Below are 57,671 nucleotides of genomic sequence, written 5' to 3'. Positions count from 1 at the left end.
TGGACTGGGCCCTTGAGCACGACTACGAGCTGCGCTTCATCGAGCAGATGCCGTTGGACGCCCAACACGGCTGGCAGCGCGCCCACATGGTCACCGCCGCCGAGATCCTCGAAAGGCTCCGCGCCCGCTACACCCTCACTCCCGAGGTCTCCTCGCTGCGCGGCTCAGCACCGGCCGAGCGCTGGCTGGTCGACGGTGGCCCCGCCCGGGTCGGGGTGATCGCCTCGGTCACCCGGCCGTTCTGCCGCGACTGCGACCGCACCCGGCTCACTGCCGACGGTCAGGTCCGCGACTGCCTGTTCGCCCGCGAGGAGTCCGACCTGCGCGCGGCGCTGCGCTCGGGTGCGTCCGATCAGGATATCGCCGAACGCTGGCGCGCCGCGATGTGGGGCAAGAAGGCAGGCTCCGGTCTCGACGACCCGTCCTTCCTCCAGCCCCGGCGCCCGATGTCCGCCATCGGCGGCTGACCACCGGCTGGACGGCCGCCCCGAGGCCGGACCGCTCAACCGGTCCCGTCCGGCGCCGGTCAACTCGGCGCGGCCGCTGGCCTGTTGCCCGGCACTCGGTCCGCGGCGCGGCCGTCCCGGCTGTCGCAGGAACAGCGTGATCCCCGCGGAGAGGAAGGCGATGCCTCCGGCGAGGCTGTAGCCGCCCGCATAGCCCCAGGCGCTGATCACCGAGGCGGCCAGACCGCCGCCGCCCACCCCGCCGACCAGCTCGGCGCTGTACACCAGGCCGTAGTTCTGCGCGGTGTTGTTCTCCGCGAAGCAGTCGGGCACGAGCGCGGCGAACAGCGGGGAGAAGGCGCCGCTGCCGAATCCGTTCAGGAACGAAATCGAGGGCCCGCATCGCGGGCCGGGCCGCCTCCCGCCCGGCCCGCGCAAGCGGGTCAGCGCATCAGCTTCACCGCGGCGACCACCAAGGGGTCGAGGCCGTCCGCTCCGGCGTCGACGAACTCGTACAAACGCGTGCGCATGCGTGGGTCCCAGAACCTCCCGATGTGGCCCGCGACCGCCTCGGCGGCCTGCTCCCCCGGCAGGTGTCCGAGGTGCGCGGCGATGTCGTTGGCCATCCGGCGTTCCGGAGGCACGGCGGCCGCCATCTCAGTCCACCACCGTAACCAGGTCGTCCGCCGCCGGCTCCGCTTCGCTGTGCTGGAGCGGGCGCGCGAGACCGACCTGCACGGCGGTCACCTTGTACTCCGGGCAGTTGGTCGCCCAGTCGGAGTTCTCCGTGGTCACCACGTTGGCGCCGGTCACGGGGTGGTGGAACGTGGTGTACACGACCCCGGTCGGCATCCGGTCGGAGATCTCCGCGCGCAACGTGGTCTGCCCGACACGGCTGGCCAGGGTGACCATGTCACCGTCGGTGATGCCGCGCACCTCGGCGTCGTGCGGGTGCAGCTCCAGGACGTCGTCGGGATGCCACGCGACATTGCCGGTACGGCGGGTCTGCGCGCCGACGTTGTACTGGCTGAGGATCCGCCCCGTGGTCAGGACCAGCGGGAAGCGCCGGGTGCTGCGCTCGTTCGTCGGCACGAAGGCGGTGACCACGAACTTGCCCTTGCCCCGGACGAACTCGTCCACGTGCATCACCGGCGTTCCCTGCGGAGCCGACTCGTTGCACGGCCACTGGACACTGCCGAGCTTGTCCAGCACCTCGAAGGACACACCGGTGAAGGTGGGGGTGACCGAGGCGATCTCGTCCATGATCCGGCTCGGGTGGACGTAGGCCATCGGGTAGCCCATGGCGGTGGCGATCTCACTCACGATCTGCCACTCGTGCTTGCCGGTCTTCGGCTTCATCACCGCGCGCACCCGGTTGATCCTGCGCTCGGCGTTGGTGAACGTGCCGTCCTTCTCCAGGAACGACGCGCCGGGCAGGAAGACGTGCGCGAACTTGGCCGTCTCGTTGAGGAACAGGTCCTGCACGACGACCAGTTCCATGGCCTCGAGCGCGGCGGTGACGTGCTTGAGGTTGGGGTCGGACTGGGCGATGTCCTCGCCGTGCACGAACAGACCGCGGAAGGTTCCGTCGATCGCCGCGTCGAACATGTTGGGGATACGCAGTCCGGGCTCGGCCAGGAGTGTGCCGCCCCAGAGGTTCTCGAACACGGTGCGCACGGCGTCGTCGGACACGTGCCGGTAGCCGGGCAGTTCGTGCGGGAACGAGCCCATGTCGCAGGAGCCCTGCACGTTGTTCTGACCGCGCAACGGGTTCACGCCGACGCCGTCACGGCCGATGTTGCCGCACGCCATCGCGAGGTTGGCCATGCCCATGACCATGGTCGAGCCCTGGCTGTGCTCGGTGACGCCAAGACCGTAGTAGATGGCGCCGTTGGGTGCCTCGGCGTACAGCCGGGCGGCGGCCCGCAGCTCCTCGGCCGGCACCCCGGTGATCGCTTCGGCGACCTCGGGGCTGTTCTCCGGGCGGACGATGAACTCCGCCCACTCGTCGAACCCTTCGCACCGCTGGTCCACGAAGGACCGGTCGACCAGACCCTCGGTGACCACCACGTGCGCCATGGCATTGACCACGGCGACGTTGGTGCTCGGCCTGAGCTGGAGGTGGTGCTGGGCCTCGATGTGCGGCGAGCGCACCAGGTCGATGCGGCGCGGGTCGACCACGATGAGCTGCGCGCCCTCGCGCAGCCGGCGCTTCATCCGGGAGGCGAACACCGGATGCCCGTCCGTCGGGTTGGCCCCGATCACCATGATCACGTCGGCCTCGGCCACCGAACGGAAGTCCTGGGTGCCGGCCGACTCGCCGAAGGTCTGCTTGAGCCCGTATCCCGTCGGGGAGTGGCACACGCGGGCACAGGTGTCGACGTTGTTGTTGCCGAAGGCCGCACGCACCATCTTCTGGACGACGTAGACCTCTTCGTTCGTGCACCGTGACGAGGTGATCGCGCCGATCGCACTCGATCCGTACCGGTCCTGGAGCTCGCGCATCCGCCGGGCGACCGTGCCGATCGCCTCGTCCCACTCGACCTCGCGCCACGGATCGGTGATTCTGTCCCGCACCATGGGCTTGAGCACCCGGTCGGGGTGGGTGGCATAGCCGAAGGCGAACCTGCCCTTCACGCAGGAGTGGCCCTCGTTCGCTCCGCCGTCCTTGTACGGCACCATCCGGACCAGTTCGTCGCCGCGCAGTTCGGCCTTGAACGAGCAGCCGACACCGCAGTACGCGCAGGTGGTGACCACCGAGCGGGTCGGCATGCCGAGTTCGACGACCGACTTCTCCTGCAGCGTCGAGGTCGGGCAGGCCTGCACGCAGGCTCCGCAGGAGACGCACTCGGAGTCCATGAAGGTCTCGCCGGCGCCCGCCGAGACCTTGGAGTCGAAGCCGCGCCCCTCGATGGTCAGCGCGAACGTGCCCTGCACCTCGCCGCAGGCGCGCACGCAGCGGGAGCAGGCGATGCACTTGGACGGGTCGAAGTCGAAGTAGGGGTTGGACGTGTCCTTCTCGGCGTCGAGGTGGTTCTCGCCCTCGTAGCCGTACCGGACCTGCCTGAGTCCCACCACGCCGGCCATGTCCTGCAGTTCGCAGTCGCCGTTGGCCGGGCAGGTGAGGCAGTCGAGGGGGTGGTCGGAGATGTAGAGCTCCATGACGCCCTGGCGGAGCTTCTCCACCTTCGGCGTCTGGGTGCTCACCTTCATGCCGTCGGCGCACGGTGTGGTGCAGGACGCCGGGGTGCCGCGCCGGCCGTCGATCTCCACCACACACAGTCGGCAGGAGCCGAACGCCTCGAGGCTGTCGGTGGCGCACAGTTTGGGTATGTCGACACCGGCCTGCGCGGCGGCGCGCATCACCGACGTACCCTCCGGGACGGTCACCGGGAGGCCGTCCACCTCCACCGACACCGTCGCCGGACCGGGCCTTTCCGGTGTTCCGAAGTCGGGTTCCTTGAGCAGTGTCATGCCGTGCCCTCCGTCCTCACGCCAGTCGCTTGTACGGGTTGGATCTCCAGGAATCGACGGCCGCCGAGGAAATCGTCGGGGAAGTGAGTGAGGGCGCTGCGTACGGGCATCGGCGTCAGCCCGCCCATCGCGCACAGCGAGCCGTCGGTCATCAGGTCGCACAGATCCTCGAGCAGGGCGAGGTTCTCGTCCCGGTGCTGACCGGCCACGATCTTGTCGATCACCTCGACGCCCCGCACCGAACCGACCCGGCACGGCGTGCACTTGCCGCAGGACTCCTCGGCGCAGAACTCCATCGCGAAGCGCGCCTGGGCGGCCATGTCGACCGTGTCGTCGAACACCACGATGCCGCCGTGACCGACCATCGCTCCGGCCTCGGCGAACGCCTCGTAGTCCATCGGCAGATCGAACATCGACTTCGGCAGATAGGCGCCGAGCGGCCCGCCGACCTGCACCGTGCGCACCGGGCGTCCGGAGAAGGACCCGCCGCCGTAGTCCTCGACCAGCTCACGCAGGGTGACGCCGAACGCCGTCTCCACGATGCCGCCGTGCGCGATGTTGCCGCCGAGCTGGAAGACCTGGGTGCCCCGCGACCGCTCGACGCCCAGTTCCTGGTACGCCTTCGCGCCGTCGGCGAGCACGACGGGCACGGTCGCCAGCGTGAGGACGTTGTTCACCACGGTCGGTTTGCCGAACAGGCCCTCGATCGCCGGGATCGGCGGCTTCGCACGCACCATGCCGCGCTTGCCCTCCAGGCTCTCCAGCATGGAGGTCTCCTCGCCGCAGATGTACGCGCCGGCGCCGACCCGGACATGCAGGTCGAAGTCGAGCGCGGAGCCGAGGATGCCCTTGCCGAGCCAGCCGTGCTCGCGGGCGATATCGATCGCCGCGCGCATCGTGGCCACCGCGTCGGGGTACTCCGAGCGGATGTAGAGGTAGCCCTCGCTCGCCCCGACCGCGTGCGCGGCGATCGTCATGCCCTCGATGAGCAGGAACGGGTCGCCCTCCATGACCATGCGGTCGGCGAAGGTCCCGCTGTCGCCCTCGTCGGCGTTGCAGCAGACGAACTTCAGCTCGTCGGCGCAGTCGAGCACGGTCTTCCACTTGATGCCCGCCGGGAATCCCGCGCCGCCCCGGCCCCGCAGCCCGGATGCGGTGACCTCCGTGACCACGTCCGCCGGTGCGCGCTCCAGGGCGGCGCGCAGCCCCACAAGGCCGCCGTGTTCCAGATAGTCCTGCGTCGACAAGGGGTCGGTCACCCCGACTCTGGCGAAGGTGACGCGCGTCTGCCGTGCCAGCCAGGGCAGTTCGTCCACGACTCCCAGCCGCAGCGGATGGTCCGCCCCGTCGAGCATGCCGGCGGCCAGGAGCCCGTCCACGTCCGAGGGGGCCACCGGCCCGTAGCCGACGCGGCCCTGCGGCGTCACGACCTCGACCATCGGCTCCAGCCACAGCATGCCGCGCGATCCGTTGCGCACCAAGTCGATGGCGAAGTCTCCACGCGTGGCCGCGCCTTGCAGCGCGTCCGCGACCTCGTCCGCGCCGACGGACCGGGCCGCCGAGTCGCGGGGGACGTAGACCGTCGCCGCGGAGTGCGAAGAGTTGTTCATGATCAGACCGTCCCGTTGAGGATCGAGCCCAGCCGGTCCGGGCCCACTCGTCCGTACAGCCGCCCGTTCGCCTCCACGGACGGCCCGAGTGCGCAGTTGCCGAGGCAGAAGACCTGCTCGACGGTCACCGAACCGTCAGCCGTCGTCTCGCCGAGGGTCAGTCCGGCCTCGCGGGCGTAGCCCACCAGGCCGTCGGCCCCGAGCGCCTGGCATGCCTCGGCACGGCAGATGCGCACCGTGGTGCGTCCCGCGGGCTCGCGGCGGAAGTCGTGGTAGAAGGTCACCACTCCGTGGACGTCCGCCCGGGAGAGGTTGAACTCGTCGGCGAGAACCGGTATCGCCTCTTGCGGTACATGGCCCAACTCCGCCTGAACGGCGTGCAGTACGGGCAGCAGCGCACCGCGCCGGCCCCGGTGACCGGCCACCACTCTCCGGACCACATCCTCGACCGTCACGTCACTCCCGCTGGTCGTCATGATCGCTCCGCCTTCCGTCACGCGGGTCCCCGGCGAGGGTTGCAGGAGACTGAGACACTACCCCATACAGGCTTCTGTATACAGAACTCGATCGCAAAGAAGTCCCCCGATCGCGGCGCGCCTGCGCCGAAGCGCGCGGCCCATCGGCGCACGCACGAGGAACGTGCCACGACCCCGGCGCGCGCACCCGAGGAACGCAGCCCGCCCCCAGGGCTCACCCGAGGACGCGAGCCCCCGGGATGCACCCTCCGCAGGCCGGCCCGCCTACGGGAACCCCCGTCGGCCAGGGCGTCACCACCGGCCGCCCATGCCATCTTGCATACCAAAACCTGTATGCTGACGCTGCCGTCGGCAACCCTCTCGGCGGCCACCACTTGGCAGAGCCGTCGGCCCTCGCGGACCCGGTGGCAGAACGGGGCAACCATGCGCGAGGCACTCACGGCCGCGGCGTCCCGGCGCGTCACCCGCCCGGCACCACTGCGCCAGGCCGTGTACGACGCGCTGACCGAACTGATCGTCAGCGGCTCCCTCAAACCCGGCCAGCACCTGGTCGAGGCGGAGCTCGCCGAGCACCTCGGCGTCAGCCGCCAGCCGGTGCGCGAAGCCCTGCAGCGGCTGCAGACCGCCGGCTGGGTGGACCTGCGCCCCGCCCAGGGCGCCTTCGTCCACTCCCCCACCGAAGAAGAGGCCGCCCAGCTCCTCGGTGTCCGCGCGGTACTGGAAACCTATTCGGCCCAGCTCGCCGCCCAGCACGCGAAGCCCGAAGACATCGAACGCCTCTGGGAGTTGCAGCAGGAAGGTGTCGACGCGCTCGCCGGGGGCGACGTCGAACGCCTGGTCGCGGCCAACACCGCTCTGCACGCCTTCATCACCTCCGTTGCCGACAACGCCGTACTCGCCGAACTGATCTCGCAGGTGGGCCAGAAGGTGCGCTGGTACTACACGCCCATCGCCAAACCCCGCGGCAAGGAAGCCTGGAACGAACACAGCCAGCTCATCAAAGCCATCGCCAAGGGCGACGCGGACCGCGCGGGCGAGGTCATGCGCAAGCACACCGAGCGCACGACCGGCTTCTACCGCAAGCAGATCGCCGCCGGGGCGAGCCAGGACTGACCGAACGGGCCGCCCTCCGGGCCGGGTTCAGGACGAGGCCAGGGAGTCGGCGGGGCGGCGAGCGGACCCGGCGTCGACAGCCAGGGGACGAAGGGCCTCGACGCCTGCGGCGGTCCGCAGTTCGAGCAGCCACGGCAGGACGGTGCGCAACACGATGTCGAGTCCGCCGCCGTCCCCGCCGAGCATCGCGTCGGCGGGCACCAGAACCGGGTCGGCGAACACCGTGGACGTCGCACTGCCGTACGGCCCCGCACCGCCGGGCCGCGCCGGGACGAACAGGTCCGGAGCGTGCGCCGGAACCACCCAGAGCGTCAGGCCGTCCGGTGCGGCGAGCGGCTGGGAGGACCAGACATAACTGTCGGCCTCTCCCGCCGCGACCACTTGGTGTTTACGGGCGCGCAGGGCGACCACGTCACCGGAGCGAGCGGCGACGGAACGTGAGACGAGGAGCTGAGCCTCCACCCCCTGACCACCGGCGACGTCTTCCGCCAGGGCGAGGCTGCCGAGGTGACGTCCGGCGGCGATCTCGCCGCGCACCCAGGGACTGCCGTACGACTCGATGACGGCGACCGCCGCGTAGTGGGACTGGAGCACGGCCGCCGTGGCCGGGCAGACACGCGCGGTCCGCGCCACCACCTCGACGGCTTCCGGAAGCCCCCTTCCGCCACCGCCGAATTCGGTGGAGACGGTGAGCCCCAGCAGCCCGGCGTGGCCGAGGGCCGTCACGGCGCCGCGGGGGAACTTGCCCTTCCTGCCGGTCACTTCGACCGAGGGCGCGATGACACTGGTCAGAACTTCGGAGAGAGCGGTGCGGTACGACACGGGGTGACCCCCTCGGGAGCTGTTGCCGGTCCACTGTCAGACGGTGGATGATTGCATACAGTATTCTGCATGCCTCCGAGAGCGCCAGAGGTGCGCCGAGGCAATTTCCGCAACTACGCGACGCAGCTCGCACTCCAGAATGGCTATTGCATACTAAACTCAGTATCCCGAAGCCGATGGTTTGGCGTCAGCAGTCGAACGAGGGAGAGGGCCCATGCCCGAGACACCCACCGTGGCAGCCCGCGGCCCGATCATCCGGCCCGCCCCGCTGCGTCAGGCCGTCTACGACGCCCTGACGGAACTGATCATCAACGGCTCCCTCACACCCGGCCAGCACCTGGTCGAGGCCGAGTTGGCCGAAAGACTCGGCGTCAGCCGCCAGCCGATACGCGAAGCGCTCCAACGGCTGCAGACCGCCGGCTGGGTCGACCTGCGCCCCGCCCAGGGCGCCTTCGTCCACTCCCCCACCACGGAGGAATGCGCCCAGCTCCTCAGCGTCCGGGCCGTCCTCGAAACCCACTCGGCACGCGCCGCCGCCCAACACGCCACGCCCCACGACGTGGCCCGGCTGTGGGAACTGCAGGAGACCGGCCTCACCGCCCTCGCGGCCGGCGACGCCCGGGCCATCGTGGAGGCCAACGCCGCCCTGCACGCGCACATCACCCATCTCTCGCGCAACGCGGTCCTCGCCGAGCTCATCCCCCAGGTGGACCGACGCGTGCGCTGGTACTACATGCCCATCGCCAAACCGCGCGGCACGGACGCCTGGAGCGAGCACGCCCGGATCATCGAGGCCATCGCCGACGGCGACCCCGACCGCGCCGAAGAGCTCATGCGCCGGCACACCCGCAACACCACCGACTTCTACTGCAAGCAGATCGCCGCGGTGGCCGGCCGCGGCGTCTGACCATGGGGGCGCGACAGGGCGCCCGGCGACGGAGACAGGGGGCCGGGCGCCCGACGACCGTGCTCAGGACCGCGGGTCGATCTCCCGCAGCAGCCCCGACGACACGTCGAAGACGAAGCCTCGTACATCGTCGGTGTGCGGCAGGAACGGTGAGGTGCGCACCCGTTGCATCGACTGCCGTACGTCCTGGTCGACGTCCGCGAAGGCCTCCACCGCCCATGCCGGCCGCTGTCCGACCTCCATCTCCAGTTCGTGCCGGAAGCCCTCGGTGAGGCTCTGCAGACCGCAGCCGGTGTGGTGGATGAGTATGACGCTGCGGGTGCCGAGCGCACGCTGACTGATCGTCAGGGATCGGATCGTGTCGTCGGTGACCACACCGCCCGCGTTGCGGACGGTGTGACAGTCACCCAACTGCAGGCCGAGCGCGGCGTGCAGGTCGATGCGCGCGTCCATGCAGGCCACGACGGCCACCCGCAGGACCGGGCGGGCGTCCATGCCGGGGTCGACGAATCCGGCGGCGTAGGCGCCGTTGGATTCCACGAGCCGGTCGATGACCGTCTCGGCGCCGGGCACGCCGCGGGAGGACTGGGCGAAACGGGGTACTGGTGTGGACATGCTGGGCTACCTCACTCCGGTCGAGTTGGAACCGCCTGCCGGGCAGGGAGATGGAGATGCATACAGTATGGGGTAGTCAGTATTCTGGATCTCGCTCGACACGTTGTCCAGGGACCACGCAAGGCTTTCCCCCTCCTTCAGCCCACGGCGACGGCCGGCTCCAGGCGGACCACGACACCCTTCGACGTAGGCGTGTTGCTGATGTCGGCCACGCTGTCCAGCGGCACCAGGACGTTGGTCTCGGGGTAGTAGGCCGCGGCGGAACCGGGAGTGGTGGGATAGGCGACCACCCGGAACTTCTCGGCGCGGCGCTCCACGCCGTCCCGCCAGACGCTCACCAGGTCCACCTCGCTGCGGTCGGCGAGCCCGAGTGCCTCCAGGTCGGCGGGGTTCACGAGCACCACACGGCGGGCGTTGTGGATGCCTCGGTAGCGGTCGTTCATGGCGTACGGAACGGTGTTCCACTGGTCGTGCGAGCGCAGGGTCTGCAGGAGGAGATGGCCCTGGGGGGCGCGCAGCATCTCGAAGTCGTTGCGGGTGAAGACGGCCTTGCCGCTCGGGGTCGGGAACACCCCCTCGTTGACCGGGTTGGGCAGCCGGAAGCCGCCGGGCCGGGCCACCCGGGAGTTGAAGTCCTCGAAGCCCGGCACGACCCGGGAGATACGGTCACGGATCGTTCCGTAGTCCGCCTCGAACTTCTCCCAGGGGAGGGACGGGCGGTCGCCCAGGGTCCGCCGGGCCAGCCGCGAGATGATCGCGACTTCGCTGAGCAGGTGCGGGGAGGCCGGATGCAGGCGGCCGCGCGAGGCGTGCACCTCGCTCATGGAGTCCTCGACGGTGATGAACTGCTCCCCGCCCGCCTGGATGTCGCGGTCGCTGCGGCCGAGCGTCGGCAGGATCAGCGCGGTCCCGCCGCAGACGGTGTGGGAGCGGTTGAGTTTGGTGGAGATGTGCGCGGTGAGCCGGCACCGCCGCATGGCCCGTTCGGTGACCTCACTGTCGGGCGTGGCCCGGACGAAGTTTCCCGCGACGCCGACGAAGACCTTGGCGTCGACGATGTGACCGCCGTTGCGCTTGGTCTCCTCCAGCGCCGAGAGCATCCGCGGATGATTGGTCCCCGGGTTCTGGCCCACCACGAAGACGAGGTCACTGTGGTGGATGTCGTCCAGGCTCACGCTGCCCTTGCCGATGCCCAGCGTCTCCTGCAGTGCCGAGCCACTGGACTCGTGGCACATGTTGCTGCAGTCGGGCAGGTTGTTCGTGCCGTAGGCCCGGGCGAAGAGCTGGAGGAGGAAGGCGGCCTCGTTGTTGAGCCGGCCCGAGGTGTAGAAGAGTGCCTCGTCGGGCGAGTCGAGCCGGCGCAGTTCCTCGGCGAGCAGGGCGAGCGCGTCGTCCCAGCCGATCGGCTCATAGTGGTCGGCGCCGGGCCGCTTGACCATGGGTTCGGTCAGCCGGCCCTGCTGGTTGAGCCAGTAGTCGGACTTCTCACCGAGCTCCGAGACGGAGTGCTCCCGGAAGAAGTCCGCGGTGACCCGACGCGAGGTCGCCTCGTCGTTGATGTGCTTGGCACCGTTCTCGCAGTACTCGTTCTTCGCCCGGTGGCCCGGCCCGGGTTCCGGCCAGGCGCAGCCGGGGCAGTCGAAGCCCTTGGTCTGGTTGATGTTCAGCAGGGTCAGCGCCGTCCGCCGGACCGACGTCTGGCCGAGCGAGTACTGCATCGCGTGCGTCACCGCGGGCAGTCCGGTCGCCCAGGTCTTGGGCGGGGTGACCTCCAGAAGGTCTTCCGGGTCTTCGATGTTGCTCATGATCTGGCCTGTGCCTTTCTACCGCTGCCGCGCGTATGACGGATCCGGCGCCGCGGCCGCCCGGAGATCAGCTTCGGACAGGCCGTGAAAGGTAGTCAAAGTGAGAACAGCTTCCACGTGATAAACGCCGCCTATCAAACGCCGCCCATCAAGCCGGGTGCGGGAAACGCAAGCCGTCCCGGGCGCGGCTGCTGACGCCGGGCCCGGGACGGAGTGGAGGTGCGGCACCTGCCGCCGTCGGTCAGATCACTCCCTGCGCCTTGAGGAGCGGCAACTCATCCTGAGAGAGCCCGAGTTCGCCGAGGAGGATCTCTTCGTTGTGTTCGCCGAGCAGCGGGGACCGTTCGATCTCGACCGGGGAGTCGGACAGCTTCAGCGGATTGCCGACCATGATGTACGTGCCGCACTCGGGGTGCTCGACCTCGACCACGATCTCGTTGGCGACCAGCGACTCGTCCTCGATGATCTCCTTGGTGGACAGGACAGGCCCGCACGGGATGTTGCGGGCGTTGAGCACCTCCAGCACCTGCCACTTGGGGAGGGCGCTGGTCCACTCCTCGATGAGCTGGAACATCTTGCCGAGCTTGGGCAGTCGGGCCTCGGGGGTGGCCCATTCGGGGTCCTCGGCGAGCTCGGGCCTGCCGATGAGTTCGCTGATCGGTTCCCATCCGACGGGCTGCACGATGACGTACACGTAGTCGTTCGGGCCACCGGGCGCGCATTTGACCGCCCAGCCGGGCTGACCGCCGCCGGACGCGTTGCCCGACTGCGGAACCGCGTCGCCGAAGTCCTCGTTCGGGAACTCCGCGAGCGGCCCGTGCGCGAGCCGCTGCTGATCGCGCAGCTTCACCCGGCAGAGGTTGAGCACGGCGTGCTGCATCGCGACGTTCACACGCTGGCCGCGGCCGGTGCGGGTGCGCTGGAGGAGGGCGGCGAGGACACCGGCGACGGCGTGCATACCCGTCCGGCGGCTCGATCGCGGATGCGGCGGCGGGACGGGGCCGATGGCTCGCACCGCGGGTGCGGCAGCCCTCCGGCGGCTCGGTCGCTGGTGCGCCGCAGCCCTGCGGGTCCACTGCGTTCCCGGAGATTCGGCGCGACTCGGCCCGAGTCGTACCGGGGTACTACCCCCTTTGCTTCATTGACCCCTCGGGTACGACAGATCGCGGCCCGCGGGCTCCTAGCGTTACCTGTGAGAAAAGCCCGGTGGGGGCGGCACGTGAACGCGAGGGAAGAACGATGATCGAGGCACATCAGCTGACCAAGCGGTACGGCGAGAAGACGGCGGTCGACCAGCTGGACTTCGTCGTCAAGCCCGGCACCGTCACCGGCTTCCTGGGGCCGAACGGCGCGGGCAAGTCGACCACCATGCGGATGATCGTCGGGCTGGACGCGCCGTCCAGCGGCAGTGTGTCCGTCAACGGCAGACGCTACGCCCAGCACAGCGCGCCGCTGCAGGAGGTCGGCGCGCTGCTGGAGGCCAAGTCGATCCACCCGGGCCGGTCCGCGTTCGACCACCTGATGGCGCAGGCCCACACGCACGGCATTCCGCGCCGCCGGGTGGACGCGGTCATCGACCTGACCGGGCTGGGTTCCGTGGCCAAGAAGCGCGCGGGCGCGTTCTCCCTGGGGATGGGCCAGCGGCTGGGCATCGCCGCGGCCCTCCTCGGCGACCCGGCCACCATCATGCTCGACGAGCCGGTCAACGGTCTGGACCCCGAGGGCGTGCTGTGGATCCGCAACCTGCTGACCGGGCTCGCGGCGGACGGCCGTACCGTCTTCGTCTCCTCGCATCTGATGAGTGAGATGGCACTGGTCGCCGACCACCTGATCATCGTGGGACGCGGCCGTCTGCTGGCGGACACCACCGTGCAGGACCTGGTCCGCACGGCCGGCGGAGACACCGTGACCGTGGCGTCCGACCAGTCCGCCCGGCTGCGCGAGGTGCTGGCCGGCCCCGGCGTCGAGATCACCGGCGAGGTCGGCTCCGAGGAGCTGCACGTGACCGGCCTGTCCGCGCGTGCCATCGGCCTCAAGGCCGCCGAGCACGGTATCCCGCTGTTCGAACTCAGCTCCAAGGCCGTCTCTCTGGAGCAGGCGTTCATGGACCTGACCCGCGACGCCGTCGAGTACCACGCCACCGCCACCGTCGAGACCCCCGGGAGGGCGGCATGACCACCACCATGACCGTGACCGACAGCTCCGCGCCCTCCCCGGTGCAGACGGCGCGTCCGCAGTACAAGGTCACCGGACGTCGCGTCCTGCGCTCCGAATGGGCCAAGCTGTGGTCCCTTCGCTCCACCTGGATCAGCCTCGGTCTGGGCCTGCTGTTCCTGATCGCGTTCGGCGTGATCGCCGCCGCGCACTACAAGGCCGAGCTCAACTCCGGTCGTCCCCTGCGCCCGGACGACGTCGGCGCCACCGCGCTCAGCCTCTCCATGTTCGGCACGAACTTCGCGCAACTGGCCCTCGGTGTCCTGGGCGTGCTGGTCACCGCGGGCGAGTACTCCACCGGCATGATCCGCTCCACGCTGGCCGCGGTCCCGCGCCGGCTGCCGGTGCTGTGGTCCAAGGCGGCGGTGTTCGGCCTGGTCGCGCTGAGTGTGTCCCTCATCGGCGTCGTCGTCGTGTTCCCGATCGCGAGCGGCATCGTCTCCGGCACGCCCGCGGCCCTCACGTTCTCCCACTCCGGTGTCGTACGCAGCCTGCTGGGCGCCGGGCTCTACCTCGGCCTGGTCGGTGTGATCGGCACCGCTCTGGGCGCGCTGCTCCGCTCGGTCGCCGGCGGCATCTCGGTCCTGGTCGCCTCGCTGATGCTGGTCCCCGGCCTGATCTCGCTGCTGCCCAGCTCATGGCAGGACAACATCAGCCCGTACCTGCCGAGCAACGCGGGCGAGTCGATGTTCGCGCTGACCCACGACTCGACGGCGCTGTCACCCACCGCCGGGCTCGTGGTCTTCCTCGGCTGGACCGCGCTGGCGCTGGCGGGCGCGGCCTACCGGCTCGTACATACGGATGCCTGACGCCCACCGCCTCGTACGTGGGAACGCTTGACGGCTCACGCCCCGCAGGCGGGAACGCCTGACGCCTTCCGGTCTCACGCCCGGTGCGGCACCTGCCCCGGTGGTCCGGGCCGGGCGCCGCGCCGGGTGACCGGGACGGGTGCCGCACCGGGAAACCGGGGCGAGTGCCGCACCGGGAAACCGGGCCGGGTACCTCGCCGGGAAACCGGGCCGGGTGCCGTGCCGGTCGGCCGCTCCGACGCACGGGCGGCGCGAGCCTGCTGCGGCGCGGTGCCGGCGCGAACGGACCCACAATGGACAGGTGACAGCAATGAACCCGGACCAGTGACACCCATGAGCACCGACGACAGCGCCCACCTGGGAGGACTGCCCCACCCGGCGTCCGCGGAGGCGGACCTCCCGTGGAACCACCCCCTGGCCAGTGGGCTGACCCGTCTGGGCCGATGGCTCAAGCAGGGCGACCGGGACCACCCGTGGATCCTGGACGCGGGTGTGATCGCTGTCGTCGTGCTGATGTTCTGCGTGCCGGACCTGGTGCACGACGACGGCCGACGACGCGCCTTCGACACCCACTTCACTCATCTGCCCTGGCCGGAGACGCTCGCGTTGCAGGCCGGACTGGTACTGCCCCTGCTGTGGCGGCGCAGAAAGCCGTCCCTCGCCTTCGCCGTGATCGCCGCGGTGTTCTTCCTCCAGTTGGCCCTGGGAGTCTGGCTGCGTGCCGACGTCGCCCTGTTGATCGCCCTCTACAGCCTGGTGCTGCACGGAGAGCTCCGGCGACTGCCCGTGGCCTGCGCCGTCACCGCAGCCGCCCTGGGCCTGCTCACCCTCCGGCTGCCGCCCGAAGTATCCGTCCTGGACGCGCTGTTCTTCCTGTTCAGCACCATCACCGCGGCGGTCGCGCTCGGTCTGGCCGTACGGATCAGGCGCGCCCAGCTCGCCGTCCTGCGCGACCGCGCGACCCGCCTGGAGATCGAACGCGACCAGCGCAGCAAACTGGCCGCCGCCGCCGAACGCACCCGGGTGGCCCGCGAGATGCACGACATCGTCGGCCACAACCTCTCCGTCATCATCACGCTCGCCGACGGTGGCGCATACGCGACCGATCGCGCCCCGGAACGCGGCAAGCAGGCACTGGTCCTCATCGGTGACACCGGACGTCAGGCGCTGGGTGAGCTGCGCCGGATGCTCGGCGTCCTGCGCGAGCAGACCCAGACCCCCGCCGCCCCCGAGCTCAGCCCACAGCCCGGCATCGTGGACATCGACGCCCTGTGCACCCGAATCCGCGCCGCCGGTCCGCAGGTCCGCTACCGCTCCGGCGGCGAGCTGGACACCTTGGACCGCGGTGTCCAGCTGACCGTCTACCGCATAGTCCAGGAGGCCCTCACCAACGCCCTCAAGCACGCGGGGCACGACACGCGCGTCGACTTGGCGGTGAGCGTCGAGGACACGAGGCTGCACATCGACGTCCACGACACCGGACCGGGTGGCACAACGGTCCCGCCCGGACCGACCCACGACGAAGGACACGGACTCGCCGGCATGAGAGAACGCGCAGCCCTCTACAACGGGACCGTCATCGCGGGACCCGCCCCCGGCGGCGGCTGGACGGTGCGGGCGACCCTCGACCTCACCCCGCTGCCCGCCACCGGGGCGGACACCGGCGGTGCGGCGTGACCACCGTGCTCATCGTGGACGACCAGCCACTGCAACGCCTCGGCTTCCGCATGCTCCTGGAGAGCACCCCCGACACCGAGGTCGTCGGCGAGGCGGCCCACGGCAGCGACGGCGTCCGCAAGGCCGCCGAACTCCGCCCGGACGTCATCCTCATGGACGTACGGATGCCCGGCATGGACGGCATCGAGGCCACCCGCCGCATCGTCGCCTCCGGGGACCGCTCCCGCATCCTCATCCTGACCACCTTCGACCTGGACGAGTACGCCCACGCGGCGCTGCGCGCGGGAGCGAGCGGCTTCCTCCTCAAGGACGCCCACCCCGAGGAACTCCTGGCCGGCATCCGCGCGGTCGCGGCCGGCGACGCCGTCATCGCCCCCACCCTGACCCGCCGCCTCCTGGACGCCTACGCCCGCCACCTCCCGCACGAGTCGTCGAGCCGCAAGGCCGCCGACGACCCCAGGGTCCGCGCCCTGACCGAACGCGAGTACGAGATCCTGGTCGCCATCGGCCAGGGCTGGAGCAACCGCGAGATCGCCGAGCGCCTGGTCGTGGCGGAATCCACGGTGAAGACCCACGTGGGCCGCGTCCTGGCGAAGGTGGGAGCCCGCGATCGCATTCAGGCCGTCATCCTGGCGTACGACCTGGGGCTGGCGCGGCCTAACGCGCCTGAGTAGCGCGGGCGGGCTATTTGCCGAGGTCATCCGGCTGCGCTCGGGCAAGTTTGCGGCGCCGAGCCGCTGGCGCCTTTCGATCGTGTTCTTTCCCCTGTCACCCAGGGCGCGCGCATTGCGGTCGACTGGACAAACCGCCAATAGCGAAGGAGTGAAGTGCGGCGAACAGGCAACGGAATTTCGGACTCACGGGCCCCTGACTTCTTCGGCCGCTGCCGATCGGGGCGCGCTCGGCGAGCGCTTGCCCGTTCAAGGTCGCAAAAGCCGGAGTATGCCTAGTGCGCTGCGCCAGAAGTTCGTCGGTGGATTCGCGCCTTGCCCGGCCGGGTTGGTTGTCCGCCCATCCAGCCCCGGCCTGCGAGTATTCGGCCAAGTCGGCGGCAGTGGGGCACCAAGAACTAACGACGAATTGATGGCGCAGGACACTAGCTCGTCGCCCGAGTCGCTGCCCGCACTCTGGGCGGCCGCGCGTGCGATCTCGTCTCCGGTGACGGCCTGGGGCTGCGGCCCGAGCATGCCGACGAGGTAACGGTCGCGCGGCCCGGATGAGGCGCTCGACAGGGTCTCGGTCTCACCGTCCCAAGGTCCCAGCAGGTCTCGGCGGATGTAGGTGACGAGTCCGTCCCGCACCGCGTACGAGTCCCCGGCACGAAACGTCTGAGGCACTTCGTCGAGCGGGTGCGGGACAGCGGCCTGGGCAGGCTGGGCCGGCATTCGGTGGGTCCTTTCGGACAGATCCAGTGGGGCGCGAGGATGGATCGATCGTACGGCAGCATGAGAAATATGGACCGTTGACTGAGTTCACACAATGAGTACGTGACGCTCCGTCGCTTCGGGCGGAACAAGTCTCTAGGCTGGTCCTCGACCACCGCCCGCCCGCTATCCGAGGACGCCCATGCCCCGCCTCGCCCTCTCCGACGACTTCGTCGCGGACCTCATCTCGCTTCAGAGACCCGTCCAGAAGGAAGTCAACGACGCGATCCAGATGTTCCGGAGCATGACCGTTCCTCAGCTCCACGCCAGCAAGGGCATGCACCTGGAGAAGCTCGAGCGGGCGCGGGACCCCCGGATCCGCACGATACGCGTCACCAAGTTCTACCGGGGCGTTCTGCTCGCCCCCGACGACGGAAGCGAGCTGTTCACACTCCTGCGCGTCGCCCCTCACGACGAGGCAATCAACTGGGCCTGCAAACGCGCCTACTCGGTCAATGGCGCCACCGGAGGCCTTGAGGTACGCAACGTCGAAGCCCTTGAGCAGATGGAGACCTACTTCGAGACGAAGGCGGTCGCCACCCCTGCCCGCCTCTTCGAGAAGCACTCCGATACCGTGCTGCGCGACCTCGGCGTCGACGATCAGGTCCTGCGCCTGGCCCGCGTCTGTGTCACGGCCGACGATCTGACGGTCATGGCACCACCCATGATGCCCGCCGATCAGTATGAGGTGCTGGAGTACCTGGCGGCCGACTACTCCCCCGAAGATGTCTGGGAGCAGCTGATCGCTCCGCGCGGGCAGACCGTGCGCACGGCGGAGGACCGGCCGACGGTCACCCTCACCGAGGCAATTCTCAACACGCCCAACCGCATCGTGGAAGTGACAGGCCCCGGAGAGCTGGAGCGGATCCTCACCGAGGACCTTACCCGCTGGCGCATCTTCCTCCACCCCGCCCAGCGCCGGTACGCCTATCACCCGGGCTTCAACGGACCCGCTCAGGTCACCGGTGGCCCCGGCACCGGCAAGACGGTCGTCGCCCTGCACCGCGTCCGACATCTGCTGCGTACGGGCCGGGAGGGCGACCGGATCCTGCTGACCACGTTCACGAACGCCATGGCGGCCGCTCTGCGGGACAGTCTGGCGCTTCTGCTCGGGGACGCCGACGCCCGCCTGCTGGAACGCGTCGACGTCACGACGGTGGACTCACTCGCCGCCCGGATCATCCGGGAGGCGCGGGGCAGTTCACCGAAACCTCTTTCTGCCGGCGCGGAGAAGAACGCTTGGACGCGTGCCACCGCACGCGAGGAACTCCCATGGACGGAGCAGTTCCTGTCCCAGGAGTATCGCAACGTCGTCCTGGCGCAGGGACTCCGTACACCCGAGGAGTACCTGCGCTGTGTACGACGGGGGCGCGGTATCCAGGTGGGGCGAGTGCAAAGAGCCCGATTGTGGCGCGTGATGGAAAAGTTCACCGCAGATCTCGCCTCGCGCGACTCGGCGACGTACACCCAGCTGTGCGACCAGGCCGCGAGGGTCCTGGCCGACGGCGGGCCGCGCTACCGCCACGTCGTCGTGGACGAGGCCCAAGATCTCCATCCGGCCCAGTGGCGAGTGCTGCGCGCCTGCGTGACCTCCCAGTCCGACGACATGTTCCTCGTCGGCGACCCCCATCAGCGGATCTACGACTCCCGCGTCTCGCTGCGCTCGCTGGGTATCAACGTCCGAGGGCGTACGTCCCGGCTGCGTCTCAATTACCGCAGCACGGAAGAGATCCTGCGCTGGTCCGCATCACTGCTCGACGGTCAGCCTGTGGGCCGGCTCGGTGAGGACTACGACGATGACAGTGGCCGGGATTCGCTCCGGGGCTACCGTTCCCAACTGCACGGCCGTGTCCCGGCAGCACGCGGATACACCAGCCAGGACGAGGAGTTGCGGGCGTTGATCGAGCAGATCCGGACCTGGATCGACCAAGACGGTGTCAAGCCGTCCGAGGTGGCGGTGTGTGCCCGGTTCAACACGTTGGTCGACGCGGTCATCACCCGCCTGCGGCGGGAGGGCATCCCGGCGGTCGCGGTCAAGGACGATCCGGGGCCGGGGGTCTCAGGGGTGCGAGTGGCCACCATGCACGCGATGAAGGGGTTGGAGTTCCGCTGCGTGGCCGTCGTGGGCCTGACATCGAGTGTGCTCCCGTTCGCCCCGCACGTAACGCCGGCCGAAGTGGATCCCGTGCAGCACCAATCGGACCTGCTGGCCGAGCACTGCCTGCTGTTCGTGGCGTGTACGCGGGCCCGGGATGCCCTCGCCATCTCGTGGAGCGGTGAGCGGAGCCGCATGCTGGACCCGGTCGCCGGCTGAGACGCACAAGCCCCGCCGCCCGAATCGAAAGCCGGTTCGGGCGGCGGGTCCCATCGGTGGATGCAGTTGTTCCGAGTCTTCGTCCGGCCTTGGTCCAGGGCTTCAGACCCGGATCTCCCGGACGACGACGGTGTGCGTCTTGTCCTGAGAGGCGTCGTACGAGATTTCACGTCCCACCGGCTGCCACATCAGTGCGTGCCCCAACGGAGACGACGGAGAGACGATGTCCGCCTCGTCGGTGGGCAGTTCGGCAACGGTGTACAAGGTCTCGTCATCGACCTGCCCGTCGAATTCGAGGACGAGTAGGGCACCGGGGATCACGACCTTAGGCGTGCCCGTCTCCTGCCCGACACGGACGGCGTCGAGGAACGTCCGGAGGAAACCGAGACGCTTCGTTCGGCGATCACGCTGATCGGCCTTGGTCTTCCTGAGGAAGACAAGATTGGCCGCGTCCACGCCGTCGGGAATCTCGTCCGGAGCGTCGACAGCGACCTGCAACTCCTGCGTCTCGCGAACCAGCCGCTGGAAGGCGGCAGCGGGAATCTCCTGAACGGGAAGAGAATTCTGTGGGGCCCGGAGTAGCACCTGTCCGCGCTGCTGTCGCGGCATGGAACCCACGGGCCGTGCGGCGGGCTTGGCTGCCGCTGCCGATGTGCGCGCGGGCGCCGAGGCCGGGGCTCTGCCCTGCAGCGGAGCCGGCGCGGGAGTCGCCGCCTCCGCAGGAGTCGGAGTGGACTCGCTTGGCTCGCTGGGCTCGAAGACCGAATTCACCGGCCGGGTCGGCGTGACAGCGGCTGTACGGGAGTCAACCCGCGGACTTGTGCCCTCCCTGCGCTCGCTCCCCCCGTCGTCCCCCGCCGGATCGCCGACCGGCGAGACTTCGGTCTGCTCACCCTCGGCCGGAAGTGCGGGCTTCTCCGGGTCTTCACGGACCGGCTCGATCGCCAGCCGATCCAACTCCGCCCAGAGCGGTGCGAGCGCCTGCTCACGGTCGAGGTGGAACCGGCTCCCGCGGATGCGGACGAAGGTCCAGTCGACGCGCTCCAGGTCGCGCTGCCTGGCAGCCGCCGTCGACGCGTCCTCGCCCTCCGCGAAGGCGTCCCCGTCGCACGCTACGGCGAGTCTGCGTGTCCCGCCCTCGACGACCAGGTCGATCGCGTGGCGGCCGACCCGGTAGCCGGGCCGCACACGGTAGTCACGCGCGATCAGCTCCAGATACACCTTCTGCTGGAAGAGGCTGTCGAACGCCTCGTGCCGTACATCGGGCCGTACCTCGCCCGCGACGGCCACGGTGTCCTCCTCGGCAGGACGGGTGAGGTGATCGAGCCACTGTCGACGCAGGTCGTTCTCGTGGAACTGTTCCGTGCGCGCACTGTGGAACACCCACACCTGATCCTGGGCGCGGGAGGCGGCGACGTTGAGCCGCTGCTCGTACGTCTTGCCATTGAAGCCTCCCGGCACGGTCCCGGCAGCGGTGGTGGCCGAGTTGACGCAGGAGATGAACATGACGTGGCGTTCGTCGCCCTGGAAGTCCTCTGCGTCGCCGACCCGGATGCGTCGCTCCTCACGCTGCTCGTAGTCGAGGCGTTCCGCGAGCAGATTCTCCAGTTCCGCCAAGTGCCCCTTGCTGGCGCGAAGACTGATGATGCCCATGGTCTTCCCGTCGTACGCGGGGTCTGCGCAGCAGCGCACGACCGCGTCGACGAGCGCGTCGGCCTCGGTGGTGTTGGCCAGTCGAGTGTTGCTGCCGAAGGCCTCACCGTCCTCGACGTACACGGTACGGACCGGGGGCAGCCGGTCGGCACCGTATTGCCTCAGCGGCTGCAGCCGACCGTTGTAGCAGAGCTCGTTGGAGAAGGAGATGATCTCCGGCATACACCGGAAGTGCTCCTTGAGCATGAGCGTGCCGCGGCCCGCGGAAAGCGCCTCCGTGAGATCGAAGAAGCTGGACTCGGGCCCGAAGAGGCTGCGGACATCCGGCTCGAGCGCTGTGAGCAACCGGTCCCTCAGGTGGAAGTACTCGTCCTGCTTGAGGCCGACGTTGGAGGGGCTGACCTGTTTGCTGTCGCCGACGACGACCATCCGGTCGGCGAGCCAGCTCAGCAGCATGGCCTCGAGGCCGGACTGGCTGGCCTCGTCGACGATGACGACGTCGAACATGCCGGGCCGGTCCATGGGCACGGTCTCCGCGACCTGGTGCAGCGGCATGATCCACGCCGGAACCGCTGTCTGCGCCTTGCGCAGTGCGGCCTGTGCGTCGCGCCGGTAGCGGTGCTGGTACTTGCCCTTGATGCGTCGAGCGGCCTGCTGGTACGCGCTGAGCGCCCGAGACTGGTCGCCGGTGAGCAATCCGAGACAGCGGTGCCAGGCACGGGCAGCAGCGACCCTCGCGAGCATGATGCGTGCCTCGTCGTCGGCCTCCGTCAGTCGCTTGCGCAGGGCACGCTCTGCCTCCGGGTCGGTGAGCCGCTCCATGCGGTCGCGCCACGCGGACCAGGCCCAGGCCTCGGCGAGCAGCGGCAACCGGGTGTCCCAGGCGGCGTCTTCGGGGGCGTCGCTGATCCGTTCGGCGAGCGCCGCGAACGCCTCGCGCACGCGGGTGAGTGCTGCGTACTGTTCAGCCCGCAGCCTGGCAGCCTCACGGACTTCGGCGATCTCGTAGCTGAACTCGCGGAAACCATCGGGGTTCTGGGCGCGCACAGCGTCGAGTGCGCGCGCGACGGCGGGTGAAACGCCTGGCCGGTCGCTCCAGACACGCAGAAGTTCCTCGGCGTCCGCAATGACCCTGCGCGATCGTTCGGCGGCGCGCAGGGTGGTGGCCGCGCGCAGTAGAGCTCGCACGGCATTCTCGACGGACGGGTCGTGCCAGGTGGCGACCACCAGTTCCGGCGAGGTGGCTGCGGCGGTGAGCACGTGGGTGCGGGCGGCGGCAACGGCGAGGAGTGCTTCGAGGACCTCGGCGTCCTGCCGCAGCCGAGCGAGTCGCGGACCGTGCCCCTGCCAGGCTCCGACTCGGTTTCCCCACTCGGATTCGACTTGTGCCAGGCGCAGTTCGAGCTGCACGCGGGCGAGGACGACGGCCGCGGTTCCGACGTCCTCGGGAACCCGCCCGTCGACCCGGACGGTCTCCACGAACGCGCCGACGGCCTTGGCCAGCTTCGAGCGCGTGCCGAGCGGCCCGCGCAGCTTCTGCCCCTGACCGAGCCCGTCGTGCAGGGTGGTGGCCTGGCCGAGCGCGGTGGCCGGGTCGTACTGCTCCAGGCCGCTGACCATCGCGGTACCCAGCGTGGAAAGCGAGGCGTCGACCGCCGTGAGGGCATCGGTGACGGCGGCCCGTCGGCTGCGCGCTTGCCAGTCCTGCCCCGCTTTCACCTCTTTCAGCAGCGCCACAGCCCAGTCGCCGGCCGCGGCGGCGAGAGACGCGGCGCGGGCACGAGTGGCGGAGAACGCGTCGAGAGCCGTCGAGAGCCCCTGCTGTTCGGTCTCACCGAGGCTGCGCACAGCCGCGTCGTACTTCTCACTCAGCGGATCCTGCCGCACCGCCGCGTGCGCCTCCTCCGCGGAACGCACGACGGAGACGGCTTCCTCGAAGTCGCCGGGGCTCGGCAACTCGGACGGGCCGGGTACTTCGGCCGCCAGAGCCTGATGTTGCGGAGTGAAGGCGCGCGTGGCGTGCAGGAGGCGCAGCGCCCCGTCGGCGCTCAGAGTGGGCTGCTCCTGCGGCACCCGGCCGAGCCAGTCGTACCGTCCCGCCTCGGCGGTGAGGCGCTCGGCGATCTCCTGGAGACTGCCGCTGTAGTCGCCTATCTCCTCGTCGAAGCGGTGTGTCTCCTGCTCACGCAACACGGCGAGGTCGCGCAACATGGCCTGCTGGGCGGACCGGGCCGCGGCGAGCCGTGCCTGGAGCGTATGGATCTCACGCTGCGAGGCTTTCGGGTCGTAGCCGGCGTACTCGCTGAGGATCTTTTGTACGGATGCCTCGAGCTCTCGTTGGGCGGCCGCGCCGTCCTCGGTACGGCTCACGCAAAGGTCACGGACTGACTCCGGCAGTTTGTCCCGCAGTACGCGCAGGGCGCGCGGGGTGTGGCTGGTGATGAGGACCCGCTTGCCCTGGGCGAGCAGGTCCGTGACCAGGTTGGCGATGGTGTGCGTCTTGCCGGTACCGGGCGGGCCCTGTACGACGACAAGCCGGTTGGCGCGCAGACGTTCGGCGATCGTACGCTGCTCCTCATTGGCGGGCAGCGCGAAGTACATCTCGCCGGTGTCGGTCTCCGTGCCGTCGCCCTCGGCCGCCGCGAGATCAGCGGCGGTCAACGCCCCGTCGCGGCCGGCGATGTAGCCGAGCAGTTCGGTGGGAGGGGTGCCCGCGTCGATCTGGCGGGCGATGGCCTTGAGGGCGTCCATCGTCGACCGACGGTTTCGCTCACGCAGGACGAGTGCGGGTGTGAGCCCTACCTGCGGCACGTCGAGAGTTCGCGGCTTGGCGCGTTCCACGGTCGGCAGGTAGCTGCCGGCGCTGTGTGCCGCGTTGACCCAGCTGCGCAGGGCAGTGTGCAGGGCTTCGAGATGTTCGGGGTCGGTGACGTCGGAGGCGCCTTCCAGTACCTCGACGATTCCCTCCCGCACGGGACCCGGAACATGCTGGGCCCCTTCGAGCATGCCTTCTTCGAGTTCCAGACCGGCGCCGGTCGGGTCGGGGGCGGCAGTGAGCGTACCGGTGGACGGGTCGAGCTGGATGGTGGCCCGATGGGTGACCAGGTGCCGTTCCACACGCTGGCCACCGGTCGTCTGCCAAGTCAGCCGACCGAGCCCGAGCACGAGTTCGTACGCTTCGCCCAGATTGGCGGCATCCTCGTGCATCTTGTGAAGCCGGTCATACAACCGGACGTTGGGGTCGATCGCGCGTCGCCGCTCCGCCCAGGCGAGCCACTCCTGTTCCCAGGCGGCGTACAGCTTCTCGATCTTCTCCCGCTTGGGATGTTCGTCCAGTTCGTGGTAGGCCTTCTCCAGCGGAATTCCCTGGGACCAGTCCGGATATTCGGGCTCGATCCGCCGACGCAGGTGCGGGGCGTGGGTCTGCTTGAAGTCCCGGATGCGAGTCTCGTCCACCCAGGGCGCGAGCAGCGGCTTGGGATGAGGGGCATCCTCGCGCTCTGGGCGCGTGACGGTCAGCCAGGCCGGCTCGTCGGTGGCGAGAACGCCGTCGAGCATCACCTCGACGCCGGGCGCGTCCGGCAGCTCCTCGAACCACACGGTGCCGGCTGCACCATCGAGAGTACGGACGGGCCGGGCCTTTGATTCCTCGGCCTCGGCGAGAAACCTGAAGACCTGACGTACGCGCATGGCGTCGACCTCGTCGGCGGACAGCTCCTGCGTCCGGGCGGGCACGGCGCGTCGTTCGGGACCAGGCGGCTGCGACGGCACGCCCCCGAGCACCGTCCGGCTCGGAACACGGGGGCCATCCCCATGGGCAAACCCGGAATCGCTCACGGAATCCGGCTCTGCGTCCGCGAATAGGGACTGCTGCTGTTCGCCGAACAGCGCTGTCTGGTCGGGGAGCGGCGTCGGCATGGCTCGGACAGCGGCCACGCGAGTATCGGCAGGAGCCGACGGGGCGACCACGGCCGTAGTAAAGGTGACGCTCTCGCGCTCGTGTCGGCTCGGGAACCGCACCTCGAGATCCAGCTCCGAGGCGGTGCCGGCGGGGATGCTGTAGGCCCAGGTCGCCGAGATTCGGCGGCCCTTGCGCAACGTGCCTTCGAGTGCGTCGTCGAGCACGTCGGTCTGGTAGTCCTGAATCTGACGGCCTGTCTTCCCGTACGGTCCGCCTCGGACGAGGAGGCCAATCCCGTCGATGTCGATGGGCTGCCCGGTGCCATTGCTCAAATACAACGTGCACCGAATCAGGTCGTCGCCCTGGCGGTACCCGTGGGAGTCCTCGGGGTCGACAAGCTCGTACGGCACGACGTCGTCGACTCGGACATACAGCCCGTCGCCGTACTGATAGTTGGAGCCGACCGGCTGCGCACCGTCGCTCAGGCCACTCTCACCCTGGCTCACACGCCACCCCACCACTTCTGAGGGCCACACCGTGGCCACCTTGTGAAATCCCGCCCCGGCCACCCGAAGCGCGAACCCAACGCGCCCCCCGGCACGTCATTTCGAGTGTGAACTGAGCACACGGCTCGAGGGTACCAGGAGCGCCAGTCCGACGAACGCACTATGAAGCCCCGAACCCCCGCGACACGTTCCAGGATCTCCAACCAGTCGACCGCTGCACTGGCGGACAACGACGCCTGATGGGCGGCATCGCAACCCCCGCGTGAACATCAGGATGAACGAAAACCAACCGCCGTTGACTGAGTTCACGCTAGATTCAGTTGACCGCTGTCACTCAGGGCCGAACCGCTGAACGGGCTGGCAGGACCTGTGCACCCGGCAGGGAAAGGAAGCGCATGCGCGCCCAGGAGATCACCTTCCTCAAGCTCGTCCAAGGGGACAAGCAGTTCCAAGTGCCGCTCTACCAGCGGACGTACAGCTGGGGCAGGGAGCAGCTGAAGCGCCTCTGGGAGGACGTGGGTGAACTCGTCGACCAACATGTGTCCGGAGAGTCCACGGCAGCGCACTTCCTCGGTTCAGTGGTACTGGCTCCGGGCCAGATCCAAGCAGGCGGGGTACAGAGATGGCTCGTCGTGGACGGTCAGCAACGGCTGACCACCTTGATGCTGGCGTTCGCCGCCCTGCGCGATCACCTCAAGGAGAGCGGCGAATCGCGGGCCGCCGACAGGGTGCACCGGCAGATCCTGGTCAACGAGTTCCACGAGGGTTTCGACCACTACCGATTGCTGCCCACCCAGGCCGACCGTGAGGCGTACACCGCCTGTGTTCAGTCCCGGGCCGAGGCAGGAGGGGGCGACAACATCGGTGCGGCGTACCGCTTCTTCCGCGGTGCACTCGCCGAAGGGCAGGAAGCGGGTGTGGAGCGATGGGTGGAGATGGTCGAGACCGTCCTCAAGGACCTGCTCTCCATCGTGGAGATCACCGCCGAGCCCGGTGACAACGTCTACCGCATCTTCGAATCGATCAACAACACGGGCGTCGGGCTCAGTCAGAGCGACTTGCTGCGGAATTACGTGTTCATGCTCCTACCCAAGCGCGGTGAGCGGGTGTATCAAGAGCTGTGGCTGCCCATGCAGCAGAGCCTCGGCCCGAAGAACCTCGAGCTCCTTGTCTGGCTGGACCTGGTCGTGCGCGGCAACCAAAAGGCGAAGCAGAGCGAAATCTATCGGGAGCAACAGAAACGACTCCAGCCGCTAGCCGGCGACGAGGACGCGCTGCAGCGCGAGGTCGCCCAACTCGCGGAGCGTGGGCGGCGGTTCCTTCGCATTATCGAACCCAACCGTGAGTCGTCCGCTTCCCTCCGTATGGTGCTGGAACGCCTCGCAGCCTGGGGCGGTCAAACCCACTTCCCGCTGGCGCTCCATCTGCTGGACCTCGTCGACACGGGCGGTACAACTCCCGACGACGCAGCGGAGGCCCTGCTGTATGTCGAGTCGTATCTGGTGAGGCGCCTTATCTGCCAGACACCGACCACCAACCTCAACCGGATCTTCATGGAGGCGCCGAAAGAGCTGGAGACCGACCGGCCGGCAGCCGAAGCCGTCCGGCGGTTCCTGTCAGGCCGGCGTCGTCGTTGGCCCAGCGACGAGGAGCTGCGCGAGGCGATCCGTAGCAAGCCGTTCTACTGGAGTGGCCGACCCCCGCAGCGCAGTTACATTCTGCGTCGCCTTGAGGAGAGCTACCGCCCCACCGAGCCCGTCGACTTCGACAAGGCGTCCCTCAGCGTGGAGCACGTCCTCCCCCAGCGCCCGGCCCAGGCCTGGTTCGACCTGCTCGACGAAGAGACGGAGGGGAACCAGTCGCCACAGGAGCTGCACGACCTGCTCGTACACACGCTCGGCAACCTGACACTGACCGGCGACAATTCCAAGCTGTCCAACCATCCCTTCCAGCGCAAACAGCAGATTCTCGAGTCGAGCGCCCTGCGCATGAACCTGGAGATCGCCTCCGCCGAGCGCTGGGGCAAGGCCGAGATCATGCACCGCGCCGACAGGCTCTCCGAGCGCGCGACGGAGTTGTGGCCGGGACCGATCGGTGGAGTGAAGCCCACCGGCGACGAGTGGCCCGGCTGGACGGAGTTGCGGTCCGCGTTGGTCGCGATGCCGAGCGGCACCTGGACGACGTACGGCGATGTCGCCGAGCTGATCGGCAGCCATCCGGTGCCCGTCGGGGCCTACCTGGGCGCCAACACGACCGTGATCGGCGCCTACCGCGTGCTCACCGTTGAGGGCAAGATCTCCCCGTCCTTCCGCTGGGCGGACGGCAACGACCGTCCGCCGCCGCAGGACCTGCTGGCGAGCGAGGGAGTGCGCTTCGACTCCCTGGGGCGAGCCCGCCATTCCCAGCGCCTGTCCGCCGCCGAGTTGGCCACCCTGCTGGGCAGGGACGTGACACAGCCCGCCGTACGCGACCCGCTCCCCGAAGGAGAGGACGAGGCGGCCGGCGAGCGCTTCCGTGTGCAGCTGCGGGAGAACTGGCCGGACACGTACGCCGGAGTCGTGGCGGCCCTCGACTTCTGGCGCCGTCAGGGCGGCCATGTGACCTACGGTCGAAACGAGGAGACGAGCTGCTTCCCCATGCTGGACGCCGGGACCAGCCGCCGGCCGCACCTGGTGTGGCCGGTCGGGATCTACCCCGTGAGCGGAACGGTCGAGGTGGTCTTCCAGTACCTGAAGACCCGCAGCCCCTTCGATGACACGGAGCAGCGCCGGGAACTCCTGAACCGCCTGAACAAGATCGACGGCATCGACCTGCCCGAGGCGAAGCTGGAGCTGCGCCCGTCCTTCCCGCTGAGCGTCTTCGCGCGGCACGGTGACGAGATCTGCGAGGTGCTGGACTGGTTCGTGGGGGTGGCGGCGCTGGATCTGGCGCGGCGGGGCTGACAGTCACTTCGTGGACGCGGTCTGGGACGCCGTCGGCACGAGCCTCGATGGCAGCGGACGGGGCGGGCTCGCGTAGGCGGCGTGTGCTCGTTCCTGCTCGCGGCGCCAGATCTTCAGCAGTACCTCGTCGGTCTGCGGGACAGCCAGGCCCGCGGCTTTGAGGATGTCGCGGAAGAAGGGCACGGGACCGCCTTTCTTTCCGATGACGACGGCGGAGAGCATCGGCTCCTCGCTGCCGGTTGCTCGCTCGAGGTCACCCAGCACGCGACGGGCGCCGTGGCTCTTCGCGTCGATCTTCAAGTGCCCGATCTCGATCGTGCCGCCGTGCGCGGCCACCTGGGCCAGCTGGGTCCTGAGCAGCGCGACGGATTCCTGCTCGGGCACCGTCGCGTGGCGTGGGGTGGGCCGGTTCCCTTGCGGCATCTGGGCTTTATGCTCGTTCCGCTCGGCCCCGGCGAGCGCTTTCGCTTCCTGGATCTCCCGGTTTCGTCTGGCTGCTCCGACGCTCTGCTTCGCTGTCTCCGGCGCTTCCTCGACGATCACGACAAGGTGACCCAGCTTCTTCTGGGCCACCTTCGCGCGCTGCGACGCGGGGAGCACCGCGCCGTCTTGGAGAGCAAGCCAGGCCTGAGCCGAGCTGAGTGACCTGCGGGCTCGCCTGCGCGGCGCTTTACCCAAAACTGGCAGCATGCCTTCGAGCTCGGCTGTGAGGGAACGCAGATGCCGCATCATCGAGGCGCCGGACGCCGCGGCGGAGATAGTGCGCTGGTGCATAGTCGCCGGTCGGGCCCCGACCTCTGCCACCGGCCGTTGTAGTGCGGGCTGCGCCGGCGCGAGCGAAAGTCGTGGAGGCATGGCGCGCGGTGGGAGGCCGTAGGCGGCTAAGGCGCGCTCGGTCTCGGCGGCGGCCCAGCGCTTGATGCGGTGGGATGTCGACGCGTTCTGGACACCGAGTTCCGCCAGCACCGGAACAGATTCGGAAGCGGCTCGCCCCCGTCCCGGATGAGCGCGGACAAGACCGGGGCGTGCTCCCGCAAAGGGGTGTCGACCGCGACCAGCAGATCGCGTCTGCCGGTGTCCGAGTACTCCTTCAACGCCGGACTGACGGTGCGGGCCAAGGTGTCCCACGTGGTCGTGGACTGCAGGCGCGCGTGCTGCGCGAGGGCGTCACGCACAGCGGTCACCAGTTCGGCGTGGCTGAGGAGTGCCCTGCTCTTCGGAGTTTCGGTGGCGGGCGCGGAGCGCGCGGTGCGGACGGGCTCGGCCTCCCTCCGCGGGGCGGGCAGTTCGGACTTGCTCTGCCGAGGTGTGGGCGCCTTGGGTTGGACCGCCTGCTCTGGAATGGCGGCAGGCGGAGGCGTCCAAAGTCCCGTGCCCTGGGCGTCGTGCGCGTTCAAGCGGACGTACCGGTTGGCCTCGACCGCCCAGCCCGCGGTGCCCTCGGCGAGAAGCAGCCGTGCTCCGTCGGCAACGCGGTAGACGTGCTCGGCGGGCGGTGCCGGGCTGTCCGCCGGGAGGGAGACCAGGGCCCGGACGATGTGGCTGTCGACGGGCTTCACATCGGCGGCGAGAAGGTGCCGTCGCTCCGACACGAACGGGGAGTCGGCGGGCACCTCGGTCTCTGGCGCGAGGGCGAAGACGAGCCCGCCCTGGAGCGGAAACGCGGTCGGCCTGGGGCGGGGATGGCTCGGCCGGATCCGTTCGGCCTCCGGTGTGACGATGCCTGACGGCGTCAGCGCGCAGTCCTCCAACGCGGTCCAGGACACCGTGCGGTCGCGGGCCTCTGCGCCGATGTGGACGCGGCGCTCACCGCCCACCGTTTCGCAGCGGACCCGGAGGCAGTAGCCATGGCGGCCGAGGAACTGCTGGGTGATCGGTCCCTCGGCCGCGAAGATCCAGTCGATGTCGTCGGCATCCGCGGCGAGTTCGTCGTCGGCCCGGCGCCACGCCCGGTAGTCGACAGAGCTGAGCTGGAAGCGCAGGCGGCGCCGACTGTCGGGCAGATGCACATCCATCGCGTCACCGGGCCCGGTACCGGGGTCCCGAGTCTTCACCTGCCCACGCAACCGCCGCTTGCCGAGAAGGCTTTGGACGCCGCGTTTGATGAAGAGGTGGTCGGCGCTCGACTCGCCGTTGTTCTTGCGGTGGCAGACCGGCGCGGTCGGGTGGTCTGCGAATTGGCAGACCTTGGTCGTGGGCGTGGAGGCCCAGGACCTCAGCGACGGCGCCGACTTCACACCGGAGACCGTCCGGTTCCACGAGTCGCGCCGCGAGGTCTACCTCTCGTACCGGCTGACCTCCGACGAACAGGGCTCGATCTACGCCGAGACGGAGATCGCCAGGTCGATGTGTCTGACGCTGCGCGACGTCGTCCTCCGCCTGCACCCCGACCTGCCGTACCGCACGTACGTCATGGTGAAGGAGCAGCAGGGTCAGGACCCCCAGGTGACATGGCAGGACGACTTCGTCGCCAACACCGACTGCCAGTCGGCCGCCGACAACGGCACCGGGCAGGACACGGACGGTTCGCAGGACTGGCAGCCGGACGAGGACGGCCTGGGGCAGGCGATGATCCCCAGCACCGACAGCGCGGAGATCCGCGTCGCGGACGGCGCCGCCCGGAAGATCATCGCGGGGACCAACGGGATGCGTCAGACGCTCGGTACGGATCGTGTGCTCGGCAACGAGCAGCTCAAGGTGGGCTTCGACCCCGCCAACTCGGTGATGTACGTCTGGTCGGACTACGCGGAGTGGAACGAGGAGCGGGTCGACTCCTGGGCGAAGCTGGCCGCCGGGGATGCGTGCCGGGCTCTCGTGAGCGAACGGGAGAGCGCGGGAAGCGCCTGGCCGTACTCTCGCTATGCCGTGGCGGAGATCGGCGGCTCCCACTACATGATGATCCGTTGGGGCACGGCCCTCACGCGGGCCGACTGTCCGGTCTGAGTGACCGATCCGGGCCGTGGCCGAGGTTGACCCTCGACCTTGTCGAGGGCTCAGAGTTCCGGGTGTGGAGAACGAGATGCGCAGCATCGGGGAGATGGCCCGGGACGGCGGACTGAGCGTGAGCGCGCTCCGGTTCTACGACCGTGCCGGTGTACTGGTCCCCGCCTGGGTGGACCCCGTCAGCGGCTACCGCTGGTACGAGCCCGAGCAGTTGGAGGAGGCCCGGTTGCTGGCCCGGCTGCGCCGGGCCGGCATGCCCCTGGCGGACATCCGGCTCGTACTTGCCGGCTGGTCCGGCGCGGACACGGACCTGGTGCGGGGTCTCCTTGAGGCCCACCTGCGCCGTCTCGAACTGGGACTGTCCGATGCCCGCAGTGAGTTCTCCACGCTCCGAGCCCTACTCGACCACAGGGAGAACCCCATGACCTCGCTCACCACCGCCACCGTCCGGCTGTCCGTCCCCGCCCCGGAGCTGGCCGCCGCACTGGACACGGTCCGTTTCGCGGCCGGTACCGACGTGGAGTTGCCGATGCTCGGGGGGATCCTGTTCGACATCGAAGGCGAAGGGCTGAATGTCGTGGCCACCGACCGGTACCGGATGGCGGTCGCGGGGGCCCGTGCAACCGGGCACGGCGACTTTCATGTGCAGACCGTCGTGCCTCTGCCGCTCGCGGACGCGATGCGGGCGCTGCTGGCCGGCGACGAATCCGTCCAGCTCGTGGTGGACGGTGACCGTGTGACACTGGAGGCCGGGGATCGGCAGGCGGCCGGCCAGAGCCTCGGCCACGAGTTCCCCGACTACCGTCGCCTCGTCCACCTGCCGGCCGGTCGCCGGGCCTCCGTCGATACGGCGGCCTTCCGGGAGGCCCTGGAGACCGGTCCGGTCCGCGCGAGCGAGACGCGCAAGCAGGACGGCGAGCCCTGCGACCTCAGCGTGGTCCGGGTGACGGAGAACGGGACCGTGATTGTGTGCGACGACGGTGACGACGACCAGAACAACGTCGCCGTCAACCGCGAGTTCCTGCTGCACGCGCTCGCCGCCGGAGCGCGGGACGAGCTGATCCTGGAGCTGGGCGCTCCCACGGCACCGCTCGCGATCCGCCGACCCGACGACGCGGACAGCTTCTCGATCCTGATGCCGGTGCGCCTGGAGGACTAGGCCTCTCCCGGATCATGGAATGGCGTCGCTCGAGTACTTGGGGTTCGACTACGGTCCGAACATGTTCGTTGTCACCATGACCTATACGGCACCGCTGGTGGAAGTGGCCCCGTGGAGACCAGCCCACGGCGACTGGCTGAACGACCTCATTTCACGGCGACTGCTTCTGGCAGCTGGGCGCCAAGTTCCTTCGGTGGGCGGCGTCTACCTCGCTGCCGGGATGCCTGTCGAGGACCTCGACCAGATCCTCGCCACCGATCCGTACGTGCTCAACGGTGTTGCGTCGCACAGCGTCGTGGAGTTCGTACCCTTGCTGGTCGCGCCTGGTTTGGAGGACCTCAAGCTCTAGGCCCGTACTTCGCGGGTCACCGGTTCAGGTCTGTGGCCAGCGGGTTTGTGTGACTTGGACGCTGAGGAGTTCGAGGAGGTGGAGTTGGACGCCGCGGGTGATCTGCACGGTCGGCGGGTCGGTCACGTTGCCGATCCGCAGGTTGAGCTCGCCGAGGTGGTAGAGGATCATCCGGCCGGTGGGCCGCACTCTGCGATTGTCCGGGTAGAGCCCGGCCATGGTCTGCTCGGGTCCCAGGGCCCGTCTGACCTGACGTTCGATCAGGCAGAAGACCAGCAGGGCCAGGCAGATGACCTGGATCAGGGCGGCGGCGCGGCGGTTGTGCTGGACGAAGATGGGGGTGACGGCGAGCGGGCCCTTGAAGTCCGCGTAGCGGCGCTCGACCGCGCCCTGGCCCTTGTAGTGGATCAGGACCTGGGCCGGGGTGGCCTGCTCGGCGGTGAGTGGGGTGATCAGCGCGTACCAGCCGTCGGCTTTCGCTTCGGCGCTGAGCACGTCCTGGTCGAAGGACCACTCCAGCGACGGCGTGCCGGCGTCGTCCTCGTGCACGTGCCAGTGCAGACAGCCGGTGACGCGGCGCTTGGCGGCGATCATCCCGGCGCGGGCGGCGACCTTCTCGGCCGTCTTGTAGTGCCGTCCGCCCGCCGCGCGGGCGAGCTTGTCCAGGTCCTCGGCCGCCTTGGCCAGCCGTTTGGCGCGGGCGGCCCGCTGGCCTGCCGCGTTCGCTGTGGAGTGGACCAGGATCCGCCGCAGGGTGAGCACCGGGTCGCGCTTGCGCGGGCCCGCGAGGGTGTGGACGTCCTCCAGCACCCGGTAGACCTCCCGCTCGGCCGGGTCCTTGCCCGCGTCCCTCTCGGGGACCCAGTCCACGACCGCCGCCTGTTCCAGGCCGAGGGCAGCGTAGACACCGTCCTTGATCTGGGCGGCCGGGACGGGCGCGATGAACGGGACCTTCGCTTGAAGCAGGGCGGTGATGTTCGGGTAGGACACCAGCTTGGCGTCCGCGACCATCAGGAACTCCTGCTCCCCGGCGAGCTTGCGCAGGTCCTTCATCGCGCCGACGACCTGCGCGACTTCGGCGGCCCCGCCGTCGAAGACGCGCGTGTGCACCGGAATCCCGCCGTCGCCGGTGACCGCGAGACCGGCCTGCACCTGCTTCAGGTCGGTGCGGCGGTCCTTGGGGTGCCCGTACTTGATGACCGGGAACTGGTCGTCCTGGTCGTCCTCAAGGTAGGCACCGTGGACGGACATGCTGGTCATGTCCCAGTGCAGCCGACTCACGTCGATGCCGAACTCGGCGATCGCCCGCGCGCCCACCGTGCCCGCGAGCTGTTGAAGGTGCGGGGCGATCGCGTCCAGGGCACGGGCCAGGCGGTCGTCGTTGAGCAGGGCCGGCTCGATGCCGAACACCTCTTCCACGGCCCAGACCCGGGCCCAGTCGCCGACCCGAAACAGCGGCATAGGCGAGGTGAGCCTGTTCGCGACCAGTGCCTCGACGACCTGGCCGTGTGTCAGGTGCGCGCTCGCGCCACCGGGGCACAGCTCATCGACGATCCCGACCACGTCCAGCCGGCGCAGAAACTCGGCAGCGACAGGCAGAGCGCCCAGACGCTTCTCCACCACGGACGTCACCACGCACTCCAGGCGCTGACGCTCAGACCGTGGCCGGGGGGACCGGGAAGTCATCGACACACCCGATCCAACGCCACAGGACCGCCCGGGACACCGCTCCAGAGCCCAAACCATACGAATCAACGACCCGCGAAGTACGGGTCTAGGGGTGGGCGCTCTCCCTCCCTGGTCATGAGCGGAGCCAGACGGGAGTGCAGCAGGAGTCACGGTACCGAGGTGGATGTATCCACGCTTGTCGTACCGTGTCGCAACGCCTCTGAACTGGCAGGGCGAGTCAGCGGTCCGGCCGGGCTCGCCCGGCGCACAGCTGAGCGGCGACGGCGGCGGCCGAGGGCACGTCGAATCGTTCGCCATCCTGTTGGTCGAAGAGGTACTCCAAGATGGTGCCCTCGATCAGTTCCATCACCAGACAACAGGTGTCGTCCGTGATCGACGCGTCGAAGACCGTGGTGATGTTGGGGTGGTGAAGGCGCGCAGCGGCCTGCGCCTCCCTCTTGAAACGAGCCAGCGCCTCCTTGCGGCTCTGCGGGACGGCCAGCAGATCCGCGGCGATCGTCTTCACCGCCACGGGCCGCTCGAGATACAGGTCAGACCCTTGCCACACCTGCCCCATCACGCCTCGGCCGAGAACCGACTGCAGCTGGTAGCGGTCGCGCACCACTGTTCCCGCCGTGAATTTCTGCATTCCGCCCGTCCTCCACACTTCTCACACAGCGACCTCGTAGTTCTACACTGTGAACAAAGTCAATGAGCGTAGTAGCCTTCCACGGACCACAGCCACTGGGACGCCGACCAGCCCAGCCGGCCGAGCACCTCGGAGACTGTTCGATGAGTACAACCAACGCCGTACCCGTGAGCTTGGCCGAGATCGCCCGGATCGCCGGCGTGGGGCGCGCCGCAGTGAGCAACTGGCGCCGCCGTCATGACTCTTTTCCCACCCGCATCGGCGGTACTGACGTCAGTCCGCAGTTCTCACTGGCGGAGGTGGAGCAATGGCTGCGGGACAACGGCAAGCTGAAAGACATCGGCGGCCGCGAATTCCTCTGGCCGCGGTTCGAGGCGCTCGGCAGCAGGGACGAGTCGGGCTTGGCCGTCGCCGAGGCGGCCCGTCGGATGCGCGCTCCTCGCGTGCGGATTTCTCATTCCGAACTCTCCCCCGAAGCGAAAGAGCTGGTGGGCGAGGCGGCGAGGCTGGGGCGAAGTGAAGGGCCGCGCGAGACCTTTGAGTTCCTCCTGCAACGGTGGCTCGAAACGCATGTACGGCAGCTCAGCAGCACACCTCTGCAGCTCGCCTCACTGATGACCCGGATCGCCCTTGCCGTCCGACTCGGCGAGGGCAAAGCAGGGCTGACCGTCTTCGATCCAGCCTGCGGCACTGGGCATCTGCCTGCCGCGGCCGCCCAGGTATACGACGGTTCGGGCCTGGTGGTGCTGGGGTGTGAGCGGGATCCGGCGCTCGCTGCGCTGGCCTCCGCAAGACTCGGATTCATCACGGAGAACCAGGACATCCGTACGGAGATCGCCACGGCCGACGCGCTGCGCGAGGATCCGTTCGCCGGGGCGCGAGCAGACATCGCCATCTGCAACCCACCGTTCAACGAACGCGACTGGGGCTACGAGGAACTCGCCACCGACCAGCGCTGGACACACGGACTACCCCCGCGGACCGAGCCGGAACTGGCCTGGGTGCAGCACCTGCTCTCTCACCTCAAGCCCGGCGGGGCGGCCGTCATCGTCCTTCCACCCGCCGTCGCGTCACGCAAGGCGGGCCGGCGCATCCGAGGTTCCCTGCTGCGTACCGGGGCGCTTCGAGCGGTCGTGGCCCTGCCACCCGGCAGCGCACAACCGCACAGCGTGTCACTCCAGTTGTGGGTCCTGAGGGCCGCTCCGGACAGCTCCGCGTCCGCTCCCCCCAGTCAGGAAGCGCTGCTTGTGGACGCCGCACGGTTCGCGAGGCCCGGCGCACGCGAGCCGGGACCCGACTGGGACGCTCTCGGCTCATTCGTCCTCTCCGCCGTGGAAGCCCTCGACCGTCCGGACGATGACCTACCAGAAAGCGCCGTGCGCGTCCCCCTGCTCGACCTGCTGGACGACGAGGTGGACGTCACTCCGGGTCGCTACACCGCGTCGAACGCGGAACCGTCCGGCATCGAACTCGCGGCATCCTGGGGAGAGTTGGGGGCCTCCCTGGCCGACCTGGCCGGTCAGGTGCAGTATCTGTCCAAACTCGGCTTCGAGACCGAGACACCGCAGGCCACAGCTACCGTCGGGGACCTCGTCAAGGCCGGTGCCCTGACGCTCCGCGCCGGGCAACAACCATCGGAGACCGGGGCGCCACCTCGTAAGACCGCCGTCCCGCTCCTGACCGTTTCTGACCTACTGATGGACGGCACTCCCAGCGGGCTACTCCTCGCCGACTCGGCACACGCCATCGCCGAGGAGGGTGACGTCGTGGTCGCCGGAGTGGTCAGGGCATTCAAAGCATGGGTGCACGAAGGACCGCCGATGGCCTTGGGTCCCCAGCTCTACTCCCTGCGGGTGGACCCGGAGAGACTGGATGCCCATTTCCTCGCCGGCTGTCTGCGCGCGCCCGCCAACGGGCGCCAGGCAGGCACCCACGCCTCCAGCTCGTCCAGGGTCGACATCCGGCGCCTTCAGGTACTCCAACTTCCCCTGGAGGAGCAGGCGACTTACGCCGAAACCTTCCGCCGCCTCAGGGCCTTCGAGGCGCTTCTCACCAGGGCGGAGGGCCTGGGCAAGGGGCTTGTGGGCAACATGAGCGATCTACTCGCCGCGGGTGGACTGACCGCCTGACAGCATCGCAGAGGGTTCGGCCGCACTACGCTGCCTGCGACGAACCACCGGGCCAGTCACGGGAGTTGGTGCGTCCTGTTAGTCCCAGGCGTCCGGGTCAGCACAGCGCTCTTCGGCATCAACGGTCACTTCGGAGCACACGCATGTGATCTGGGCCGCCAGTTCTGCGGGCAGTTGCGCGGGCAAGAATCCGGCCGTCGGCGATCACGCGTAGTGCTTCTTCGCTCTCTGCAAAGGCAAGTCTGCAATCCGCGGTCCGCAGCCGGGCCACGGCCCGCGCGACTGCGGCGTTTTCGCCGCCGACAGGCTCGAGTTCGCCGGCCGGCCCGTCGTAGAGCTTGGCCGCGTCGCCGCACTCGCCCGCCAGTCTCAGCCCGAGGGGTTTCAGCAGGCGCCTCGTAGGCCACCGCCAGGCCGGGCACTGCGTACCCGGCACCTCACAGCGACGTCATGACGTGCTTGATCCGCGTGTAGTCCTCGAAGCCGTACGCCGACAGGTCCTTGCCGTAGCCGGACTTCTTGTAGCCGCCGTGTGGCATCTCGGCGACCAGGATCATGTGGGTGTTGATCCATACGCAGCCGAAGTCGAGGCGCTTGGACATGCGCATCGCGCGGGCGTGGTCCTTCGTCCAGACCGAGGAGGCGAGGGCGTAGTCGACGCCGTTGGCCCACTCCACGGCCTGGTCCTCGTCCGCGAAGCACTGGACGGTGATGACCGGGCCGAAGACCTCGTTCTGGATGATCTCGTCGTCCTGCTCGAGTCCGGAGACGACGGTCGGCGCGTAGAAGTAGCCGATCTCGCCGACCCGGTGGCCGCCCGTCTCGACCTTGGCGTGCGAGGGGAGCCGGTCGACGAAACCGCTCACCTGGGCGAGCTGGTTGGCGTTGTTGAGCGGGCCGAAGAGCACGTCCTCCTCGTCGATGCCACCGGTCTTGACGTCGGCGGCGGCCTTGGCCAGCGCGGCGACGAAATCGTCGTGGACGGACTCGTGGACGAGGACGCGGGTGGCGGCCGTGCAGTCCTGGCCGGCGTTGAAGAAGCCCGCCGCCGTGATGCCCTCGACAGCCTGCGCGATGTCCGCGTCGTCGAAGACGACCACGGGTGCCTTGCCGCCGAGCTCCAGGTGAACGCGCTTGACGTCCTTGGCTGCGCTCTCGGCGACCTGGATGCCGGCGCGCACGGAACCGGTGATGGCGGCCATGGCCGGCACCGGGTGCTCGACCATGCACTGCCCGGTGTTCCGGTCGCCGCACACGACATTGAGCACCCCGGCGGGCAGCTCCAGCTCCTTCAGTACGCTGCCGACGATCCCGGCGAGCAGCACCGTGGACGCGGGGGTGGTGTCCGACGGCTTGAGGACCACCGTGTTGCCCGCGGCGATCGCCGGTGCGAACTTCCACACGGCCGTCATCATCGGGTAGTTCCAGGGCGCGACCTGCGCGCACACACCGATCGGCTCTCGCCGGATGATGGAGGTCAGGCCCTCCGCGTACTCCCCCGCCGCCTTGCCCTCCAGCAGGCGTGCGGCGCCCGCGAAGAAACGCAACTGGTCGACCATGGGCACGATCTCTTCGGTCCTGGTCACGGCGCGTGGCTTGCCGGTGTCGCGGCACTCCGCCTCGACCAGTTCCTCGGCGCGTGCCTCGACGGCGTCCGCGATCTTCAGAAGCAGCTTCTGCCGGGTGCTGGGGGTGGAGTCGCGCCACGCGGGAAAGGCCTCCGCCGCGGCTGCCATCGCCGCGTCCACGTCTGCCGCCCCCGAGAGCGGTGCACTCGCGTACACCTCGCCGGTGGTGGGGTCGACGACCGGCAGCGTGCGACCGTCCTTCGCGTCGACGAATTCGCCGTCGATGTAATTGCGCAGCGTAAGGATTTCGCTCACGACGTTCCGTGCTCCTCGTGGCTTGAGAATCGTAGGGATAAAGGGATGAAGGGGATCTGCTGGGAGACTGGCTTGACGATGGCGATGACCCAGCGCCCCAGGGGTGGAGGGCGGCCGTGGGATTGCGTTCCGGTCGTGCCGAGTGAGACGACCGACCCGAAGGGCGCAGAGTTGGCGACTTCCGCGCCCACGGGCCATGCCTGAGGGACAGCAGCTGAGGCACGGATGACCTGACCAGGCCAGGTCTCCGTCCCAGGCCAGTGACGCTATCCGCCACCCGGACGGGCAAGAAGTGGTGGATTCATCCATAGTCGCGATGCCGCATGGATGATCTGCACACCCGACGAGGTCATGTGTTCCGGGCAGGGCGAGGCGCCATCTGTTTCCTGGGCATCGGCGCGCCCACGGGGAAATCGCTCATTGACGCGCAGAGGACATGTCCCTACTGTTGCGCCACGCGGTCGCCGGGCTGAGGCAGACCGCATGTACCGGATCGTTCCTTTTTCCGCGGATCGCCTGATCGTGATCGCGGATGCGAACGAGTTCCGGAATGTCATGGCCGTTGGCGACGGCTATTGGCTCCTCGGGTCACATGTCGACCTGATCGTTCATGACGCAGTTCTCAGATTCCCCTGTTCGCCCCTTTGGCGCTGATCCCTGCCGCACCCCGTATTCACCGCGCCCCGCACCTGTCATCGGTGCGCTGCACAACGCGGGGCCGTCGTGTTCCCAGTCGTGTTTCCAAGAAAGGCATGGCCACAATGAACGAGCAGTCACACAGAAGCATGAGCCGCCGGTCGGTCCTGCGGGCGGCCGGAGCCTCCGCGCTGGCGGCACCCCTCGCGGGGAGTCTGCTCACCGGGTGCAGCACCAAGTCGACCCCGTCGGCCAAGCCGAACACCACGGTGACCGTCACCTCGTACGGCGGCTCGTACAACGACCAGCTGACGAAGACCCTGCTCAAGCCGTTCGAGAAGAAGTCGGGTGTGCGCCCGTCGCTGCTGGCCAACACCAGCCTCGCCGGGCTCAAGGCCCAGGTCCAGTCCGGCGATGTCCAGTGGGATCTGGTGGAGTTGACGGCACCGGAATACCTCCAGGCCGTCGACGAGGGGCTGTTGGAGAAGCTGGACTACGGCGTCATCAGCGACAAGGGGCTGCCCGCCTATGCGAAGGCCGATTACGGCATCAAGTATCTGAGCTTCCTGTTCGTGATGGCCTGGGACCAAAAGCACATCCCCGACGCGCAGGCGCCCAAGAATTGGGAGCAGTTCCTGGACCAGGGGCGCTACAAGGGCAAGCGATCCGTCTACGCGCAGTTGTCCGACAGCTCGATCCTGGAGGCGGCACGACTCGCGGCGGGCGTGCCGTTCGACAAGATCTACCCCCTCGACGTCGATGCCGCCCTGAAGTACCTGGCCCAGCACCCTGGGCGGGACGGGTTGATCTACCACACGGCCAATCAGGAGCCGATCCAGCAGCTGACCTCGGGCGAGGTCGCGCTCTCGACAAGCTTCAACAACCGGATCAGCGCCGCCCGCAAGGACGGGGCAAGGCTCAACTTCACGGCCGTCAACAGTGTCGTCGCGGGCGACTACTTCGTGGTCCCCAAGGGCGCCAGGAACAAGGAGGCGGCCTTCCGGCTCCTGGACTTCATGAGCAACGACGCCGCGGCCGGCGCCGACTTCATCCAGACCACCAACCTCACCCTGGCCAACACCCCGGCCCTGGCCAAGCTGCCTTCCTCGGTGGCCGATTCGCTGCCCACCAGCCCCAAGCTGGCGCACTCCATCCTGGTACGCGACGACGCCTGGTGGGCCAAGAACCTCAAGGCGACCGAGCAGCGCTTCAAGCTGTGGCAGGCGGGCAGCTGATGACGTCCACCATCACGCCTGCCGCGGCGACCACGTCCGCTTCAGCCGAGGCCGATACGCCGCGGCGGCGCCGGCGCCCGCGCGGCACGTGGTTGCTGCTGCTCGTACCCGTACTCGCCTTCGACGTCGTACTCTTCCTGACGCCGCTCGGCAAGCTCGTCGCGGCGAGCACGCACGGCCACGCCTATCAGCGCGTGCTGAAGGACCCGCTGGTGTCGCGGTCGCTGCTCAACACCTTTGAGATCAGCGCGCTGTCGACGCTCGCCACGGTGGTGCTCGGCTACCTGCTGGCCGTGGTGATCTGGCGGCGCGGGCCGCTGGCGCGGGTCATCCTCTTCGCTCTCGTGCTGCTGCCCTTCTGGACGGGCGTCCTGGTGAAGAACTTCGCCTGGGCGGTCCTGCTGCAGGACAACGGGCTGGTGAACACCGCACTGCAGGGGCTCGGCATCACCGACGCCCCGCTGGCCCTGCTCCACAACCGTTTCGCCGTGGTGCTCGGCATGGTGCACTACCTGCTGCCGTACGCCGTCTTCCCGATCTTCGCCGCACTGGCCGCCATCGACGACCGGCTCGAACTCGCGGCCCGTTCGCTGGGGGCGGGCGAGGCGTCCGTCTTCCGCCGGATCATCCTGCCGCTGACCGTGCCGGGCGTCTCCGCAGCCGGTCTGCTGGTGTTCATCGTCAGCACGGGATTCTTCATCACGCCCGTCGTGCTCGGTGGCCCCGGCGACATGATGATCGCCAATCAGATCGATTTCTACGCACGGCAGTTGACCGATTTCGCCGGTGCCTCGGCACTCGCGCTGCTGTTGACCGTCATCGTCAGCGTGCTCGTCGCGATATACCAGCGGATCCTTCGTGCAGGAGGCGAATATGAGGCTCGCTAGACCTCGACATGTGTCCTCGCTGATCGCCTCGGTGCCGGTCTTCGTCTTTCTGGTCGTGCCGACGCTGATCGTGCTGCCGATGGCGTTCACCGGAAGCCGCTACATCACCTTCCCGCCCCAGCAGTTGTCCACCGAGGCGGTCACCGGTTTCTTCAGTGACCAGGCGTGGATGTCGGCCCTGTCCGCCAGCCTCCAGGCGGCCGGTGTCGCGGTGGTGATCGCGGTGCTGCTCGGCGGGACGGCCGCGGTGGCACTGCACGGGCGTACGTTTCCCGGGAAGGCGGCGATCACAGGTCTGCTGCTGGCACCGATGATCGTGCCCGCGGTGGTGCTGGCTCTGGCGTTCTACCAGTTCTTCATCTCCGTCGGCATGGTGGGGACGGTCCTGCCGATCGGCCTCGCCCATGCCGTGATCGCCGTGCCGTACGCCTTCCTCACCGTGCGGGCCGGCCTCGCCGGGCTGAACCCGGCGCTCGTCCGCTCGGCGAGCAGCCTGGGCGCGGGAGCGTTCTCCGTCATGCGGTTCGTCTATCTCCCGGTCATCCGGCCGGGGCTCGTCGCGGGGGCCCTGTTCGCCTTCTCGGTGTCCATCGACGAGACGGTCATCGCGCTGTTCCTGCAGTCCCCGAACGCGACGACGCTGCCAGTGAAGATGTTCACCGACATCCAGTACAACCTGACCCCGAAGATCGCCGTGTCCTCGGCGATGCTCGTCACCGTCGCCACGCTCGGTCTGCTCGTACAGGTCTGCTTCACCATCCGCCGCCGCTCCGTCGCGCGGCTGCTCCCCTTGACCGCCCCCGAACAGACAGGGTGATCCATGACGACCACGACCACGACCACGACCACACAGCAGACCTCCGCCTCGGCTCCCCGCGAGGAGCGTCGGGGCGCCATCGAGCTGCGGGGCGTTCGCAAGATGTACGGGAATGTCGCCGCCGTCGACGATCTCGATCTGTCGGTCGCACCCGGCGAGTTCGTCACCTTGCTCGGGCCGAGCGGTTCGGGCAAGACCACGACGATGATGATGGTCGCCGGCTTCGAGGAACTCACCTCCGGCACCGTGCTGATCGACGGCGAACCGGTGGACCGGCTGCCCCCCAAGGACCGCAACCTCGGCGTCGTCTTCCAGAGTTACGCGCTGTTCCCGCACATGAGCGCCGCCGAGAACGTCGAGTTCCCGCTGCGCATGCGAGGCGTGCAGCGCGGCGAGCGGCGGGGGCGCGCGGAGGAGGCGCTCGCCCGCGTCGGTCTGGCCGGGCTCGGCGACCGTCGTCCGCGTCAGATGTCCGGCGGCCAGCAGCAGCGCGTCGCGCTCGCGCGTGCCCTGGTGTTCAACCCCGCGGCCCTTCTCCTGGACGAGCCGATGGCCGCCCTGGACAAGCGCCTGCGCGAGCAGATGCAGGACGAGGTCAAGACCCTGCAGCAGTCGCTCGGTATCTCCGTCCTGTTCGTCACCCACGACCAGGACGAGGCCATGTCCATGTCCGACAGGATCGTGGTCATGCGCGACGGCAGGATCGTGCAGGAGGGCGCCCCCGAGGACGTGTACGCGCATCCGCGCACCGACTGGGTGGCCAACTTCCTCGGTGACACCAATCTGTTGCCCTGCACGGTCCTGGAACGCAAGGACGGCGAGGCCGTTGTCGACCTCGGTGCGTGGGGAGTGGGCCGGGTTCGGGACCGCGGGGCCAAGGGCGACGCGTACGCGGTCTCCATCCGCCCCGAGCATCTGCGGTTCGTCGACGCCGATCGCTGCGAGAACCGCGGCTCCGGCCGGGTGTTGTCGTCCACAGGCCTCGGCGCCACGATCCGCCATCGGCTGCACGTGGGCGGCCAGGACGTGGTCATGCGGGAACTCGGCACGGGCTCGCGCGCGACGGGCATCCTCGACAGCGAGGTGACGGTCGGCTGGTCCCCGGAGGAGGCTCAGCTGCTCGTCCTGGAGCCCTGAGGACTGCCGGGACGGGGCACTTCGAGGTGGTTTCGCAGCGGGTCGCCCGGGCCCGTCGCGGAACTCATCGCAACGAGGTGCGCCCGTCCATGGCCCGTGCGGCCACCCACAAGGCGATCTGCGTGCGCGATCGTACGCCCAGCTTGTCGCGGACCTTGTCCAGATGCGTGGCGACCGTACGTATCGAAAGACCGAGCCGGTCCGCGATGTGCCGGTTGGTCAGTCCGTCGGCGACCAGTTCGGCCACCATGAACTCTCGTGCGGTGAGCGTGGACCGGTCGTCGACGAGCCGCACGGCGCCCGTCGCCGTTCTGTGGCCACCGCTCCCTTTCCGCAGGGCGTACGCGACAAGCCGGTCCCCGAGCAGCCGGTGGCCGCCACTGACGGCCGCCTCCCGCGCGGCCGCCGACAGCCGTGTCCTCGCACGAGTCGCCGTCTGTTCCACCTGGCGGCGCCATGGAGCCTCGGGCTCGGTGTCCAACCTGCGGCGTGCCTGCGCACTCGCCTCGCACAGCCGTAGGGCTCGCTGCAGGTCGCCGCTCTCGGCGGCCACGAGGGCCAGGCCCTCAATGGGGTACAGAGCGTGGAAACTTGCTTCGGGGACGATCCGCAGGACTTCCGCGAACAGCGCCTCGGCGCTGTCCAGCCGGCCCAGAGCCAGCCGCACGGCGCCTGCGGTGTGCAGAGCGGCCGCGGCCCGGCTCCACGGCGCGTGCTCCCTGAGCACCGGCAGGCAGCGGGACATGAGCGCGTCGGCCTCGAGTTCCCGGCCGGCTTGGAGCAGCGCCCACGCCAGGTGATGGGTGCACCATGCCGTGTCCTGCGGTTTGCCGAGCGCGGCGACGAGATCCAGGCATGCGCGCAGATCCGCGACCGCCGCGGCGAATTCGCCGCGGCACAGATGTGCCGCGGCCCGCGCGTCCAGTGCGTTGGCGAGGCCGGCAGGGTGGTTGCGGGTGCGCTCCAGGTCCACCGCCTGCTCGCCGAGGCTCAGTGCCTGTGCCAGGTCGGCCTGCTGGCAGGCCACGCGCGCGGCGAGCGCCGGCACCGCACCGCCGAGCGCCCGGCCGTCGGCCTCCTGCAGAAGTCCGCTCAGCAGCGTACGGGCGGCCGACGGCTGCTCCTGCTGGAAGTGCACCCGAGCCAGTTCCAGCGCCAGCCGCAGCTGCGAGGAGCCGTCGCGGCCGGTCGTCCACGCCAGGGCCGCCGTGAGATTGTCCCGTTCGACGGTCAGCGGGCCGCCGGCCTGGTCGGCGAACACCTCGTCGCCCGCCCGCTCCGCCAGATCGATCAGCCACTCGGTGGCCCGTTCCCGAGTGGTGTGCAGCTCGCCGGACGCGTGCAGGCGCTCCAACGCGTAGACACGGATGGTGCCCAACTGTCTGAATCGCGCGGGCTGCGCGTCTCCTGGTACACGTGCGATGAGGGACTTGGCCTCAAGGGCGCACAGGACGCGGAGTATCTGCCGCGGTGCGATGCCGTCACCTGCGCAGACAGCCTGCGCCGCAGCGGTGTCGAAGCCGCCGACGAGGACCGCGAGTCGCCGGAAGACGGCCTGCTCCGCCGGTTCGAGCAGCCGATGGCTCCAGTCGATCGCGGCGACCAGTCCGCTGTGGCGCGGCGGCCCGGTTCTGCTTCCGTCGGTCAGGAGAGACAGCTGGTCATCCAGTCCGGCCAGGATGTCAGGCAGGGGAAGGGTGCCGACCCGGCGAGCCGCCAGTTCGACGGCGAGTGTCAGACCGTCCAGTCGGCGGCAGATCTCGGCAACGGCCCGGCCATTGTCGCGGCGGAGCGTGAATCCGGGTGCGCAACTCGAGGCACGTTCGACGAACAGCCGGACGGCATCCGATCGCAGCAGGGCTGTCGGGTCCTCCCCGGCGTCGGCCGGTGGCAGGGACAGCTCGCCGACCCTGAACACGATCTCGCCGGGTACCCGCAGGGCCTCCCGGCTGGTGGCCAGAATCCGTAACCGAGGGCAGCGGCCGAGGAGCGCCGCGGTCAGTCGGGCACACGGCTCGGCCAGATGCTCGCAATTGTCCAGGATCAACAGCCGGGAAGCGTCGCCGATCGCGCGGACCAGAACGTCGAGGCCGGATTGTCCCGCCCCTTCGCCCACGGCGAGCGCGGCGGCCACGGACTGCGCCAGCAGAGCGCCGTCCTGCAGTGAGTCGAGTTCGACCAGGTCGACACGTCCGTCACGGCCGGGCAGGCCCTTGGCGAACTCCAGCGCCAGGCGCGTCTTTCCGACGCCGCCGGCACCGGTCAGCGTGACCAACCGCGAGGTCCTCGGCAGGCTGCGCAAGCGCGACAGCTCCTGCCGTCGGCCGACAAAGGAGTCGAGCGCCCGTGGCAGGTCGCGGCCCTGGGCGATCGAGGAGACAGCGGCCGACGCGGCAGGTGAGGCAGGTGACGCGGCCGACAGGGTCCGACGGGATTCCCCGCGCGCCGCCCGTTGCCTGAGCGCCCGTTGTCTGCACGCGTTGGAGCAGTAGCGAGCCGGGCGACCGCCGTGCGGTCTCGGGGTCAGCGCTGCACCGCACACCTCACAGGTTTGCCTCCGGCTCATCCTCGATTCCTGGCCGCACATTCCACGGACGAAACACTGACGGTGGCGCCCCGAAGCGGAGTGCAGGGCAGTCCTGCACTCCGACCATCGCTCGTGGGACCGGGTCAGGGCGTGGCGGCGGGCTTTATACCGAGTACGACGGTGCCGGTCACTCCCTTGCTGAGGTCGCTGCCCACCGGTGTGATGGTCAGCAGGGTCGAGGATCCGCCGTTGCGGTAGATGCCGTCCCTCGCGTTGAGCGTGCGAGTGGCCGTGTTGTTCCTGTAGGGGGCCAGAGCGGCGACCCTGGTGTTGTACGTCTCCGGGAAGTAGAGCTGGCCGGTGTGGGCCACGTGGCCTCCCCGGTACACCCCGCCGGAAACGGTCCCGCCGACATGTGTCTTGACGTGGATGTGCAGGGCACGGCCGACGTACCAGCCCGGGTAGACCGTGGTGAATTCCGCGACACCGGCGGAGTCGGTCAGTTGGACGCCACGCAGGAAGGTCGTATCCGGGGTGGAGCCGCCGGCCACGTAGCCCGAGTAGATCCCCAGCGCGTCACAGTGCCAGATGTCGACCGCTGTGTTGGGCAGCGGCGAGCAGGTGGCGGTGTCGATCACCGTGACGCGGAGGGTGAGCGGGACGCCGGCCTTGCCCTCGGTGATGTTCTTGCGGACCGTTTCCAGGTCCAGGTAGTAGGGCCCCTCGGTCTGTTCGGGCGTGAGGACACAGGCGGCGGCCGGCTGGGCGGGTAACCGGGCTGCGGCCTTCCGGTCCGTGGCAGCGGTCGGCTCTGCGGCCGCGGAGCCCGTCAACCCGAGGGCGGCCACTCCGAGGGTCGCCCCGCCCAGGGCGGCGATGACGGATCTGCGGGTTGCGTGGGCCGGACCGTCGGCGGGCTCAGGGGCGCGCTCCGGTTCCTCGGATACGGGGTGGGGGGTATCAGTCATGCTTCGACAGTGGCGCGTGCGGCGGTCCCGGGCATCGATCAGATGACCGGTGAATCGGGCGCGTTACGAAACTCGGCGCGCCGACGTCCGGCCGCCTGCGGACGGGTCCGGGTGTGCGGCCCACCGGAGGTGCCGTAAGGCCTGGGTACCGCAAGGTGCTGCGAGCTGCTGTCTGGCTAGGGCCTGCCGTCCAAGCCGTCGCCCGCATACACACACCTCGCCTTGCCGCCTGACCAGCACACGCCAACAACCCACCTCAGGCTGTCTGATCACGGCCTTCTGCAACACGCTTCAGTAGGGAACCGTCCCGCACCAGGTCTCCGCCCAGGCGGAGGCACCGTATTTGTTGGCCGCGCGCACCGCGACGCAGATCTCGTCACCGGAGTACGGGCCCTGGATCGTGTAACTGGTGTTGCCCGTGGAGTAGACGGTGTCGACGTTCTTCTCGGTGAAATTGCTGCCCTTGTTGGTGTAGTGGATGTCGTAGCGGGTCGCTCGGGACACCGCCGACCAGCTCACCTTGACCGGCATGGAGCACGCGCCGACGCAGGAGTTCGTGTACTCGACCCTGTAGCTCTTCATGGCGGGCGGCGCAGAGCCGGTGGACGAGCCGCCGGAACCGGTCGAACCTGTGCCGTCGGTGCCCGAGGAGGCGGTTGAGCCCCCTGCGTCCGAGTCCGAGGAGCCGGACGGCGAGTCGCCGGAGGTGGCTGAACTCCCTCCGGGCGTCTCCGAACTCCCACCGTCACCCTGCTCCTTGGGCCTGTCCTTGCCGTCCCCGCTGTCCTTGCCCTTCCCTCCCTTGGAAGGTGAGCTGCTCGGCCTGCTGGGCGAGTTGCTGCCGTCGGGGGTGGGGCTCACGCTGCTGGCGGGCGACTCGGCGTGCGCTCCGTCGCCGCCGCCGCTCCAGGGCTGGAGCACGGCCAACGTGCCTCCGCCGACGGTGAGAACGACGACAACGGGCAGCGCTATGATCGTCCGGCGCCGACGGGGGCGCCGAGCATGCTGCTCCTCCCGTTCGGAGCTGTTGCCCGCCTGGACTACAACGGGCGGCTCGGCCTGCGGGCGCAGGCCGACGGTCGCCCGGTCCGCGGGCTTCTCGCGCAGTGGCTGCACCTCGGCGTCGAGCAGCCGGGCGGCCTGCTGTGCGAGGTGCGTGACCACGTCGGCGGGCAGCCACGCCCGCCCGGCGGTCTCCGGCCCGACCCGCTCGAGATCGGCCAACAGCCCGTCCACACCTGGCCGTTGCTCGGCGTCCTTGGTCAGAGACCGCGCGATGAGCGACCGGAGAGCGGGATCCTCGACCCCCTCCAGATCCGGCTCTTCCTGCACGATCCGGTACATGACGGCGTGCTGGTTACTGGCCCCGTGCCCGAAGGGCAGCCGCCCCGTCGCCGCGTACGTGAGCACGCACCCGACGGTGAACACATCGCTCTTGGGCCCGGCGCTCTGCCCGCGAATCTGCTCCGGCGACATGAAACCGGGCGACCCGACGACCATCCCCGTGCTGGTCAGCAGCGACTCGACGGAGGTCTCGAGGGCCCGCGCGATCCCGAAGTCGATGACCTTGGTCCCGTCCACGGTCAGCATGACGTTCGAGGGCTTCAGGTCGCGGTGCACGATCCCCGCGTCATGGATGTCCTTCAGGGCGCGCAGCAGCCCGTCGGCGAGGGTGTGCAGCGACGCGGTGGGCAACGGCCCGTGCCTCCGCACGACTTGCTCCAGCGAGAGACCCGGCACATACCCGGTCACCACCCACGGGGGCTCTTCGTCCGGCCCGGCGTCGAGGACGGGCGCGGTGTACCGCTCGGCGACCCGCCCCGCCGCCTCGATCTCCCGCCGGAACCGCGCCCTGAACCGCTCGTCGGACACATGCTCCTCGTGCACCACCTTCACGGCGACGGTGCGCCCGCTGTCCGACCGCGCGAGGAACACCCGCCCCATGCCGCCGGCACCGAGCCGGCCAAGCAGCAGATACGGCCCGATGCGTGCCGGGTCGAAGGCGGTGAGCGGCTTGATGCCCCCGTCGACGTAGTCCTCCCGCTCGCTGCGCCTATCCTCGTTCGTACCGCTCATGCTGGTATGACTCCCCCGAACTCGTCCCGCCTGGTCATCAATGCAACGCCGTTGAGAATAGAGGCCGTTGATGTTTCCGATGAAACCGAGGACGTCCCGAACAACCGGGGACGGTTCTGCCCCTGCGGCAAGCAGCACCGGCGGCCAGGCCGGGTGAGGTCGGCAGCCCGCTGCCGCCCTACATGGCGCGCGACGTGGACGAAAAGCTGCGCCGACCTCCGTACACCGGCCGATTTCGGGGGCATGATGCTGCTCGTCGGGGCGCGGGCCACCCGGATGCGACCTGATCTGCCGGACAGGCCTTAGGGACGACCTGCCGCCCACCGGGTCGCAGCGCGGACCGTCGAGATCGCCCATTCAATCGGTCAGAAAGGCGAGCCGTTGCTTGCGCTCGGTCACGGAGACGATCTAGGGCCGTCGCTCGAACAGCCCGGCTCAAGCGGTCTTGCCGCTTCCCCAGCACGCGGCATCGCACCCACTCTCCAGCACGTCACCGCTCACCCCTCTCAAGCCGCGTCAGCGGCCGGCGCGGAGGCCGCCGCCGACGCGCGACCATGCTGAACCGGCCCCGATCCCCGAGGCCGCCGCGCCGACCCAGCCCGCCCACCACCCGGCGTCTCCGACACCCGCCCGCAGTGGCGAAACGGTCCCACAGGATCCGACGCAGGCGCCCCGGCGTCGGCTCAGCGGGAGGGCCGACCCGACAAGCCGAGAAGATCCTCGACGAGACCATGCCGACCCATCCGCGCACGGCGATCTCGCCGTCGGCTTCCGACGCGACGGTCGACCGATCTGGCCCATCAAGGGCGGCTCGGGCGAGGGTGGCGACCTGGCCCCGGCTGACGATCCGAGCACACCGCCCGCCGGCGACCCGGCCCGCGCCGAACACCGACCCCGGAACACCGCCAGCCGCGGCCCCTGCCGCCGCTCAGCAGCCCGCCGACGCCACAAGCCGCGCCGACGAGGCCGCCGCCGAGCGCGACCCAAGCGGCTGGATCTCGAACGCCACGTCCCGGCCTCGGAAGCCGCGGTCCCAGATGCTCATCTCCTCGGCCACCCGGTCGGCAAGGTCCTTGCCCGCAGGGCCGTGGCCGACGGCTCCCGCCTCGTAGAGCTGGATGCCGTCCTGGTCCGTGTCGGCTTTGCGCAGGGTCAGGTAGGCGACGCTGCCCTTTTCCGCCACGGCCATGGGGCGGAACAAGGCGCTGAGCTTTCTGGCTGCGGGAGCCTTGCGATCGACTTCCATCCTGCTCAAGGCGTCGTCCAGGGTGCAGGACAGCCACAGCCACATAAGTTCCGGGGACTCCTGCCCCTCGAACTTCACTCCGGACCACGCCTCGGTGCCGGGCTGTTCGAGCACTCCGTGCAGCGCGGCCTCGTCCGCCTGCTGTTCACGGTTGAACTGGAGCACGATGGAACGGTCGTCGGTCAGTGAGACGAGGCGGCGCGGGTCGTCGGCCACTCCAGCATCGGTTCGGACGCCGAGCAGGGCCAGGGCGACTCCGGCTGCCCCTTCCAGAAGTCCGATGTCCCCGCCGTCAGCGTGAAGGAGCGAGGCGGCTACAGCGTCCGGGTCGGTCCCGACCTCGCCAAGGAGGTGCGGAATGCAGGCGATGAGGTCTGGGGTGAGCGCGTCCGAGGCGGCCTGCGCGGCGATGCAGGCCATGCCGGCGTGCCCGTGGCACAGGCTCCGGTCAGTCGTCGCGGCGAGCTGCTGGGATCCGTGAGCGCCCTGACCAGTGCTCCTTCGGCCGACAGCTGCCGCTCGGTGTCACGAATACGCCCAGGTCGCGCAGGGTGACGGGGTTGTCGGCACGCACAGGCCGCATCAGGGCATCGCGAACGCGCGACCGCTGCACCCCTTGCCTGGGGCGATCAACGATCCAGGGCAGATCACCCGCCTCGTCTTACGCAGGCGTGAAGCCTGGGCGGCATCCTCCACGAGTACGAACATCCCGCGTGACCTGGGCGGACGAGGTTCCGGCAAGGGCAGTCGGCTGGAGCCCCGCCGCGGGCACGAGGTTCGGCTCGTCGAAGGTCACGGACACGCGCCGCGGGTCATGAGATGCTCGCATCCGTCAGATGCCTTCTCGATCAGGTTGATGTCTCCGTCGCAAGACACATCGTTCCTGGTCAGAGGGCATCTGATCTTCTGGGCACGTCGCTCTTCAACAGATCCGGACGGTGGATCCGGGTTCAGTGCTCGACTCCGCGGAGCGGCTCTCAGCGCACCTTGGACTCCACGAAGGCCGCGAGCCGCCCGAGGGTGTCGAAGGTGTCACCGCCGATCTCGTCGATCTCGATCCCGATCCCGAACCGTTTCTGCAATGCGACGATGAGCTTGACGACGGTGAGCGAGTCGAGCTCAGGAAGATTGCCGTATAGTCCCGTCTCCGGCCCGAGGTCATCGGCCTGGTCCTCAATGTCCAGCGTGACCACCACGACGGCCTTGACGTCCTCGAAAATCGCCTGCGAGATCTCTGGCGAGCGAGTCATATGGCTTCTCCTCATCGGTCGTGCAGACCCGGCGGCCTGCGATCTACACCAACACCTCCGTCGGTGTCGGATGGCCGAGGAACGCTGTGGGACTGGCCGTCATCCCTGACGTAGCGGACAGGCTGGGGGGCCGCGCCGGCGAGCCGCACGACGAGGTCAGCGGTCCTGCCGTGGGCCTCGGCAAGGATATCGGCGTACAAGTTCTGCAAGCCGGCGAACACATGAAAGCCGAGGATGTCGAGGTCCATCGCCGCCAGCCGGGTGAGGAGCGTGGGCACCTGCTCAGCGCCAACGCCGAACTGCTGCGAGCCGCCGCCGAGGCGCATGCTCGAGCCCTTGACCTGGAAGTCGGGATTGACGCGGATCGCGACGCGGGGTCGCACACCCAGCCGCTCCCCGATGGCCGCCACCCGCAACGCTTCAGTCTCCGATTCGAGGCTGATCGTCACCCTGGCTGCCACGGCGCGACTCAGCTCCGCGGGAGTCTTGCCTGGTCCTGCGAAGTTCACTCGGTCAGCAGGGATCGGCGTGTCCAGCGCGACAGCCATCTCGCCTGCCGATGCAACATCGAAGCCGTCGACCTGCCTGCTGAAGTGCTGCACCACGGCGGGCATCGGATTGGCCTTGACCGCGTAGCTGAGGTGGATGTCGTCCGGCAGGGCGCGGCGCAGTTCCTCGACACGCCGGGTGAGGCCGGTGCGCTCGTAGGCGAAGAATGGGGTGGCACCGGCGCGCTCAGCGAGCAACCTGACCGGGAGGCCGCCGATGTGAAGCATGCCGTCGGCGATCGCGAACTGGCTGATCGTGGGGTGCGCGTAGGCGACTGCGGTCATGCGGGCCCCTGAGGGCGGGAGGCGGTGAGCTGGTGACGAAGGAACGCCCGGTCGAACTTGCCGTTCGGCGATCGGGGCAGGACACTACGGACCACCACCTCGGCGGGCACCATGTAGCGGGGTAGTTCCTGCCGCAGGCGTGCGGTCACCGCGGCCGGGTCGAAGCCGGCGGGATCGCAGGGTGTCACGACGAGGACGATCCGGTGGCCAAGTGCCTCGTCCTCGAGGCCGAGCGCGACGGCATCGTGGACCAGGCCGGTCTCGTACGCCACTTCCTCGATCTCTTGCGGGCTGACCCGATACCCCGATGTCTTGATCATGTCGTCACGCCGTCCGACGAAGTACAGGAAGCCCTCCTCATCGCTGACGACGACATCGCCGGACCAGACCGCCAGCTCGGGCGTACACAGCTCGACCGGACGGTTCGGCGGCGGCCGGAACCGCTCGGCCGTGCGCTCCGCGTCATTCCAATAACCCAACGTGGCAAGCGGACCTCGGTGCACCAGCTCACCCGGCTCTCCCGGACCACACAGGCCGCCGTCCTCCCGGACCACGAGGATCTCGGCGTTCGGGATGGCCTTGCCGATCGAATCGGGCCGCCGGTCGACCTCCCGGGGATCGAGGTAGGTGGAGCGGAACGCCTCTGTGAGGCCGTACATCAGGTATGGCGCCGCGGTCGGGAAGATCGCTCGCAGTCGTTGCAGGGTAACGCGCGGGAGTCGCCCCCCAGTATTTGCGAAGTAGCGCACCCCGGCCACGGCCTCGGACGGCCACGTCTGCGCTGCGAGCTGGATCCACAGCGGCGGTACGCCCACCAGCCCGGTGATGCGGTGCTCCGCGCACAGCCGGACGACATCCCCCGGCAGCAGGTAATCAGCGAGCACCACGTGAGCGCCGACGCAGAAGCCGGTCGTCAATTGGCTCAATCCGGCGTCGAAGCTCAGCGGGAGAACGGCCAGGATCCGGTCCTCTGCCGTGTTGTTCAGGTAAGTGCTGACGCTCTCCGCGCCGACGACGAGGTTGCGGTGCGACAGCACGACGCCCTTCGGGGCCCCGGTGCTCCCCGACGTGTAGAGAATCGCGGCCACATCCGTGTCGACGCCACCCGTCGGAGGACACACGGCCTGGCTCGCGCGCTCGGCGACCTCCGACCAGGGGAGCACGCGGTAACGGGCTTCCTCGCCCTCAACAAGCGAGTCGCCCAGCACGAGGACGTGGGAGAGTGACTTGCAGGCGGCGAGCTCGGCGCGCAGGGCCCGCAGCCGGTCCGTGGAGGTCACCAGTACCCGCACGGCGCAGTCGTCGAGGATGTGCCTCACTTGCCTGGCCCGCAGCACGGGATTCACCGGGACGAACACGCCACCGGCCCGCGAGCAGGCGAGCAGCGCCACGACGGTCTCGATCCTCTTGTCGAGGAAGACCGCGACGCGCTCGCCACTATCGAGCCCGAGGTCGCGCAGGCCGGCGGCCGCGAGCTCCGTCCACTCGTGCAGATCGGTGTAGGAGATCGTGGTCGTCCGCGCGGTCAGGGCGGGCGCGCCGGGGTTGCGTTGGGCGGACCTCGCGACGAGGTCCGGCAACCGGATGATCATTTCGGCGGATTCCTTTCTGTTCCTTTCGCCTGGCAGCCGACGAGTCCCATCCCTCTGCCCTGCGCCGGCTCGTCTCCGAGGGCAGGGCCGGGATCGCCTGGGCGCTGGACGCGGGGGTTCGACAGCTCGCGCGGTGGACCTGAGCACCGGAGATGACGGCGAACGGTCGCACGAGGGACGTGGTCATCCAGCGTTCACCTTGACGGTCGGCGAGCAGTCGGCCAGGCGCACCGGGTCGATCATCCCGACCAGGACTTCACGCGGTCCGGTGAAGGGCTCCCTGCTGTGTGCGCTGCGGATGTTGTCGACGAGCATCAGATCGCCCGCCTGCCAGGGCTCCCGCATGGTTTTGGCCTTGTACACCTCGTTGAGCAGCTGCACGACGTCCTCGCCTATCGGGTCGCCGCCCCCGAAGCGGGTGGTGAACGGCAGCCCCTCGGCGCCGTAGGTGTCGACTAGGAACTCGTGCACCTCGGGGTCCAGCGTCCACTCGTTGAGGAAGGCGATCTGGTTGAACCAGCAGCGCCGCCCGGTGACCGGGTGCCGCACCACAGCGCTGCGGCGCTGCCAGGTGCACAGCCCTCCATCGGGTTGCCACTCGAACTCGATGGCATTGGCGCGGCAGTAGCTCTCGACCGCGCCACGGTCCTCGGTGCCGAACGCCTCGGCGACCGACGTGCCGATGTCCTCGTTGTAGTTGCGGACGAGCATCCAGCCCTCCCGCTCGAGCCGTTCAACGAGGTCACCGGGCAGCGCGTCGAGCGCGGCCGTCGAGTCCGCCACACCGGTCGCCCCGCCATTGGTGGGCGCGGACAGGCACGCGAAGAGCATCAGGCCGGGAAACTCGAGCCGGTAGCTCAGTTCGTGGTGCATGCACATCGGCTGGTTCGGCGGCCACTTCGAGGAGGAGTACACGCCCTCTGCGTAGGTCCGCCGGGAGGCGAAGGCCTCTCTCTCGGTCATCAGACCGGTGCGGGCCAGTTGGTGGAAGACGGCGACGGTCTCGGCCGCGTCGCGCAGCCCGAGGCCGCGGACCAGGACCGATCCGTGCTCGGCGACCACCGCGCGCAGCGCCACGCCGTGCTCGGCTGCCGAGCGCACCGCGTCGCCGGCAGGCCTGGTGTGCAGGATCGGCGGTTTGCCAGGTTGCAGGTCCACCTCGAGCAGCGCCGCCTGGGAAGAGGACGACATCTCATTTCTCCTTGATTCCTCGATGTCCACTCAGGAAGGAGCCACCGATTCGGTGACACACGGCACGCCCGGTGCTGTCTCGAGCCTGTCGTCGACCAGCACGGCCAGATCGGCGAGGACCGGGTGGTGGGTGAGGTCCTCGAGGAAGACTGCGCGGTCCATGGCGATCGCCGGCCGCACCGCCGACAGCGACGTGCCGCCCAGGTCGAAGAAGTGGTCCCGCCGGCTGATCTGGTCGGCCGGGAGGCCGAGCACCTTCACCCAGGTCTGGAAGCTTCCGGGGATACTGCTCGAGGTAGGTCAGCACGACCTCGAGATGGGACGGGACGACCTGCAGGACGCCGACCCGGCCGCGGACGATCGTGTCGACGTATCGCGCGACGTCGAGGAATACCTCCTGCTCGACGATCAGGGTTCGCCCCCCGACCAGGAGCGCCGACACCAGTTGCCACAGCGAGATGTCGAAGCACTGCGGCGCGGTCTGGGCGACCACGGGCGCGCCGTGCGCCGGGCCCACCCCAAGGTCGTCGATCTTGGCGTAAAGGTGGTTGAGCAGGCCGGCGTGCTCGCACATCGCCCCCTTGGGCTCGCCTGTGGAGCCGGAAGTGAAGTAGATGTAGGCGAGCTGATCGGCCGCCCCGGCGACGCCCAGGTCGTCGTCGGCGTGGCCCCCGGCGCAGCCCTCCTCGATGATGATCTTCTGCCCGCCGGGCAGCGTGTCGAGGGCCTTGTCGAGCATGGTGGTGCCGGGTTCGGTCAGCACCAGTGTGCACTCGGCCCGCGCCAGCGTGGTCGCGATCCGATCGGCCGGAAAATACGGCTCGATCGGCAGATACGTGCCACCGGCCTTGAAGATCGCGATGAGGGAGGCAATCCAGTCCAGGCTCCGCTCGGTCACCACCGCGACCACGCCCTCGCGGTTTGCAGCCCGCGCGCCAGCAGTGCCCGCGCCAGCCGGTTAGCGTGCGCGTTGAGCTCCCGGTAGGTCCACCGCTGGTCGCGGTGCACGGCCGTGACGGCGTCCGGGTGCATCCGCACGCGCTGCTCGAACAGCTCGTGGAACCGGCGGTCCGGCAGCTCCCGGCGCGGCCCGGCCGGCCGGTCGAGCTGGAAGCGCAGCTCCTCGTCCGACAGCAGGCTCGCCCGCCCGTGCTCGGCGCCCGGGTCGGCGACCATCAGCGCGAGGGCGGTGAGGTGGTAGCCGGCGATCCTCTCGGCGCTGCCCGCGTCGAGCGCGTCGGTGCGGTAGCGCAGGTGCAGCGCGAGGCGGCCGCCGGGGGTCGCGAGCGCCACCCGGAGCACAGCGTCCTCGGCGAGGTCAGTGCTGATCTTGCCGCCGGTGTCGAGGCTGTCGATCGGGTCGAACTCGGTCTCGAACGCCGGCCCGGCCACGCCCAGCTCGCGCATGAGCTCGTCCACCGCGAAGTCCCTGTGCTGTAGCGGGCCCGACTCGACCCGAGCGGTGTCCTGCAGCAGCGACCGCCAGGAGCGGGCTTCGGTCGTGAGCGGGCAGGGCAGCGACCGCCCACCGGGCCCGGCCGTGTAGCCGATCACCACGTCCTGCTCGCCGGACAGCGCCGCCAGCACCTTCGCGTGCGCGGCCAGCGCCACCGAGTGCAGCGGCAGCTCCAGTTCATAGGCCAGCCGGCGCACGCGTGCCGCGAGGTCGTCATCAAGTGTCGCGACGTGCTCGGCGACGCCCGGTGCCGGGTCGAGCGTCCACCGCGGGATCGCGGTCGCGCGGCCCGCGCGCAGGACAGCCCGCCAGAACTCCCGGCCGGTTTCAAC

At 69.2% G+C, this 57,671-nt stretch carries 39 protein-coding genes and 3 pseudogenes (2 of these 42 running past the window's edge); 17 read left to right on the top strand and 25 right to left on the bottom strand.

Going from position 1 to position 57,671, the window contains the following annotated elements:
• On the top strand, positions 1-467 hold the final stretch of the coding sequence (moaA, locus tag OG390_RS42955; RefSeq protein ID WP_406175555.1) for a GTP 3',8-cyclase MoaA. It extends 655 nt beyond the left edge of the window; the window shows 467 of its 1,122 coding nt (coding positions 656-1,122); its start codon lies off the left edge, out of view; the stop codon is at positions 465-467.
• 87 nt (positions 468-554) lie between these two features.
• Here the strand turns inward: moaA and OG390_RS42950 are convergent.
• The 5 genes and pseudogenes from OG390_RS42950 to OG390_RS42930 form a co-directional block, all read right to left on the bottom strand.
• Positions 555-884, bottom strand: a pseudogene (locus OG390_RS42950) (MFS transporter); the annotation flags it as partial.
• Positions 885-889: 5 nt separating this feature from the next.
• Complete coding sequence (locus OG390_RS42945; protein WP_399091644.1) at positions 890-1,102, bottom strand: formate dehydrogenase subunit delta; 213 nt, start codon at positions 1,100-1,102, stop codon at positions 890-892.
• Between the two features lies 1 nt (position 1,103).
• On the bottom strand, positions 1,104-3,920 hold the full coding sequence (fdhF, locus tag OG390_RS42940) for a formate dehydrogenase subunit alpha (RefSeq protein WP_406175553.1): 2,817 nt from the start codon (positions 3,918-3,920) through the stop codon (positions 1,104-1,106).
• Complete coding sequence (locus OG390_RS42935; RefSeq protein WP_406175551.1) at positions 3,917-5,530, bottom strand: formate dehydrogenase beta subunit; 1,614 nt, start codon at positions 5,528-5,530, stop codon at positions 3,917-3,919. Before OG390_RS42935 ends, fdhF begins: the two co-directional genes overlap by 4 nt.
• Positions 5,531-5,532: 2 nt before the next feature.
• Positions 5,533-6,006 carry an NAD(P)H-dependent oxidoreductase subunit E gene (locus tag OG390_RS42930; protein WP_406175549.1) on the bottom strand — a complete coding sequence of 158 codons (474 nt, stop codon included), beginning with the start codon at positions 6,004-6,006 and terminating at the stop codon, positions 5,533-5,535.
• A 423-nt stretch (positions 6,007-6,429) separates the two neighbouring features.
• Between OG390_RS42930 and OG390_RS42925 the strand changes: the two genes are divergently transcribed.
• The gene (locus tag OG390_RS42925; RefSeq protein ID WP_406175547.1) at positions 6,430-7,119 is read left to right on the top strand and encodes a GntR family transcriptional regulator; all 690 of its coding nucleotides are present in this window, start codon (positions 6,430-6,432) and stop codon (positions 7,117-7,119) included.
• Between the two features lie 27 nt (positions 7,120-7,146).
• On the opposite strand, the gene OG390_RS42920 is transcribed toward OG390_RS42925, so the two are convergent.
• A complete protein-coding gene (locus OG390_RS42920) occupies positions 7,147-7,941 on the bottom strand; it encodes an acyl-CoA dehydrogenase family protein (protein WP_406175545.1) in 795 nt (264 codons plus the stop codon).
• A 214-nt stretch (positions 7,942-8,155) separates the two neighbouring features.
• Here OG390_RS42920 and OG390_RS42915 point away from each other — a divergent pair, with 214 nt between their 5' ends.
• The gene (locus OG390_RS42915; RefSeq protein ID WP_406175544.1) at positions 8,156-8,848 is read left to right on the top strand and encodes a GntR family transcriptional regulator; all 693 of its coding nucleotides are present in this window, start codon (positions 8,156-8,158) and stop codon (positions 8,846-8,848) included.
• A 63-nt stretch (positions 8,849-8,911) separates the two neighbouring features.
• On the opposite strand, the gene OG390_RS42910 is transcribed toward OG390_RS42915, so the two are convergent.
• The 3 genes and pseudogenes from OG390_RS42910 to OG390_RS42900 all read right to left on the bottom strand — a co-directional run.
• The gene (locus OG390_RS42910; RefSeq protein WP_406175542.1) at positions 8,912-9,463 is read right to left on the bottom strand and encodes a beta-class carbonic anhydrase; all 552 of its coding nucleotides are present in this window, start codon (positions 9,461-9,463) and stop codon (positions 8,912-8,914) included.
• A gap of 137 nt (positions 9,464-9,600) precedes the next feature.
• Entirely contained in the window at positions 9,601-11,268 is a 1,668-nt protein-coding gene (locus OG390_RS42905; protein ID WP_406175540.1) for a molybdopterin-dependent oxidoreductase, read from the bottom strand.
• Positions 11,269-11,509: 241 nt separating this feature from the next.
• A pseudogene (locus OG390_RS42900) lies at positions 11,510-12,232 on the bottom strand (CoA transferase); the annotation flags it as partial.
• 275 nt (positions 12,233-12,507) lie between these two features.
• Here OG390_RS42900 and OG390_RS42895 point away from each other — a divergent pair.
• The 5 genes from OG390_RS42895 to OG390_RS42875 all read left to right on the top strand — a co-directional run bounded on the left by OG390_RS42895 (position 12,508) and on the right by OG390_RS42875 (position 19,706).
• Positions 12,508-13,443 carry an ABC transporter ATP-binding protein gene (locus tag OG390_RS42895; protein ID WP_406175538.1) on the top strand — a complete coding sequence of 312 codons (936 nt, stop codon included), beginning with the start codon at positions 12,508-12,510 and terminating at the stop codon, positions 13,441-13,443.
• Positions 13,440-14,291, top strand: coding sequence for an ABC transporter permease (locus OG390_RS42890; RefSeq protein ID WP_406175536.1), 852 nt, complete (start codon positions 13,440-13,442; stop codon positions 14,289-14,291). Before OG390_RS42895 ends, OG390_RS42890 begins: the two co-directional genes overlap by 4 nt.
• Positions 14,292-14,624: 333 nt before the next feature.
• Positions 14,625-15,968, top strand: coding sequence for a sensor histidine kinase (locus tag OG390_RS42885; protein ID WP_406175534.1), 1,344 nt, complete (start codon positions 14,625-14,627; stop codon positions 15,966-15,968).
• A complete protein-coding gene (locus OG390_RS42880) occupies positions 15,965-16,642 on the top strand; it encodes a response regulator (RefSeq protein WP_406175533.1) in 678 nt (225 codons plus the stop codon). The genes OG390_RS42885 and OG390_RS42880 overlap by 4 nt, the downstream gene beginning before the upstream one ends.
• Positions 16,643-17,534: 892 nt before the next feature.
• The gene (locus OG390_RS42875; protein WP_406175531.1) at positions 17,535-19,706 is read left to right on the top strand and encodes a UvrD-helicase domain-containing protein; all 2,172 of its coding nucleotides are present in this window, start codon (positions 17,535-17,537) and stop codon (positions 19,704-19,706) included.
• 102 nt (positions 19,707-19,808) lie between these two features.
• Here the strand turns inward: OG390_RS42875 and OG390_RS42870 are convergent, their stop codons facing one another.
• Positions 19,809-25,142 (bottom strand): AAA domain-containing protein, encoded by a 5,334-nt coding sequence (locus OG390_RS42870; protein WP_406178206.1) that lies wholly within the window; start codon positions 25,140-25,142, stop codon positions 19,809-19,811.
• A gap of 1,019 nt (positions 25,143-26,161) precedes the next feature.
• On the opposite strand from OG390_RS42870, the gene OG390_RS42865 reads away from it, so the two are divergent.
• Positions 26,162-28,708, top strand: coding sequence for a DUF262 domain-containing protein (locus OG390_RS42865; RefSeq protein WP_406175530.1), 2,547 nt, complete (start codon positions 26,162-26,164; stop codon positions 28,706-28,708).
• Between the two features lie 3 nt (positions 28,709-28,711).
• On the opposite strand, the gene OG390_RS42860 is transcribed toward OG390_RS42865, so the two are convergent.
• Positions 28,712-29,440, bottom strand: coding sequence for a hypothetical protein (locus OG390_RS42860; RefSeq protein WP_406175528.1), 729 nt, complete (start codon positions 29,438-29,440; stop codon positions 28,712-28,714).
• 149 nt (positions 29,441-29,589) lie between these two features.
• Complete coding sequence (locus OG390_RS42855; RefSeq protein ID WP_406175526.1) at positions 29,590-30,945, bottom strand: hypothetical protein; 1,356 nt, start codon at positions 30,943-30,945, stop codon at positions 29,590-29,592.
• On the opposite strand from OG390_RS42855, the gene OG390_RS42850 reads away from it, so the two are divergent.
• From OG390_RS42850 to OG390_RS42840, 3 genes are all read left to right on the top strand, one after another.
• Positions 30,908-31,651 (top strand): hypothetical protein, encoded by a 744-nt coding sequence (locus OG390_RS42850; RefSeq protein WP_406175524.1) that lies wholly within the window; start codon positions 30,908-30,910, stop codon positions 31,649-31,651. The two genes, OG390_RS42855 and OG390_RS42850, sit on opposite strands and share 38 nt — an antisense overlap.
• Positions 31,652-31,727: 76 nt before the next feature.
• Positions 31,728-32,810 (top strand): MerR family transcriptional regulator, encoded by a 1,083-nt coding sequence (locus tag OG390_RS42845; protein WP_406175522.1) that lies wholly within the window; start codon positions 31,728-31,730, stop codon positions 32,808-32,810.
• A gap of 61 nt (positions 32,811-32,871) precedes the next feature.
• Entirely contained in the window at positions 32,872-33,159 is a 288-nt protein-coding gene (locus OG390_RS42840; RefSeq protein ID WP_406175521.1) for a YciI family protein, read from the top strand.
• A 24-nt stretch (positions 33,160-33,183) separates the two neighbouring features.
• On the opposite strand, the gene OG390_RS42835 is transcribed toward OG390_RS42840, so the two are convergent.
• Both OG390_RS42835 and OG390_RS42830 read right to left on the bottom strand, forming a co-directional pair.
• On the bottom strand, positions 33,184-34,791 hold the full coding sequence (locus OG390_RS42835) for an IS1634 family transposase (RefSeq protein WP_406169420.1): 1,608 nt from the start codon (positions 34,789-34,791) through the stop codon (positions 33,184-33,186).
• Between the two features lie 274 nt (positions 34,792-35,065).
• Complete coding sequence (locus OG390_RS42830; RefSeq protein WP_406175519.1) at positions 35,066-35,449, bottom strand: protein kinase domain-containing protein; 384 nt, start codon at positions 35,447-35,449, stop codon at positions 35,066-35,068.
• A gap of 170 nt (positions 35,450-35,619) precedes the next feature.
• On the opposite strand from OG390_RS42830, the gene OG390_RS42825 reads away from it, so the two are divergent.
• Entirely contained in the window at positions 35,620-37,605 is a 1,986-nt protein-coding gene (locus OG390_RS42825) for an N-6 DNA methylase (protein ID WP_406175517.1), read from the top strand.
• A 437-nt stretch (positions 37,606-38,042) separates the two neighbouring features.
• Here the strand turns inward: OG390_RS42825 and OG390_RS42820 are convergent, their stop codons facing one another.
• Positions 38,043-39,488 carry a gamma-aminobutyraldehyde dehydrogenase gene (locus OG390_RS42820; protein WP_406175515.1) on the bottom strand — a complete coding sequence of 482 codons (1,446 nt, stop codon included), beginning with the start codon at positions 39,486-39,488 and terminating at the stop codon, positions 38,043-38,045.
• Between the two features lie 785 nt (positions 39,489-40,273).
• Between OG390_RS42820 and OG390_RS42815 the strand changes: the two genes are divergently transcribed.
• Genes OG390_RS42815 through OG390_RS42800 form a run of 4 tightly spaced genes read left to right on the top strand, consistent with a single transcriptional unit; the run spans position 40,274 to position 44,200 of the window.
• Positions 40,274-41,359: an extracellular solute-binding protein gene (locus OG390_RS42815; RefSeq protein ID WP_406175513.1), complete on the top strand. Its 1,086-nt coding sequence runs from the start codon at positions 40,274-40,276 to the stop codon at positions 41,357-41,359.
• A complete protein-coding gene (locus tag OG390_RS42810; protein ID WP_406175511.1) occupies positions 41,359-42,246 on the top strand; it encodes an ABC transporter permease in 888 nt (295 codons plus the stop codon). The genes OG390_RS42815 and OG390_RS42810 overlap by 1 nt, the downstream gene beginning before the upstream one ends.
• Entirely contained in the window at positions 42,233-43,063 is an 831-nt protein-coding gene (locus OG390_RS42805) for an ABC transporter permease (protein WP_406175510.1), read from the top strand. The genes OG390_RS42810 and OG390_RS42805 overlap by 14 nt, the downstream gene beginning before the upstream one ends.
• A 3-nt stretch (positions 43,064-43,066) precedes the next feature.
• Complete coding sequence (locus tag OG390_RS42800) at positions 43,067-44,200, top strand: ABC transporter ATP-binding protein (RefSeq protein ID WP_406175507.1); 1,134 nt, start codon at positions 43,067-43,069, stop codon at positions 44,198-44,200.
• Positions 44,201-44,264: 64 nt separating this feature from the next.
• On the opposite strand, the gene OG390_RS42795 is transcribed toward OG390_RS42800, so the two are convergent.
• From OG390_RS42795 to OG390_RS42750, 10 genes and pseudogenes are all read right to left on the bottom strand, one after another.
• Positions 44,265-46,502: an ATP-binding protein gene (locus tag OG390_RS42795; protein WP_406175506.1), complete on the bottom strand. Its 2,238-nt coding sequence runs from the start codon at positions 46,500-46,502 to the stop codon at positions 44,265-44,267.
• A gap of 368 nt (positions 46,503-46,870) precedes the next feature.
• Complete coding sequence (locus OG390_RS42790; RefSeq protein ID WP_406175504.1) at positions 46,871-47,695, bottom strand: intradiol ring-cleavage dioxygenase; 825 nt, start codon at positions 47,693-47,695, stop codon at positions 46,871-46,873.
• 291 nt (positions 47,696-47,986) lie between these two features.
• Positions 47,987-49,771, bottom strand: coding sequence for a protein kinase domain-containing protein (locus tag OG390_RS42785; RefSeq protein WP_406175502.1), 1,785 nt, complete (start codon positions 49,769-49,771; stop codon positions 47,987-47,989).
• A gap of 928 nt (positions 49,772-50,699) precedes the next feature.
• Complete coding sequence (locus tag OG390_RS42780) at positions 50,700-51,437, bottom strand: hypothetical protein (RefSeq protein ID WP_406175500.1); 738 nt, start codon at positions 51,435-51,437, stop codon at positions 50,700-50,702.
• Between the two features lie 557 nt (positions 51,438-51,994).
• Positions 51,995-52,267 carry an acyl carrier protein gene (locus tag OG390_RS42775; RefSeq protein WP_406175498.1) on the bottom strand — a complete coding sequence of 91 codons (273 nt, stop codon included), beginning with the start codon at positions 52,265-52,267 and terminating at the stop codon, positions 51,995-51,997.
• Between the two features lie 11 nt (positions 52,268-52,278).
• Entirely contained in the window at positions 52,279-53,100 is an 822-nt protein-coding gene (locus OG390_RS42770) for a hypothetical protein (protein ID WP_406175497.1), read from the bottom strand.
• Complete coding sequence (locus OG390_RS42765; protein WP_406175496.1) at positions 53,097-54,692, bottom strand: acyl-CoA ligase (AMP-forming), exosortase A system-associated; 1,596 nt, start codon at positions 54,690-54,692, stop codon at positions 53,097-53,099. The genes OG390_RS42770 and OG390_RS42765 overlap by 4 nt, the downstream gene beginning before the upstream one ends.
• A 183-nt stretch (positions 54,693-54,875) precedes the next feature.
• Entirely contained in the window at positions 54,876-55,883 is a 1,008-nt protein-coding gene (locus OG390_RS42760; protein WP_406175494.1) for a TauD/TfdA family dioxygenase, read from the bottom strand.
• Positions 55,884-55,913: 30 nt separating this feature from the next.
• Positions 55,914-56,138 (bottom strand): phosphopantetheine-binding protein, encoded by a 225-nt coding sequence (locus OG390_RS42755; protein ID WP_406178204.1) that lies wholly within the window; start codon positions 56,136-56,138, stop codon positions 55,914-55,916.
• 7 nt (positions 56,139-56,145) lie between these two features.
• Positions 56,146-57,671, bottom strand: a pseudogene (locus tag OG390_RS42750) (AMP-binding protein); its annotated part runs 12 nt beyond the window's last position; the annotation flags it as partial.

This window comes from Streptomyces sp. NBC_00996 (assembly GCF_045162675.1).
Classification (GTDB): domain Bacteria; phylum Actinomycetota; class Actinomycetes; order Streptomycetales; family Streptomycetaceae; genus Streptomyces.
This window is presented reverse-complemented; position numbering and strand designations above follow the sequence as displayed.

What these genes read in the sequence shown, in the direction of transcription:
- OG390_RS42945 (WP_399091644.1), bottom strand. Translation starts at nt 1,102, where the DNA reads ATGGCGGCCGCCGTGCCTCCGGAACGCCGGATGGCCAACGACATCGCC.
- fdhF (WP_406175553.1), bottom strand. Translation starts at nt 3,920, where the DNA reads ATGACACTGCTCAAGGAACCCGACTTCGGAACACCGGAAAGGCCCGGT.
- OG390_RS42935 (WP_406175551.1), bottom strand. Translation starts at nt 5,530, where the DNA reads ATGAACAACTCTTCGCACTCCGCGGCGACGGTCTACGTCCCCCGCGAC.
- OG390_RS42930 (WP_406175549.1), bottom strand. Translation starts at nt 6,006, where the DNA reads ATGACGACCAGCGGGAGTGACGTGACGGTCGAGGATGTGGTCCGGAGA.
- OG390_RS42925 (WP_406175547.1), top strand. Translation starts at nt 6,430, where the DNA reads ATGCGCGAGGCACTCACGGCCGCGGCGTCCCGGCGCGTCACCCGCCCG.
- OG390_RS42915 (WP_406175544.1), top strand. Translation starts at nt 8,156, where the DNA reads ATGCCCGAGACACCCACCGTGGCAGCCCGCGGCCCGATCATCCGGCCC.
- OG390_RS42910 (WP_406175542.1), bottom strand. Translation starts at nt 9,463, where the DNA reads ATGTCCACACCAGTACCCCGTTTCGCCCAGTCCTCCCGCGGCGTGCCC.
- OG390_RS42905 (WP_406175540.1), bottom strand. Translation starts at nt 11,268, where the DNA reads ATGAGCAACATCGAAGACCCGGAAGACCTTCTGGAGGTCACCCCGCCC.
- OG390_RS42895 (WP_406175538.1), top strand. Translation starts at nt 12,508, where the DNA reads ATGATCGAGGCACATCAGCTGACCAAGCGGTACGGCGAGAAGACGGCG.
- OG390_RS42890 (WP_406175536.1), top strand. Translation starts at nt 13,440, where the DNA reads ATGACCACCACCATGACCGTGACCGACAGCTCCGCGCCCTCCCCGGTG.
- OG390_RS42885 (WP_406175534.1), top strand. Translation starts at nt 14,625, where the DNA reads ATGAGCACCGACGACAGCGCCCACCTGGGAGGACTGCCCCACCCGGCG.
- OG390_RS42875 (WP_406175531.1), top strand. Translation starts at nt 17,535, where the DNA reads ATGCCCCGCCTCGCCCTCTCCGACGACTTCGTCGCGGACCTCATCTCG.
- OG390_RS42865 (WP_406175530.1), top strand. Translation starts at nt 26,162, where the DNA reads ATGCGCGCCCAGGAGATCACCTTCCTCAAGCTCGTCCAAGGGGACAAG.
- OG390_RS42860 (WP_406175528.1), bottom strand. Translation starts at nt 29,440, where the DNA reads ATGATGCGGCATCTGCGTTCCCTCACAGCCGAGCTCGAAGGCATGCTG.
- OG390_RS42845 (WP_406175522.1), top strand. Translation starts at nt 31,728, where the DNA reads ATGCGCAGCATCGGGGAGATGGCCCGGGACGGCGGACTGAGCGTGAGC.
- OG390_RS42840 (WP_406175521.1), top strand. Translation starts at nt 32,872, where the DNA reads ATGTTCGTTGTCACCATGACCTATACGGCACCGCTGGTGGAAGTGGCC.
- OG390_RS42825 (WP_406175517.1), top strand. Translation starts at nt 35,620, where the DNA reads ATGAGTACAACCAACGCCGTACCCGTGAGCTTGGCCGAGATCGCCCGG.
- OG390_RS42815 (WP_406175513.1), top strand. Translation starts at nt 40,274, where the DNA reads ATGAGCCGCCGGTCGGTCCTGCGGGCGGCCGGAGCCTCCGCGCTGGCG.
- OG390_RS42810 (WP_406175511.1), top strand. Translation starts at nt 41,359, where the DNA reads ATGACGTCCACCATCACGCCTGCCGCGGCGACCACGTCCGCTTCAGCC.
- OG390_RS42805 (WP_406175510.1), top strand. Translation starts at nt 42,233, where the DNA reads ATGAGGCTCGCTAGACCTCGACATGTGTCCTCGCTGATCGCCTCGGTG.
- OG390_RS42800 (WP_406175507.1), top strand. Translation starts at nt 43,067, where the DNA reads ATGACGACCACGACCACGACCACGACCACACAGCAGACCTCCGCCTCG.
- OG390_RS42790 (WP_406175504.1), bottom strand. Translation starts at nt 47,695, where the DNA reads ATGACTGATACCCCCCACCCCGTATCCGAGGAACCGGAGCGCGCCCCT.
- OG390_RS42785 (WP_406175502.1), bottom strand. Translation starts at nt 49,771, where the DNA reads ATGAGCGGTACGAACGAGGATAGGCGCAGCGAGCGGGAGGACTACGTC.
- OG390_RS42780 (WP_406175500.1), bottom strand. Translation starts at nt 51,437, where the DNA reads ATGGCCTGCATCGCCGCGCAGGCCGCCTCGGACGCGCTCACCCCAGAC.
- OG390_RS42775 (WP_406175498.1), bottom strand. Translation starts at nt 52,267, where the DNA reads ATGACTCGCTCGCCAGAGATCTCGCAGGCGATTTTCGAGGACGTCAAG.
- OG390_RS42770 (WP_406175497.1), bottom strand. Translation starts at nt 53,100, where the DNA reads ATGACCGCAGTCGCCTACGCGCACCCCACGATCAGCCAGTTCGCGATC.
- OG390_RS42765 (WP_406175496.1), bottom strand. Translation starts at nt 54,692, where the DNA reads ATGATCATCCGGTTGCCGGACCTCGTCGCGAGGTCCGCCCAACGCAAC.
- OG390_RS42760 (WP_406175494.1), bottom strand. Translation starts at nt 55,883, where the DNA reads ATGTCGTCCTCTTCCCAGGCGGCGCTGCTCGAGGTGGACCTGCAACCT.